The sequence below is a fragment of the Flavobacterium gossypii genome, from assembly GCF_014138495.1.
Lineage (GTDB): Bacteria > Bacteroidota > Bacteroidia > Flavobacteriales > Flavobacteriaceae > Flavobacterium > Flavobacterium endophyticum.
This window is the reverse complement of sequence record NZ_JACJIS010000002.1, coordinates 115,343-173,013: the sequence shown is the minus strand read 5'-3', so window position 1 is coordinate 173,013 and position 57,671 is coordinate 115,343. Positions and strand designations below refer to the sequence as shown.

Sequence of the window (57,671 nt, the reverse complement as noted above, 5' to 3'; positions counted from 1 at the left end):
GATGCGGCAGACCCTTGCAATGAGCCGCCAGTTGTTCCGATGCCTAAATTGCCTGCTTTTAATTTTAAATTCAGAAACGAAATTGATTTGGAACATTTGAAGTCTGTATTATCTGCACCAGCTTTTGATACATTGCTTGAAGTATTGGAAATAGAGACAGAAGACGAGCCGGAAAAAAAAGAAGAAGGCCTTGCGGCTAGAATCATTCCAGGATTGTCGAGCGATACTAGTCTAACGTCGTTCCAAAATGTTTTCACATTGATTGAAGATCAGGTTTCTACTAATACGCAGACTATCATCAGCCATACGCCTCATCAAGGAAATACTTCAATAAGTGTTGGAGGAGTTGTTATTCCTACGACAAATAATGTTACGGCTGGGATACTTCCTTTTTCTTATCAAGCCTGTCCAAAAATCTACAGTAGTAACGCTAATGGCGGTACCTACGTAAACTTTGACGTTTCTTTTACGGTAGCTGATTCTTCATGGCAGATTTCGGGAGTTGAGACTACGGTCGAAAAGTATTCTGGAGAAAAGGTGGTTCGTACTGCTTTTACGCAAAACAGAAACGGAAACAGCATCATGCTGACCAATCTTCATAATGATGCGCTTACGACAGGTGATTTCTACTACGTGATGAAGAATCTTACAGTAGCAATTACTTTTACGAATGGAGCAAAAAAATCGTTCACGACTGATTTTTGGCATACGTTGAATTGTGCTACGGGCAGGATGCTGACCATCTTAGAGCCGCAGCCAGAAAGCACGCCGTCGGTTCCCTCTGTACCTGCTACTGGGGCCGATGGATCGTTTATCCCTTCTGGATTTGGAGTAAAACAGCTTGGTATTGCCGATTATAAAAAAGTAGAACAGACTGTTCAAGGATATGTTGAAGGCGAAGTGGCGGCAATCGAAAACGTCATGGCCCGCGAGTATAAGGAGAAGGCTACCCGCAAGCTCCGTAGAAGCGAAAATACGACGACGTCTACCTCTGAAAGAGAAAAAGAACAGTTGTCGGATACGACCAATACGAGCCGTTTCGAAATGCAGAGTGAAGTCGCAAAAGTGTTGCAGGAAAGCAAAGATCTTTCTGCCGGAGGAAACTTCGGAATGGAATGGGGCGGCGCTACAACAGGAGGTACCAAATTTACTCTGGGTGCAAATGTCAATATGGCTACGCATACTTCTAGAGAAGAAAGTACGCGCCAAGCTGTCAACCAAGCCAAAGAGGTAACAGAGCGTGCGATGGAAAGAATCGTGACTAAGGTAAAAGAAGAACGAATCGAGAAAATTATTGAAGAGTTTGAAGACAATAACAAGCACGGTTTTGATAATACGAAAGGCGACAAGCATGTCGTAGGAGTTTATCGCTGGGTTGACAAGGTTTATAAGAACCAGATCTATAATTATGGAAAACGCTTGATGTTTGAATTTATGGTTCCAGAGCCTGCCAAGCTTCATATATTGGGCATGTCTGAGAATGGAGGATCCAAATTGATTGAGCCCGTAGATCCAAGAAAATTTGTTGACACGCAAGGAACGACAACTCCGCTAAACTTAAAAGATTTTACGTGTGTAAATGATGCTACAGTAAAATATTGGGGCGGAAAGCTAAATGTTGATTTGGATGCGAGTCCTTCGCAATTCTTAAGTGTCGGTAAAGAATTCAATTTCTCTGGATTGATGAGTGGTGGTAATTCTTGGTCTGATAAAGCCAATCTGACTTTGCCGGAAGGTTATAAAACGGTTGATGCGGTAGTTACTGTATCTAGTGCTGCCATGCAGACCAGCTGGGGTAAATCGATTGGTGTCAGCGTTGGAAACTTGAGATACTATTGCGGTTCGTTGAACGACAACTGGAGATTATATCCAAAAGATGGCGAGGCTTTAAATGCTTTTGAAGGCAATATTCCAGTTTCTGTTTTCTTTATTACGCATCACGTAGGTATTGCCAATGTTAGCGTCAAGTTAGAAAGAACAGCCAATAAATACCAGCAATGGCAGCAAGAAACGTTCAAAGCGATTATTGATGCTTATGAAGATGCAGTTGTAGAATATGAGCAAAAATTAGCCGAAGAACAAGCCAAAGGTGTTGTTATCAAAGGTACCAATCCTGGCTTTTATCGTGAAATTGAAAACATGGTATTGCGTAAAAACTGTATCTCTTATATCATAGACCAGAATACCACAGCGAGAAGAACGTATGGAAAAGACATGACCAAACCTCTTGCTTCAGGTGTAGACAGATCTTTTGGAAACCATGAGATAAAAGTAGATGCTAATCTAGACGATTATGCTGCTTTTGCCAAATTTATTGAGCAAGCCTTTGAATGGGACATTATGTCTTATAATTTCTATCCGTACTATTGGGGAGCTAGAGAAGATTGGGCAAAACTGTATCAATATGATAACAACGATCCTTTATTTAGAAGCTTTATGCAGGCAGGTATGGCGAGAGTAATCGTAACAGTTAGGCCAGGTTTTGAAGAAGTAGTTAGCTATTATCTACAAACAGGCCAAATTTGGAATGGAGGCGAAGTACCGGTTATCGAAGATGAACTGTTCCTTTCTATCGTAGACGAATTGCGCGAGCCAGAAGGCCAAAAAGAAGGAAAAGCATGGGCTACAAGACTCCCAACTGCTTTGACCATTTTGCAGGCCGATAGCATTGGACTGAAAGTAGAGAAAGCATTGCCTTATGACGAAGACTTGTCAGACTTTGAAGACCCTGCTTCTGTACCGCATTCACCTAATTTCCATATCACGGGAGCACAGATGAACGGAGCTTCTTCAAAAACAGTTACCTTTTCGTATGAAGATATGGATAGTTTTGGTAATAATACTATTGGTCACTATGATTCGTATTCCAGTTTTCCAAGAACGTTCCGATGTATGGGAGAAGAAATCGTTATCGAAAGAGATGCCGCTTGGCAGTCAACAGATTCAGCGAAGGTTATCTATACGAAGCTAGCAGAACAACTGTCTCTGATTCCCGGGATCGATGCTCAGCAGTATACTTCAGCAGATAACAATGAAGCGTCTATCCGATTCATAGTGGACACGAGCGTAGTTCCGACATTTGTTTTTGAAAAAGAAACTCCAGTAACGGTTACGATGCCTGAACTGGATCAGGTAAAAGTTCTTTTCAATTCCGATTCTGTGAAGTTTACAAATCCGACAGCTTATTATGACAGGATTTTGGATGCTAACGGAACCAAATTAGCTTCTGCCGAAGTAAATACTTTATTGCCAATTTCTAGATTTTCTATATGAGCCAGATAAAGGCAGAAGCCATATGGCAGCACGAATTCGTGCTGCCATATATTTTAAATGACCTGAAAGCCAAAGTAGATGCGATTACTCCTGTAAGAGCTATTTACTTGCATGGTAGCAGGGGAAGGGTGTTGCCAAACGATTGGCGCCAATTGGAAGGTAAGGATTGGGACATTATGATGGTGTGTGATTTTCCGATCGTGAATTCACAGCTGTGGACAACTGCGCTGAACTATCATATCGACCTGACCATCACTACAGAATATAAAATCAAGAACTTTTTGCGAAACAATACCTCGGTTGTCGAACTATTTCCAAGCTATAAGTTGGCGATTTAAGAGTATTAACCATAAAAAATAATAATATGACAACAGATATATTTGAAGATTTTGACGAAGAAAGTCAGGATCTTCTACGAGAGTTGGATATGCAGGGCTTCGAAGCATTTCAGAACAGCGGACAAGTAGGTAATTTAAAAAATAATAGTTTTGAAGAAATTGCTTATGAAAAAATATATGGAGAAAATAATTCCTGTGGTGAATATAAAGATGAATGGACAACTAAAATAATTGACATTAATGAATTATTGAAATTTATCAGGACAAATAGACCCTATAAAAAGGCTTTTTATTTTCCAGCTTTCTTAATTCCTACGCTTAATCCACTGTCTTCGAAGAGCCCTTCGGCAATGATGCTGAAAAGTTTTTATGCTTCGGTTTCTAGTGATAAGACAATCTTTAATTATGAAGATGAAAATCGTAAGATAAAAAGGCAGGGAAAATTAGAAATCAAGCTTAATTCTAGAGCCTGTCATGTGAACTTAGATAAACCCGGCTATCTTTTTAAGATAGATGCTGCAAAAAAGAATCTAAACTTTCGGATTGCTTTTGTCTATGAAGATGCCATGCATTTAAGAAATTATGACGTAACGCCAGAAGTTGAAAATGATTTTGTATTAAGAGATCAATTCAATGCGATTATTATAAAAACAGACGATGCCAATGCATTTGTGGCATTAGCCGAACACACGGGATCAAAAGAATTTGTTAAGGAAAAAATTAAAAATGCTTTTGTTGAGGCTCTCAAAATAGCTAAAACGGGAAGTGAATTGAAGTTTCTTTATGAAAATATTCCTGACTTTATCTTAAATCAATTAGTGTCTCTTTTGAAAGAAGAAAGACTATGGGATCATGTGAATCTGCTCACAGATTATGATGATACAGGAACGTTTAGTAACTTTAAAGATAGCAGTGGTGCTTTAATGAATTTATTTAAGGCTTTTGGCAACTCTTTTTATATAATCGAAAAATTTAGTGAAGACCAAGCTTTTTTAAAAAGAATTTATGAAAACCTGGATGGAAGTTCAGAGTTTATGGGACAGGTCACAAGCAACAGGATAATTTTTGCTAGTATGATAAGTGCCTGTTGCATATATAATAATAAACTGAAGACAATAGGCAAGGTCTTTTATTATGGAAAAGGATATAAAATAGATTCCGATATTTCTTGGTTTAGTGACGAAAAGGAAGATGAATTTTACTTAAAGCAACAGAAAATCGTAGAACATACCTATCAACAGCCCAATACTGAAACTGATGAGTTTGGAGTGACTATTCCTTTAGGGCCTGATCTAGAAAGGACTTATTCTGAAACTGTTAATCAAGATCAAGGAAAGATGTATCACCCTTTAGATATGGTTTCTTTGGTTGATTATACTTCTGGTATTGATATTCCTATTCCCGTTCCAATTATTTTTGTAAAAGCACTCGCTGGCGAAAAAGAAATAAAGGATGTTGAGCTCGCTATTCGCATTGGATTTGATATAGTAGCTATCATTGCAGGTGTAATTGTAATGGCAACTACTGCAAATCCAGGGGTATTTGCTCTAGCTCTTGCAGATGTAGTACTAGCTACTGGCGATGTAGCTATAAATGCCAGTCGGAATGAAATTTTGGAAACTCCTGGAGGTGCTGAATTTTTAGAGACTTGGGAGCAAATTTATGTGGTTGGAGGTATTATAACAGCCGGCCCAGCACTTCTACAAAGCTTTTTTAAAGCAGGCGCAGGGCTGTTAAGAACAGCAAATGCGATTAAAAACTTTAAGGTTGCCAATTTTGCTAGAGCTTGTATTACAAAAGTCATCCTTGAAATAAATATTGCTAATTTTACTCAAAATACAGTAAAAGAGATTCTGTACGGTGAAGAAGCCTTAAAGCTTTCCGGAGTCAACTTCAAGATGGCAGGAGTCACCAGATTACAGCAGGAAGGAGTTTTATTCATTAAAGGAATTGATGCAGAAGGAAAGGCGGTTGCTTATGCTGCAATTTATAGAGGAGAAGCCATTGCAAATGGTACAGCTAAAGAAGTCAGGGAAACATTCAAAGAAATTTGGGCGGCAAAAGGTGCAAATTTAATTGAAAAGTTAAACGAGATTTTTGATTTAAAATACCTACCAGATGAAGTTCTTAAACATGCTGATGAAGGAGCTTTCTCATTGCCAGGCAACCCTAAAAAGAGTACTGCTCCAGGAAAAATGCTCGGTGGTGGTCATGGGCAAACCAATATTGTTAAACTCGAAAGCTTGGGCAGAGAATACAAAATTGAACATACCTATAAAAATGGTGTAAGAATCGGTAGTGTTGCAGGGCATGATAGTAATTTTAAAAGGTTAGTGGTAGGTGAAAAAATAACTGGACAGTCTTGGTTTCCAAAAAAATGGGGTGTAAAAAAGATAAAACAGGCTGGGCAACATGTTATAAATAAAAATTTCGAAAAGTTTAAAACTCTAGAAGATGGGAAGCCTATTTTTGATAATTTTGAAGGGGTAAGGGTAGGGGTTTTAAAAACCAAAGGAAAGCCAGCAACTATATTTCCGGATAATGCGATGCAACCTATAGCAAAGAGTAAAAATTTTGAATTAAATCCTTATAAAAATAACTAAGATGAAGACTTTAATAGAAAATACAATAAGGAATATTGAAAACAAACATCCTGAAGACCCTACGATAACAAGTGATTTGGATTATATAACAGAATTATTATCTAAAAATGTTGATGATTCAATTTTAATAATCAATGAATTAAATGAAGAATCAATTCGCTGGATTTCCTCGAGATTTGAAGGACTGTCATATAAATTTCAAAACAAAAAATTTGTTGAATGTTTAAAAAATCTTTTGTCAAAATTTCCTAATATTAGTTATTTGAAAGAAGATATTCAAGAAGCTGTAGAAGCATTTTACGAAGAATAAATAAAAAAAACCCGTCAACTGACGGGTTTTTATTTTATATTAAATGGATATTAGTACAAGCTAGGAAACTTCTCAGGATTTACCTCACTCATAATGGCATATACTTTTTCGTAAATATCTTCTGCAGAAGGCTTTGAGAAATAATCCCCATCCGTTCCATACGAAGGGCGGTGTGCTTTTGCAGTCAATGTTTCCGGTTTGCTGTCAAGGTATTTGTAACCGTTCTGTTCATCAAGAATCTGTTGCAAGATAAAGGCAGAAGCTCCTCCAGGGACATCTTCGTCAATTACTAATAATCTGTTGGTTTTTGCTAGAGATTTTACAATATCATGGTTAATGTCAAAAGGCAATAGCGACTGTGTATCGATAATTTCAACATCAATACCAATTTCAAGCAATTCTTTTGCGGCCTGTTCAACCAAACGCAAGGTAGAACCATAGGAAACAAGCGTAATGTCTTTTCCTTGCTTAAGTGTTTCTACAACACCAATAGGAGTCTTGAATTCGCCCATATTGACAGGCATTTTTTCTTTCAAACGATATCCGTTCAGACATTCCACAACAAGAGCCGGCTCGTCGGTTTCCAATAAGCTATTGTAAAAACCGGCCGCTTTTGTCATATTTCTAGGAACCAAAACGTGTATGCCTCGAATGGCATTGATAATCATTCCCATTGGAGAGCCAGAATGCCAGATACCTTCCAAGCGGTGTCCACGAGTTCTTATAATAAGCGGCGCTTTTTGCTTGCCGCGTGTTCTGTATTGTAATGTTGCCAAATCATCACTCATGATTTGAATCGCATACAAAAGATAATCTAAGTACTGGATTTCGGCAATCGGACGAAGTCCTCTCATCGCCATTCCGATTCCTTGTCCTAAGATAGTCGCTTCTCGGATTCCGACATCGGCTACTCTCAATTCGCCGTATTTCTCCTGCATTCCTTCCAGACCTTGGTTTACGTCACCAATATTTCCGGCATCTTCACCAAAAACAAGCGTTTCTGGATATTTGCTGAAAATAGCGTCGAAGTTGTCGCGGATGATAACTCTTCCATCGACTTCTTCTGCATTTTCTATGTATTCTGGAAGCACTTCTTTTACAGAAAAGACATTTTGGTCTGATTCTGAAAAGAGATTAGAGCTAAATTTCGGCTGTATTTTTTCAGTATAAGCCGTAATCCATTGCGAAAGCTGGGCTTTGCCATTTTCTTTTAGAATAAGACGCAGTACTTTTCGAGCTGTCGTAATAATATCCTTGCGAATAGGCTCTTTAATACTGGCTAAATCTGAAGCATGTTTTTGAATAAAAACTTTGTTTTCGCTAGCAGCGGCAATTGTTTCCAGCAAAGAAACCAATTCTTTCTGCTCGTTTTTAATAGGTTCTACAAAAGCATTCCAAGCGGCTTTTTTGCCATCGAGTACTTCTTTTTTAGCGATATTGTCAATTTCGTCTAATTCTTCTTGCGTAGCAATATTGATAGCAATCATCCACAATTTCAACTGGCGAAGACAGTCGAAATCCGCTTCCCAAGCTAAACGATCTGCATTTTTGTAGCGCTCGTGCGAACCTGAAGTCGAGTGTCCTTGAGGCTGCGTCAATTCTTGCACGTGGATCAAGACAGGAACGTGTTCTTCACGTGCAATCTGTGATGCCTGCTCATAAGCTGTAATCAAGGCTGGATAATCCCATCCTTTTACGCGAATGATTTCATAGCCTTTATTTTCGTTGTCTCTTTGAAAACCTTTTAGGATTTCAGAGATATTTTCTTTTGTAGTTTGGTGTTTTGCATGAACAGAAATTCCGTATTCGTCATCCCAAACGCTCATTACCATTGGTACTTGCAACACTCCGGCAGCATTTATAGTTTCGAAAAACAAGCCTTCAGAGGTACTGGCATTTCCGATAGTTCCCCAAGCAATTTCGTTTCCGTTAATCGAAAAATTAGTCTTGTTGTGGATTCCTGAAACATTTCTAAATATTTTAGAAGCTTGTGCCAATCCTAATAATCGAGGCATTTGACCAGCAGTAGGAGAGATGTCGGCACTAGAGTTTTTTTGTAGCGTTAGATTCTTCCAAGAACCGTCATCATTCAAGCTATGCGTAGCAAAGTGACCACCCATTTGGCGTCCGGCAGACATCGGATCATGCTCGATATCCGTATGGCCGTAAAGTCCGGCAAAAAACTGCTGAATGGTCATCTGGCCAATCGCCATCATAAAAGTCTGGTCGCGATAGTAGCCTGAACGGAAATCTCCATTCTTAAAAGCTTTTGCCATGGCCAGCTGAGGTACTTCTTTTCCGTCGCCAAAAATACCGAACTTTGCTTTTCCGGTCAAGACTTCGCGGCGTCCCAAAAGGCTGCATTCTCTGCTGATTACGGCAATTTTATAGTCATTCAACACTTCGGTCTTGAAATCTTCAAACGAAAGTTCTTTTTTGGAAGCTATTTGTGTCATAAAATGGAATTTCTTGAATAGAAAACAAATTTAGACATTTCTACTTACAAAACAAAAAAGAGCTCATTTAATTATCTGCAATCAATTTGCTTTGTAGTAAGTTTTGAATGAAAGAAGTTTAGTGAAAGTGAATTAAAATTGTAATATATGTAATTTTAGGCTAGAATAATTTGTTTCTGGTATTTTCTCGAATAAAACCTTTTTCAGCCTAAAACCATTTACGAGTAAAAAGATTGACCAAAGTTTTTGGACTGAAGGTTATGATAAAGCGGACTTTTTCGTTATAATGAGGCTGTCCGACTTCCCAGCCATTGCTGGAATATACAGGGAAATATAATTCAAAATAATCAGTCACAAGATTTAATCGGATACCGCTGTCATAAACAAAATTCGGGTCAGCATGCTTGTTTTTTACCAATCCGGCATCGCCATAGACTTCGATCCAATGCCAGATACTAAAACTTCCGTTCAGGGTGGTCATCCATTGGTTGGCAAACGGAGTATCAAGCTTGGACTTGAACCCACCTTCAGCAAGAATCAGTTGTTGACTGAAAAAACCAGTACTTTCTGAACGTCCATAATAGTTATAATCAAACAAATAATCTGTCGGACGGTCAAGCGCAAAACTGAAATAATCGGTGTCGGTTTTATTGTATAGAAAAGTTCCGGCGTACAATCTCAGGTTGAGCTGGCGGTTGTCTTCAAACAATTTTCGGTATTCAATTTCTGCTGCCGTTTTTCCAAATTTTCCGGAAATCTGCAAATCGGTTACAAAGTTAAAGTGGTTGGTCACTTCTGTCTTGACGTTGTAATATTTAGCATTAAAAACAGAATAATTTTCAGTTTCTTCCACATTATAGATAGACTTGTCACGGTTTACCAAGACTTCTCGAAACTGTATGCCTTGCTTTCTGTTATCGCGGAAATTATTTTCCCTGAAAAGCATCGTCACCGTAGGAGTTAGTTTCAGATAGGCCGCATCTGGAGCATAATGAAAATAAGACCCGTTCATCTGATAGCGGATGTTGAAAGGATTGTTGTTGCGGTTGTATTGGTTTACGGCAAAAGAAAATGACCCTGTCAGCGTCTGCGTATTTGGCGAATAGATTGGATTTATTTCATAAACAAACGGCTTGTCTAAAATGGTCTTGTTATGGAAACGGATTCCTGGCGAAAGCCCGTCGTATAAGTTATACGTTAATGTCGGGACATAAAGAACTTGGTTATAATAGGGATCTTCCAGGTCTTTCATGAAATTGAACTTGATCGGTCGGTTTTGATGCAGAAAGCCTTTTAACGATTTCCAGTTGTTGCGAAGATTGTATTCTGGAACTTCATTATGAAAATTCAGGACGATTTTGTCTGCTTCGTTGCGCGGCAGGGTAAAGGTACTGTCGGTTTTGATGTTGTCGAGCCATTTTTTAAAAACGACTTCATTTTTCTTCGTACCATAAACCGGAATAGGAACAACTGTTTTTGTCTTATTGCGAACCGTAAAAGTCACGCTATCTTTGGTTTTTGAGACATTGGTGAATTTATAATCCACGATATCTCTAGAATCGATTATCGTCTTGAAGAACCAGCTGATGTCTTTTTTTGCATTTGCTTTAAGGATCTTCTCAAAATCTGTCCTTGAAGCAGTGTGTTCTTTGTCCAAGGCATAAAATTCACGGATGCTGTTGTCTACGATGCCATTTTCCAAATAATTATCTAAATATTTAAGGCTAAGTCCCGCTCTGTATTTGCTGGCAATCTGCTCGTTGAATTTAATGAACGTATTTTTAGGATCGCCTATCGGCTGGTCTAGGTTTTTTCGAGCCATCAGCATATAGAAATAACTGTACTGCTCGTTAAAACTAATCGTTGTAAGGTTATAGCCTCTGAGCAACCACCATTGCGAAAGATTGCCCATCATTTTACTGTCCGGATGATGATCTTCTATATATTTCATCATGGTATAAATCTGGATACCGTCATAAATCCAGTTATCGTCTCTTGCATTTAGGTGAAGGCTGGTCTTGAGGAAATTATTCAGATAGGTCTTGAGGAATTTTATCTCAAATAAAAACTCATCGGGAAACGGACTTATAAATGACGGAAGCTGATTCAATCCGTAAAAAGGATTCTTTTCATAATCTGCTTGCGATACTGTAATTTTTTCAAAAGGATAGCTGCCTATATTTTCATTGACAAAATTTACGACTTTGTCAATGACAATCGCTTTCTGGATTTCGTTCAGCCTGTTTTCCTTGAGGTTGGTTTCTACGGTAACGACATTATTTTTATAACTGTAGAAGGTCGTTTTAGGTTCTAAGAATAGGTTGAAATCTTGGCGGTTTTTCCCAGACAGCTCATAAGTAGAAAACGTTGCGTCTTTGGTACGGCTGATTTCGTTTAGGTCTGAAGTAGCTTCAAGTCCTAATGGAAGTTTCAAGTTTACGTCAAAATCTGTGAGACTATTGGTGATATCGTCTAGATTATTGTTGCTGTACTTTATAAACTGGTGGTTTTCATATCGTGCAGGAGTGAGGAACCAGTTTTTCAGATTCATTTCACCGTTCTGGTTCCAGCCGTATTTGGTAAAACGGTCATTTGGAAGTTTTACCAGATACGTCAGTTTTAGTACTGTTTTCTCGTTAGGAGCCAATTTTTCACGAAGATTGACTTCTATTACATCGGGATGTTTTTCAAAACGGTGCCATTTCAAAAACAAATTATCTTGTCCAATAATGGTTATGTTGTCTGTCTTTCCTCTTTCTTCGTCTTTTGCCAAGTGAAAGCTTCTGACAAATTCATCAGAGAATCGTTTTGCCAGAGGCGTATTTTTATCCGAATAAGCATGGTTCCAATCATTAAGGATGATAGAAGTCAGCGTGTCTCCTGTCTGATTATTAAAGGTAATTTCCTGCTGTACGTAAGCTGACTTTTCTTCGCTATTAATTTCAACAATCATTCTGGAATGATGTTGCGCATTTCCTTTTATTGAAAGAAACATAAAAGAAAAACAGAAAAAGATTTTAAAGAAAGTATTCAAGCAGCAATTTTATATAATGTACGGTAAAACGTTAAAGCAAGTTTAGTTATTATTAGATACATTTCCTAATAAAGGTTGCTTAAGATTGGCTTAAAAAGAAAAGCTGCCTAAAAAGACAGCTTTCCATTTGTTTATTGTGATGAGCTTTTTAAAAATTAGGACTCAAATTGTATTTTTTGTAGAAATTATCCAATACATCCAATACTTCATCTTCATTGTCAACAATCTTGATAAGGTCCATGTCGCAAGGGCTTACGTTGCTGTATTTTTCAATCAGTACCGTTTTTACCCATTCGATCAGTCCAGCCCAGAAATCTCTTCCGACCAAGATGATTGGGAATTTGCCTATTTTTTTTGTCTGGATTAAAGTTATCGCTTCGAATAGTTCATCCAAAGTTCCGAAACCTCCCGGCATTACTACAAATCCTTGGGAATATTTCACGAACATTACTTTGCGTACAAAGAAATAGTCGAAATTTAAGTTTTTGTCTTTATCGATATACGGATTGAAATGTTGCTCAAAAGGCAAGTCGATGTTGAGTCCAACCGAAGTTCCGCCGCCCAAATGCGCTCCTTTATTTCCGGCTTCCATGATACCAGGTCCGCCTCCAGTGATAACGCCATAGCCGGCTTTACTTATTTTGTATGCGATTTTTTCAGCAAGCAGGTAATATTTATCGTCTGGTTTAGTTCTTGCAGATCCAAAAATAGAAACGCAGGGACCAATTCTTCCCATGTTTTCATAGCCGTTTACAAACTCGGACATGATTTTAAAAATTGCCCAAGAATCATTGCTTCGTATCTCGTTCCACGTCTTTTGTTTAAATACTTCTTGTATTCTGTCGTCTTCGTTTTCGAATGTTTCTTTTTTCATCTTTCTTAAAAATTAATCAGCCTGCTAAAGTAACTCTTTTTTCAAGAATTGCGCCGTGTAGCTGTTTTTATTTTTGGCAACTTCTTCTGGCGTTCCTTTGGCAATCAGCTGTCCGCCGCCTTTTCCTCCTTCAGGTCCGATGTCGATAATATAATCGGCGAGCTTGATAACGTCCATGTTGTGTTCGATTATCAGCACCGTATTTCCTTTGTTGACCAACTTGTCGATTACTTCCATCAAGACACGGATATCTTCAAAATGCAATCCAGTTGTTGGTTCATCGAGGATATAAAATGTATTTCCAGTATCTTTTTTAGACAATTCGCCTGCCAGCTTGATTCGCTGTGCTTCACCGCCAGAAAGCGTGGTGCTTTGTTGTCCTAAAGTGATATAACCTAAGCCAACATCTTGTAAAGCCTTGACTTTTCGGTATATTTTTGGTATATTTTCGAAGAATTCAACTCCTTCGTCAACAGTCATGTTCAAGACGTCGGAAATTGATTTTCCTTTGTATCTGATTTCTAAAGTTTCTCTGTTGAAGCGTTTTCCTTGGCAGGTTTCGCATTCTACATACACGTCGGGCAAGAAGCTCATTTCTATCGTACGTACGCCAGAACCTTCGCAGGTTTCGCATCTTCCTCCAGAAACGTTAAAGCTGAAACGACCCGGTTTATAGCCCCGAATCATGGCTTCCGGCGTTTGCGTGAACAAACTCCTGATTTCAGAAAAAACCTCTGTATAAGTAGCTGGATTAGAACGTGGCGTCCTTCCAATTGGCGATTGGTCGATGTCGATAATCTTGTCGATATTCTCTAATCCTTCAATCTTTTTATAAGGCTGTGGTTTTTTCACGCCGTTGAAAAAGTGAGCGTTTAGGATAGGGTAGAGCGTTTCGTTGATTAACGTCGATTTGCCACTTCCGGAAACTCCTGTCACACAGATTAATTTGCCTAAAGGCAATTCAATTGAGACATTTTTCAAATTATTTCCTGTTGCTCCCGTTAGTTTTAGAGATTTTCCGTTGCCTTCGCGTCGTTTTTTCGGAACTGCAATTTCCATTTCGCCATTTAAATAGGAAGCGGTCAAAGTATGTTCTTTCAAAAGCTCTTTTGGAGTTCCTTTGCTGATGATTTGTCCTCCAAATCGTCCCGCTTTTGGTCCGATATCGATAACATAATCGGCTCTTTCGATCATGTCTTTGTCGTGTTCTACAACAATTACAGAATTTCCGATGTCGCGCAATTGTTCTAAAGAATGGATCAGTTTTTCGTTGTCTCTTTGGTGCAAACCGATACTTGGCTCGTCCAAAATATAAAGTACTCCGACCAATTGTGATCCGATTTGTGTCGCTAAACGGATTCGCTGTGCTTCTCCGCCAGAAAGTGATTTCGAGCTTCGGCTCAATGCGAGGTAATTCAATCCTACGTTGACCAAAAAGCTCAATCTGGATTTGATTTCTTTGACAACTTCGGAAGCAATTTTTCGTTGCTTTTCGGTTAAATCGTTATCCAATTGGTCAAACCAAACGGCTAGGTCAGAAATATCCATATCGGTTAATTCTGCTATGTTTTTTCCATTTACTTTGAAGTATAATGATTCTTTTTTCAAACGAGAGCCTTCACAAACCGGACATTTTACTTCGTCCATGAATTCTTTTGCCCAACGTCGTATAGTAGTAGAACCGCTTTCGTCGAATTGGTTTTTGATAAAGCTTGAAATTCCTTCGAAGTCAATTTTATAATCTTTTGTCACGCCTAATGTCTTGGACGAAACTTCAAATTTTTCTTTTCCGCCGTGCATGATGACTTCCATGGCTTCTTCGGAAATCTTTTCAATCGGATCCGTTAATTTAAATCCGAATTTCTCTCCGATGATTTCCAGCTGCTTGAAAATCCAAGAGCTTTTATATTCTCCCAAAGGCGCGAAACCACCTTGCTTGATGGAAAGTTTCGGATTCGGAATGATCTTTTTCATATTGATTTCATTCACGGTTCCCAAGCCGTTGCAATGGTCACAGGCTCCTTTTGGAGAGTTGAATGAAAAATTGTTCGGCTCTGGATTCGGATAGGAAATCCCAGAAGTCGGACACATCAGGTTTCGGCTAAAATAGCGTGCTTCTTGGCTGTCTTGGTCAATAATCATCAAGATGTCATCGCCGTGATACATGGCTGTCTTGATACTTTCCGTCAGACGTTTGTCATTTTCGGGCGTATTTTCAATCAGCATTCTGTCGATGACCGTCTCGATATCGTGTGTCTTATAACGGTCTAATTTCATTCCGGCCGTAATGTCCTTGATCTCGCCATTGATTCGGACTTTTAGAAATCCTTGTTTTGAAATTTGTTCAAATAACTCGCGATAATGTCCTTTACGAGAACGGATTATAGGTGCTAAAATATTAATTCTTTTTCCCTCGAATTGTTCAAAAATAAGCTGCTTTATTTGCTCATCGCTGTAGCTGACCATTTTTTCTCCAGTCACATAACTGTAAGCATCGCCGGCTCTGGCATACAACAGACGCAGGAAATCGTAAATTTCTGTAATAGTTCCAACGGTCGAACGCGGATTTTTGCTTGTCGTCTTTTGCTCAATGGCAATTACTGGAGAAAGGCCGTCGATTTTGTCAACATCAGGACGTTCTAGACCGCCAAGAAACTGTCGTGCATAAGCCGAAAAGGTCTCAATATAACGGCGCTGTCCTTCGGCATAAATCGTGTCGAAGGCCAAAGAAGATTTTCCAGATCCCGAAAGTCCCGTAATGACTACGAGTTTTTCACGGGGAATTGTAACATCAATATTTTTCAGATTGTGGACGCGGGCGCCTAAAACTTCAATCGTATTTTCAGTATCTAGCATAGAATTTTTTGCAAAATGCAAAGGTACGTTTTTGTAATTTATTTTTAGTTAAAGACGAATGTCCAAAACTTAAATTTATGTAAAAAGAAGTAAGGGCTTAGTTTTGCTCTTTGTCAGTAGTTTATGAAAAGAAAAGTTCCTTATTCAATGACCATTTCTTTTAATTTTTTTCTATAGGATTCTAATACGCTTACCTTAGAGATGAACCCAAAATACTTGCCGTTTTTTGTGACTGGAAGCTGCTCCAAATGGGAGTTTTCGAATTTTTCCATTACAAGTTCCATTCCGTCTTCATAAGAAATCACATCAATAGGAGCTTTCATGGCTTCTGGAATGGTTGTATATTTTACCCTGAAAGAATTGAATACGATAGGTTTCAGGTCTTCAAAATCAATAATCCCAATCAGCTCATTTTTAGTGTTTACGACCGGAAAAACTTCTTGCTTAGAATTGGAAAGATATTCTACTAGACTCTCGATTTTGTCTTCCAGCTTGACAGTTTTGTATTCGGAATTGATGTGATTTAAGATGTCGATGTTGGAAAGGATGTTTTTGTCCTTGTCGCTCGTAAAAACATCGCCTTTGTCTGCCAAATGCTTGACGTCCATTGAATGCGTCTCAAACTGCTTGGAAACCGCAAAACTGATGGAAGAAACAATCATCAACGGCACCATAAGGTTGTAGCCTCCGGTAATTTCACCGATAAGGAAGATAGCTGTCAATGGAGCGTGGAAGAGGCCGCTCAAGATTCCGGCCATTCCTACAATCGTAAAATTTCCGACAGGAAGTTCTTTTCCGATTCCTAAAAGATTAAAAAATTTAGCTACGAAAAAACCCAAATAAGAACCTACGAAAAGGGAAGGAGCAAAGTTACCTCCGTTTCCGCCGCTACCGAGTGTCAATCCTGTAGCATATACTTTCAGAAGCATTGTGATTCCTACGAATAACAACAGTACCCATTCGTTACTTTTATATTCGTCAAGCAATGTATTTTCTAGAAGGACTTGTGGATTCGCGTTAGATAAGGTCTTGATGCTTTCATAACCTTCTCCGAAAAGCGTCGGGAAAAAGAAAATCAGCACAGCCAAAATAGAAGCTCCAAAGAGCGCTTTTTTATAAGTACTGTTTTTAAATTTTTTGAAAAAACTTTCTATTTTTTGGAAATTTCGGGCATGATAGATGGAGACAAGACCAGCCAAAACTCCCAAAAGGATATAAAATGGAATGTTATGGAAGTCAAACGTTTGCTGTTGCTTGAAGGACAGGAGCACGTCTTCGTTTAAAACAATTGTTGAAATCAAGGCTCCAGTCGCTGCAGAAATCATAATCGGAATAAAAGCCGTGATAGCGACATCGGTGAGAACCACTTCAATCGCAAATAATACGCCGGCAATGGGCGCGTTAAATGCGGCAGCGATACCAGCGGCGACGCCACAAGCCAAAAGCAAGATCCTGTCTTTTTGAGAAAGCCTGTATTTTTGGGCAAAATTGGAACCAAAGGCAGCGCCTGTAATCGTAATCGGTGACTCCAATCCTGCGGAACCTCCAAGTCCGACGGTCAAGGAACTTGTTATGATTTGTGCATACATTTGCTTTTTTGGGAGAATACCGCCTCTTTTTGCAACGGCATACAAAATTCGGGAACTCCCTTTTTCGAGCTTTCCGTCTAAAATATTTTTAATGACAAAAACCGTCAGAAGGATTCCTATTATTGGCAGTATACTATTGATATAAGGCAGTTTAAGATAGCCGTTGACATACGTAGCAAATACGAAAACGGAGTGGGCAAAGCCTTTCAACACGATTACGGCAAAGGCGCAGGAAATTCCAACGACTACGCAGGACAGGTAAATAAAATGTCTTTCGGAAAGGAAATTTTTAAACAAAAAGAACAGCGTTTCTATTTGTCGGAAAATGTTCCTGAAGAATATTTTTATGGGAGACGCTTTTTTGCCTGGCATTTTATATCTGAGAAAAACGATTAGGATTAAAATGCTAAAATACGCCTTTTGTTAAATTTTTAAAGATAAAACTATTATAAAGTTTTAATTTTTTCTGCGACAAAATCCCTTAACTCTTTAAAAAATAGAGTAAACTCTTGCTCAAATTCAGTATAGAATTCTCGTAATTCTTTTACAGATTCGCCCATTTTTGAAGTATTTTTGGTACGATAGTCCATTTGCGATAAAATTTTACCGATGCCGTCGATAAACTGGTAATTCCACAGCCAGTTGCCACGTTCCATGTGAGGGAGCATGTTTTGAGTTTTTAGCGTCAGGATGTCGAAATTATCTTCTAACGATTGGTAGAAATTGTTCACAAATACATCTAGTTTTTCATCCGAATAGTGCTTCCAGTTCTTGGCCAAAAAATGGTCGTAGAAAACATCAATGATAACGCCAGAATAATGGCCATATCGTTCGTGCAATCGATGCTTGCTGATTCGAAAAACAGAATGAGCATCCGTAAATGTATCAATAGCACGGTGCAATATGATTCCTTTTTGAATGTCTTCTGGAAAATGTTCGTAGTCTTTCCCGCGAATACCGTCGGCCATAAAACCGCCAATTTTCATGAAATCATTATTTCCGGAAAGATAAATATGGGCTAGAAAATTCATTCGTCTAATTTAGGAATTTTATATTACTTGAGGCGCAATTCATATATTTGCTAACAATTTAAATTTTAGGAACGAAAAAATCAAAATAAAATATGACCTTAATAAAATCAATATCAGGAATCCGAGGCACTATCGGTGGAAAAGTAGGAGATAACCTGACTCCGGTTGATGCTGTAAAATTTGCTTCTGCGTACGGAACTTGGCTGAAAGACTATTCGAAAAAAGACAAACTGACTGTCGTGATTGGCCGTGATGCCCGAATTTCGGGCCCGATGATTCATAATTTGGTCGTGAATACCTTAATCGGATTAGGAATTGATGTTATTGATTTGGGCTTATCGACGACGCCTACTGTTGAAGTTGCCGTTCCTTTAGAAAAAGCTGATGGTGGAATCATCCTGACAGCAAGCCACAATCCAAAACAATGGAATGCATTGAAATTGCTAAATGAAAAAGGAGAATTCTTAAGCGGAGCTGAAGGCGCTAAAATTCTAGACATTGCCGAAAGAGAAGCTTTTGACTTTTCAGATGTAGATAGTTTGGGAGAAATTATTTCAAATGATGCTTACATGGATATTCACATTGATGAGGTGTTAAATCTTCCTTTAGTTGATGTCGAGGCTGTAAAACAAGCCAAATTTAAAGTTGTTGTCGACGGAGTAAATTCTTCAGGAGGCGTTATCATTCCTAAGCTGTTAGAATTGATGGGCGTTGAGGTGGTAAAACTATATTGCGAGCCAAACGGACATTTTCCACACAATCCAGAGCCTCTAAAAGAGCATTTGACGGATATTTCAGAATTGGTCGTAACCGAAAAAGCAGACTTGGGCGTTGTTGTCGATCCTGATGTAGACCGTCTGGCGTTTATTTCTGAAGACGGAGAAATGTTTGGTGAAGAATATACTTTGGTTGCCGTGGCAGATTATGTCTTGAGCAAGACACCAGGAAATACGGTTTCTAACATGTCGTCTTCACGTGCGTTGCGTGATGTAACAAACAATCACAAAGGTACTTACGAAGCCAGTGCCGTGGGTGAAGTAAATGTTGTGGAATTGATGAAAAAGAACAATGCGATTATTGGCGGCGAAGGTAACGGCGGCATCATTTATCCAGAACTTCATTACGGCCGTGATTCTTTGGTAGGAGTAGCTTTGTTCTTGACGCATCTGGCAAACAAAAAGATGAAGGTTTCTGAATTGAGAGCTTCGTATCCTGAATATTTCATGAGCAAGAACAAAATCGAATTAACACCGCAAATTGATGTTGATGCCATTTTAGTCGCCATGACAGACAAATATAAGTCAGAAAATATTTCGACAATCGACGGCGTAAAAATTGACTTTGCCGAAAACTGGGTACATTTAAGAAAGTCCAACACAGAACCGATCATCCGAATTTACACTGAAGCCAAAAGCCAGTCAGAAGCGGATGCATTAGCACTAAGAATTATTGAAGAAATCAAAGCCGTAGCCGGAATTTAAATAGATAAAAATGGAAAACCAATCTCAAGAACCATACAAGCAAGAATCCTATAGAGCGGAACCGTATAGGCAAAATTATAGAAAACAACTTCCAAATGCCACGACCGTACTTGTTTTAGGAATTACTTCGGTAGTTACCTCGTTTTGTTATGGTATTTTCGGAATCATATTGGGCATCATTGCCTTAGTGATTGCGAAAAAAGACATGCAGCTGTATCGTGAAAATCCACAGGAATATGACGGATATCAGAACTTAAGCGCTGGAAGAATTTGTGCCATTATCGGATTGTGCATCGGCTCGTTGTTCTTTATTTTCATCATTTTCTATTTTATTTTTGTTGCTTCGGTGCTGATCCCTGCGTTTTCAGCCGCCGCAGCTACCTAAACTATTCTATTATGAAAAAGTTAGCCTTGACATTTGTCTTATTGTTAGTAACGATAGGCGTTTCTGCCCAAAAGTTTATGAAATCAGAACGGAATTTGATTCAGTCTGGAGATACGAAAACGATGCTCAAGGTTATTCAGATAACAGACGAGAAAGAACTAAAAATATTAAAATCAGTTTCAACAGATGTTGACCCGAAAGACGACCTGTTGCTATTGCTAGCGGAACGAATGTTTTTGGCAATGCGAGATCCCGCCAATCCGGGAATCGGAATTGCAGCACCACAGGTCGGGATTAATAAAAATGTCATCTGGGTACAGCGTTTTGATAAAGAAGGAGAGCCGTTTGAATTGTATCTCAATCCAAAGATAACTTGGAGTTCAGCTTTGTTGCGAAAAGGAAAAGAAGGCTGTCTTTCTATTCCAGATATCAGTGGCGATGTCTTGAGAAATTACACTATAAAATTAACGTATCTGGATAAAAGCGGAAAGCCTTGCGAAGAAATCATCGAAGGCTTTACTGCTGTTATCTTTCAGCACGAAACCGATCATCTGAAAGGAATTCTTTTTATCGACAGGATGAAAGAACAGGAAAAAATAGAAGTTTCTCCTGTCAGTAATGAAATCAACTTGTTTTTAGAAAAACGTCTCAGAAGACAATAATTCTTGTCATCAAGAATACTTTTTGAAAATGGTACTGGCCGTATGACCTCCAAAGCCAAAAGTATTGTTCAAGGCGTAATTCACTTTTTTGTTTATCGATTTGCCTAGTACAATATTCAAATCAGCCATAGATTCATCTACATTCTCCGTATTAATGGTTCCTGGAATGATATCATTTTTTACAGATAACACTGTAATGATGCTTTCGATAGCTCCGGCAGCACCTAACAAATGCCCTGTCATTGATTTTGTTGCACTGATAGCAACTGGATGATTGCCAAAAATTCCTTTAATGGCATTCAATTCACTACTATCGCCTTGTGGCGTTGAGGTTGCATGAGCGTTGATATAATCGATGTCTTTTGCTAAAATTCCTGCTTCGTCCATTGCTTTTTGCATTCCTAGAGAAGCTCCAAAACCGTCTTCGGGAGTTCCGGTCAGATGATACGCATCTGCTGCCATACCGCCACCGACGATTTCAGCATAAATTGTCGCGCCTCTTGTAATAGCATGGTCTAAATCCTCAAGAATTAGGGCACCGGCACCTTCGCCTGCTACAAATCCGTCGCGGTCTTTGTCAAACGGACGAGAAGCTTTTTGAGGTTCGTCGTTTCTTTTGGATAAAGCTTGAGAAGCATTAAAACCGCCAATAGAAGAAGCCGTGATTGCCGCCTCAGAACCGCCCGCAATCATGATTTTTGCCTTACCTAATCGTATGGTATCAAAAGCATTGATTATCGCAGTATTAGAAGAAGCACAGGCTGAAACCGTAGCATAGTTTGGACCGTGAAGCTTGTTTTTGATTGAAATCACGCCGGCTGCAATATCCACAATCATCTTAGGTATAAAAAATGGATTGAAATGCGGCGTGCCATCGCCATTGAAAAATTCTTTCAACTGTTCTTCAAAAGTAGTGATGCCGCCGTTTCCAGAGGCCCAGATGACGCCAACATCAGAACGTTCTTTTTGCGACATAGTTTCGAAATTCAGTCCGGAATCTTTGATAGCTTGATCGGATGCGGCGACGGCATATTGCGTAAACAAGTCATATTTCTTGAGCTCTTTGCGGTCCATATAGTCTTCGGGATTGAAATCTTTGACTTCGCATCCGAACTGGGTCTTGAACTTGGAAACATCAAATTTTGTCAGCTTGGCAGCGCCGCTTTTTCCGTCTATGATATTCTTCCAAAATTCATCAACTGAATTTCCCAAAGGCGTTATGGCGCCAAGGCCTGTTATAACTACTCGTTTCATTTGTTTTTTGTTTTAGTGTCGGCAGGAATACTTTCCTTAAAAAGTCTTTCTACCAATTGTTCTATTTTTGGAGCAATCAGCAAGATGGCAGGAATTGCGATGACATAAGCCAGCATCCACGATTTGATCCAAATCGTAAAGAAATTTTCTGTAAAACCTACATTTATGGAGATAAGCAAAAACGAAATAATACATGTCGTTACTATTCCCATAATCATCGCAAATGCTATTTTCTTCTTTTTCATGTTTATTTTATGTCCGTCTTCAATAGGTTGGTATAGCCTTTCGCCAGCAATTTGGTTCTGTCTTTGTTCCAGATTTCGCATTGTGCATTTACGATCGTCTTTCCTTTCTTGTTGATGGCTGTTTCTGAGATAATCACGTCGTTTTCTTTTGCAGAAGCAAAATAATCAATCACATTATTGATGGTAACGTAAAAATGCGGCTCGCCATACGAAATCAGCGTGGCGCCTATGGCATCGTCGATTATGGCACCGATGACACCGCCATGCATGGTACCGAAAGGATTTGTCATTTCTTTTCGGATCGTGTATTCAAAGGAAAGTTTTCCTTCTTCTACCGAAACCATTTTAGGCTTGAGCCAGTTCATGAATGGGGAAGGAGACTGTGTGACTTCCTTTCCGATATGCTGTTTTAAAAAAAGGAAAGCTTCGTTATTCATCTAACTGTTTTTAGGATTGTGAATTCATTGCCAGCAAGGCATCTTTAGGAGAAGCAAGCGAAAGCTGGTAAATGTCTGCAGTCTGTCCAACGTGGATTTCAAAGTGATTTTCTTTGAAAGCATTGAACAAATCTTGAGCAACAACTTCAGGGCTAATTCCGTTTTCACCGCCGATTTCTTTTGAAAATTCGGTATTTACCAAAGGAGGCATTATTTCATACACTTGTGTCGAAAAAGAACTTCTTTCCAAAGCAATTCTCAACGAAAGCGTGTAGGAATGCAAGGCCGCTTTACTAGCAGAATACGAAATTAAAACTTTATTTGGCGCAAAAGCGACTATTGATGAGACGTTTACTATTGCTGCTTCTGATTGTGAATTTAAAACAGGAAGCAGTTTTTCAGTTAATCTTACAATAGAAAGGTAATTGGTATTTATTTCGTCAGAAGCTTTTGAAAAGGCATCTGCATTGGGAGCCAATACATCATAATAAGAAGCATTTCCAGCGTTGTTTATCAAAACATTCAGATTTGGAAAATCTTTTGTGATTTTTTGCGCCAAATTGTTTACGTCTTCTTCTTTGGTAATATCGGCCGCAATAGTCGTAACATTTGTAAGCTGTGAAGCTGCTTTTTTAAGCTTTTCTTCGCTTCTTCCGGTAATAATGACGTGGTTGTCGTTTTGAGAAAATAATTTAGCGATTTCGAATCCGATTCCTGAACCGCCGCCGGTAACTAAAATTGTGTTTTTACTTGTTTTCATTTTGTTTTTGTATTTGTTTTATACCAATTGGTATATTTTTAATTAAAAAAAATTATAATTCGTTTATGAGTTTTCGCAACGAAAGCATTAATGTCTTAAGATAATTGACCTTGCCTGTTAGTTTTGCAACCATTACTGTGCCTTCGATAATAGAAAGTATCAACAAAGCTGTTTCTTCTGGATCGGTATCAGGCTTAAATTCTTTATTGTCGATGCCTTTTTGTATAAGATGCATGAGACTGTCTTTCCATACCAAAATTGCTTTCTTGGCCGCTTCTTTTAATAGCGGATGCGTATCATCGGCTTCAATAGCTGTATTCATTATCGGACAGCCGCCGTCGATAAAATGTTTGGAAAAGAATTGCTCATACAGTTCTGGATAGGTAAGGAGCTTGTCTTTGTAAGTACTTTTTTTGCTTATCTCAAATGTAAAGAGATTCTGCATTTTCTTTTTGTTGTGCTCAAAAACCTCTAGTGCGACTTCATCCTTATTTTTGAAATTGCCATAGATGCTGCCTTTCGTAAGTCCGGTTGCTTCCGTGATATCATTCATAGAAGTACCAGCATAACCTTTAATATTAAAGATTGGTGCCGTCTTTTCGATAATGTATGATCTGGTTTTTTCTGCCTTGCCCATGATGATAGTCAAATAACACCGCAAAGGTAAATATACCAATTGGTATTATTTGTTAATGTTTGATTAAAGTTTTAAATTATTCTGCTTGGTCCATTCTTGGAATACAGATTTCCTCTTGAAACTTAAGGAATTTAGTGGGCGAGAGGCCTAGATAATGCTTAAAATCATGAATGAGCTGGCTTTGGTCATAATAACCGCAAGTTTCGACAATAGCAATCCAATCTGCTTTTTTTGAAGTTTCTGTCGTTTCGTTCAGCAGTTCTAACGCTTTTATGAAGCGCCTGTAGCGATTGATTTCTTTTGCACTAAAGCCCAAATATTTTTTAAAATTTAGCTGTACGTTTCTTTCGCTTTGGTTGGTTTTGTCGGCAATAGCCTTGATAGGATTCAGATTTTCTTCATCAAAATTGCTAATGCTTTCATAACCAAGCTCTCTATTGTTAAGGTAAGGCCGGCTAAAATCAAGAATGGAAGCCACTTTTTCCTCAACCGAAATTCTATCTTTTAAAGAATGCCACAAAAGCGTAAAGCAATTTTCGTCAACCAAATCATCGGGATGTACCGGAATCGTGTCTGAAATCAATGACAATCCAAAAAAACGATAAAAGGCATCGCCTTTGAAATTTGCAACCAGTATTTCTGAGTTCGTAGGCAATACATAATCGATTGGCTGGCGGATCGGACCTAAAACGAGGCACTTTTCTATTGTAATTGTCGTCTGTTTCTTAGTTGTTAGTGACGCTTTTTCGCCAAAACAGAACACTAGGATAGTCTGATAAGTCGGAAACAAAGTCTTATGGATTGTTGTTTCACCCGTATTTTTAGCCGAATAGAAATAGGAAAACACATCTTCAAATTCTGACGGAATAGGAATCTTATTTTCAATATACGTGCTTTCTTTTTCCACAGAAGATAATTTCAAAATAAAGATAGTTGGATTAGGTCGAAAGGAACGGGATACTCCAAATAATCCTCCAAAGAAGAGAATTGTTTGAATTTTGCAAGTTTTGCTTTGCTCTACGCAATAACTGCGCTCGATTGCTGCCCTAATTTTGCCTTATCAAATTTAAACAAAATCATTAATCATTTAAAACTATCAAAATCATGGAAAATTCAAATCAAAAAGTATGGTATATCACAGGAGCTTCAAAAGGACTAGGTCTGGCTCTTGCAAAACAATTATTAAGTGAGGGCAAGAAAGTAGCGGCAACCTCAAGAAGCCTAGAAGACCTTAAGAAAGCAGTAGGCGAAAACGAAAACTTTCTGCCGTTGGCCGTAAATATTCTTAGTGAAGAAAGTGTTGAAGAAAGTATCAAAAATACAGTAGAACGCTTTGGCAGCATTGACGTCGTAGTGAACAATGCCGGATATGGATTGGCAGGAGCGCTAGAAGAATTGACAGATGCCGAAACAAGACAAAACTTCGACGTGAATGTTTTCGGTTCGTTGAACGTAATTCGAAAAGTATTGCCTTATCTACGCAAGCAACAATCAGGGCATATTTTTAACGTATCGTCAATCGGCGGATTTACTGGATCTTTTCCTGGCTTCGGAATCTATTGCGCAACTAAGTTTGCAGTTCAGGGCTTTACCGAATCTTTAGCGGAAGAAGTAAAAGATTTCGGAATCAAAGCGACAATCGTTTCTCCAGGATATTTCAGGACCAATTTCTTAAACGACTCTTCTCTTAACGTGCCTAAAAACCAGCTTCAAGAGTATAAAACGGTTAGGGATGTCCAAGCGGCCCACGAAAACGAAATCAACGGAAATCAGCAAGGAGATCCGCAAAAAGCGGCATTGGCTTTCATCAAGACAGCAGAAATGCAAAATCCTCCAGTACATTTATTTTTAGGCCAAGACGCTTACGATATGGCGGAGGTCAAAATACAGGCAGTGAGAAATAACATGGAAGCCGTAAGAGAATTTGCGACAGCAACAGGATACGAAAGCTAGGCAATAGCGCCAGCTCTTTACGTCTGAAGTAAATTTCAAGGACGGCATCCTCTTACCTCGCAACAATTAAATTAAAAGAACAAAAAGTAAGCAGTATGAAAACAGATAAAATTTGGTATGTAACAGGAGCCTCGAAAGGACTTGGGCTCACGCTGGTTAAAAAATTATTGGCAACAGGCTATAAAGTTGCCGCGACATCTAGAAATAGTGCGACATTGAGCGCTGCTGTAGGCGCAGAGAATTCAGAAAATTTCTTACCTTTGGAAGTAGATTTGATCAATGAAATGTCTGTGGCTGAATCTATTAAAAAAACACAAGAAGTCTTCGGAAAGATAGATGTTATTGTGAACAATGCCGGATACGGAATAGGAGGAGCTATTGAGGAATTATCCCAAGAAGAAATAGCTGAAGCCTTCAATATCAACGTATTCGGAACAATAAACGTGATCAAATATGCGATGCCTTATTTGAGAACACAACGTTCGGGCTATATTATCAACATTTCGTCCATAGCTGGATTTGCTCCAGCAACAGGCTGGTCGATTTATGCAGCGGCAAAACACGCGATAATCGGATTGTCAGAGTCTTTGGCAGATGACGTACGATCTTTGGGAACAAAAGTCACCGCTATTGCGCCGGGTGCGTTCAGGACGCAATTCTTGACAAAAGAATCCTTGGTATTTGCCAAAAACGAAATTGATGATTACGAAGATGTTCATGCATCTCACGACAGGTTCCGAAATATGAATGGCACGCAGTTGGGAGATCCTGAAAAAGCGGCACAAGTAATGATTGATTTGGCTGAAAGTGAAAACCCTCCTGTCCGATTATATCTAGGAAGCGACGCCTATAGAAGGGCGGCCACTAAAATGGGAACACTTTCTTCGATGCTCGAAGACTGGAAAGATACCAGCCTTTCGACAGACTTTAACTAACGGCTGTTTGAATTTTACAGCTACAATAATTCTCATTATAACATGCCAAGCCTTAGAAAATCAGGTCTTGGTATAAATGAAAAATAGAAATCATGGCAAAAATAGAAACAATTGAAGATTTTTATAAAAAGAAATTCGACTACTTGCCGGACAACCTGCAAGATTTAGGACATTTCAATGTCTTCCGTACCGAAGACTGCTATAAAGATGGCGTACTTATTCCGGTAAGCTATACGCGAAGAGATTTTTATAAGATCAGCCTTGCCCGTGGGAAAAATGTGTTCCATTATGCCGACAAGAGCCTTGAAGTGGATGGGACGGCGCTTATTTTCTTCAACCCTCAAGTTCCGTATACGGTAGAATCTTTATCGGCTGACAAGAGCGGCTTCTTCTGTATTTTTAAAGAAGCTTTTTTCACGGAATCACTAAGAAACAGTATTACGAACCTGCCGATGTTCAAGATTGGAGGGAAACCGGCCTACATACTGAATGAAGAGCAAGACAAGCAGATAAGCGACATTTTTACCCGAATGATTGATGAGATCAATTCTGATTATATCTACAAATACGACCTGCTTCGGAATTATGTAACCGAAATGATTCACGGTGCCATGAAAATAGAACCGTCGGAAAAACTCTATCAGCATCCCGATGCAAATTCAAGGATAACCTCTGTTTTCACAGAACTGCTCGAAAGGCAATTTCCTATCGAATCACCATCACAGCGATTTTCGATGCGTTCTGCCAAAGATTTTGCAGAAAAGCTCTATGTGCACGTAAACCATCTCAACAGAGCCATAAAGCTAACGACAGGAAAGACAACAACCGACCTTATCTCACAGCGACTGGCTAGCGAAGCCCAAGCTTTGCTAAAACATACAGACTGGAATATTTCGGAAATCAGCTACTGTTTGGGTTTTGAAGAACCCGCCCATTTCAATAATTTTTTCAAAAAACAGATACAGATGGCGCCTTCGGTCTATCGATCTGCATAACTCTAACCGACTAATCATAGAAAAGCCATTCCTCAAGGAACGGCTTTTTTTATATAAATTGATTCTATAAGGCACAAAAGAAATCGCCATCCTTAAGATGGCGATTAATAAATTCTAAACTGAAATCAAGAAAGTATCCCTATTCATGTTTGATGTGTGATACTGCCAGTAAGTCCTCAACACATGCTGGAGCACTTTTTTCATCTTCTCGTAGTCGTTCGGCTTTTTAATATACACATTTGCTCCGAGCATAAAGGTTTCTTCCTGGTCCTGTTCCGAAGATGATGTCGAATAAATTGCAATACTAGTATCTGCATATCGATTGTCACTACGTATTTTGCTAAGGCAGTCAATTCCAGACATGACAGGCATGTTAAGGTCAAGAAAGATGATGTCAGGACTTTCGCATTCTCCGTCGTTCAAATAATTCATCAAATCCTTCCCATTGGAGAAAAAAACAAGATTGTAATTCTCATTGATTTCATTGATAGCCTCTCTAAATAAGCTGCATTCATCCGCGTCATCGTCGGCCAACACAATGTTAATCTTCTCTTCGAATAGTCTCATACTTAATACTAAATTTTAGGTTTAAAATTAATTACAAGCAAAATTCAAATTACGTTTGTTACTCAAATTTAAAAAACGAAAACCCCAAAAACGACTGTTTGGCTTTAATTTAACGTATCAAAAATGTCATATGATATAAATCCTCTTAGCAATTGTATAATGCTTTTTTACGAGAAATAACCGAAATTAGCTAGAGTTGGATTTTTGTAAATAATTAGCAGTCAGCGCTTAATAATCGATAAGCTGCTAAACCTAAAAAAGAACAAGATGGTTGCAGTATGCCAGTTTAAGATGCCAGAAAAATTAGAAATCGCAGGAAAAAACCTAGACGATATAAGTACAAAAAGTATCATCGATAAGATAATAGAAAGCCTGAAGTCAGGTAAAGCCGAATTGTACCGTGTCGAATCGTTCTGCGATATCGAAAGCCAGGCGAATGCCGAAAAAGAAGACGAAAAAGAATCCGGAACCTTTTTTGAAATCATCCTTATCCTTGATGAACACCAGATTCAAGACTATAAGATATACGATGCCCTTATCATTGACAAGGCCTTGCAATGTTTCCAGAACGATGAAAATTATATCTCCCGCTACTGGGTGAACGGAAACCAAGAATACATCGGCTTTGAAACCGAATTCTAATAAAAAGAAAACCCCGAAGCCATGCCTCGGGGTTTTTAAAACCTAACCATCTTACTTATTCCAAATAGCCAAAACGACCTAAGTTAAAGTCATTAAAAGCCTGTATGATTTCTTGTTGCGTATTCATCACAAAAGGACCATGAGCAGCTATAGGCTCGTTAATAGGCTCTCCGCTCAAGATTAATACTACGGCATCTTCTAGCGCTTCAACAGTAAATTCTTCTCCTTCGTTGGCAAACAATACAAAATTATCTGTCGGTACTTGTTCGCTGCCGTTTACTTTTATGCTTCCTTCGATGACCAAAAGCGCAGTATTGTATGTTACTGGAAAACTAAAGGAAGCCGTTACGCCCTTATGCAGCTTGGCATTAAGCAAACCTACGGGAGTAAATGTAGAAGCTGTTCCTGAAACACCGTTGTAGTTTCCTGCGATTACTTCTACCAATCCGCCGCCCTCTGGCAGTTCGTACTTATTGATTTCGCTATTCGTAATGCCTTGATATTTCGGTGGCGACATCTTGTCTTTTGCAGGCAGGTTCACCCAAAGCTGAACCATCTGAAAATCGCCTCCTGCTTTGCTGAACTGCTCTTCATGATATTCTTTGTGCAAGATGCCCGAAGCAGCCGTCATCCACTGTACGTCGCCTTCGCCAATAACACCGCTATTTCCAGCACTGTCATGATGGGCTACTTTTCCTTTATAGGCAATTGTAACCGTCTCAAAACCTCGGTGCGGATGCACGCCAACGCCTCTCAATTCATTAGTCGGAGGAAAATGGAACTTAGAATTATAGTCCATCATAATAAATGGGCTCATGCGCTGCATGCTCAAAGATGCGCCCGATGGAATGAAGTTATGTACCCTGAAACCGTCGCCAACCATATGAGGAGCAGGCGGTGCTATGATTCTTTCTATCTTTTTTGTTGTCATGATAATCAATTTTTAGTGTGAAAAAGTGAATTTTCCTGATATTCAGGATGCCTGTCGATATACGCATTTATAAACGGACAATACGGCTTGACTTTTAAAGCATTGTCTTTTGCATACTCCAGTACATATTTGGCCAAGGTAGAGGCGATGCCCTTGCCTTCGAGTTCTGGCGGAACGATAGTGTGCATATACGCAATGCCTCCGTCAAAAAGCTCATATTTTACATAGGCTGTCTTGCCATCAAGGGTGATTTCAAATCGCTTGCGGCTTTCATTATTTGTGATTGTATAGTCCATGATTTTACTTTTTTTGATACCGTAAAATTACGCAGTATAAAACTCATGGCACTTGACCTAGGTTAAGAAATGCAGCTACAAAGAAATGTCAGTAAATTGTCGGGTGCTAATCCCTGTTGAAGTTCTTGTTGGCGAGTTCCTTTCGCACCCTGCTTAGACCCTCTGGAGTAATTCCAAGATAGGAAGCAATAAGCTGTTGCGGAACTCGTAAGGACAAATCACGGTAGGTCTCGATAAATTTCAGGTACCTTTTTTCTGCGGAAGCGCTTAACAGATAATTGATCCTTTTTTCCATGTGCCGGATATTATTATGGAGCGCCAGCGTATTGACTTTGGCAAAATTCTCGAAGATTTTTTCGGCCTTATCGAAAAACTCCTTTTTCACATAAATTGCTTCTGTATTTTCTAAGGCATCAATATACATCTCCGAAGGCTCGTTGAAATAAAAGCTGCTTCGGTCGGCAATAATCCAATTTTCAGGAGCAAACTGTATCGTATGTTCTTTCCCTGCCTCATCAACAGTATAAGAACGCAGGATGCCTTTGCCTACAAAATAAGCCTTGTCGCAGATTTCATCTTTTTGCAGCAGCATTTCTCCTTTCTTGATTGCTATAGGATAGACGAGATGCTCTACTGCCTCATACTGGCTTTCGGTGCCGCATTGGGTCTCGATGATATACTTTTTAAAAAGATCAGACATAGCTTAGGAATTGGATATGGGCGAACGATTACGAATTTAAGAAATATCCTCCGTTTTCAAAGTACTACCCATTAAGAAAAATCTTCGGCAAAATCCTCTACAAAATTCTTGAATTGGCGTGCCGGTTTTCCAAGTATGTCTTCAACGGTAGCATACACTTCAGAAGCCTCGTTTCTTGAATAATGCGCATAGTCTTCGATAAGCCCGTCCGCCTGCCACAAAGGGAAGCCGACAGAAAGCAGTGCCGCTTTCATCTCTTCTGGCGCTATATCTATAAATTGTATCGTCTTGTCCAATACTTCAGAAAATAGGGCCGCCAGTTCCGTGTGCGTCAAGGCTTCCGGTCCTGTAATATTATATACTTTGTTTTCATGTCCGGCCGCTGTCAATGCTTCAGCAGCTATAGAAGCAATATCGCGGATATCGACCAAGCTGATTTTAGCATCGCCTATAGCAGCAAAAAACGCATTTTGCTGTTTGATAATATCCTTAAAGCCAAGCAGTCCCTGCATGAAAAGGTTAGGGCGCAGGAAGGTATACTCCATGCCTGATTCTTTTATCTGCGCTTCAACTGCTGCATGGTAGCGTAAAAAACGTACCGGAGAATCTGCCGACGCATGTAATTGCGAAAGCTTGACAATCTGCTTTACGCCAGAACGCTGGGCGACCGCGACAAAGTTTTGCTGCAGCTGTTGTGCGGTTTCAGAAGAATTAGTGAGCAAGAAGGCTTTTTCGATCCCGACAAGCGCATTGGAAAGACTGGCTGCATTAGTAAAGTCGCCCAACACGATTTCTGCGCCTTCTAATGAAGCAAGGCTTTCTGTGTTTTCGAAGGAACGAACCATTGCACGGAAAGGGATGCCTTTTTCAGAGAGTTGTCTTGCCAGTTCAGAACCGATAGTTCCTGTGGCTCCTGTAATAAGAATCTTTGGTGCATCTGAATGTTTCATAATCTGTATCTTTTTTTGATTTGTATAGGGCAAATTTCAGCATACGCAGAGACCTAAAATTGTAAGAAAACGAAAAGGCAGACCAATAAAAAAGGCTTCCAGAAAAAATTCCGAAAGCCTTAAGTGGATATATAGAGGGGAAAGTTACTTTACAGGGGTGCCGTCTTTGATTTCTTCAGAAGCCATTTTGACCAATTGCGCATTCTCAGGAATCTCGCCAAAGATTTCCACGCGGTCTTCTACCTCGCGGCCTTTTTGGACTTGTTTTCTGACGGTCTTATTGTTTTCGACCTGCAATACAAAAGTACCTTCGCTAGAAGTGACCAAGGCTGTTTTTGGCACCACATAGTTGCTGTCTTGCGCTTTCAACGGCAAGAGTACTTCCGCAACCATGCCCGGCAATAATTTTTTGGTCGTATTGATCACGTCCATTTCGACACGTTCCGAACGCAAGCGGCTGTCTAAAGCACCTGACATTCTAGCTACTTTGGCTTTAAAAGTTTGTCCTGGCATAGATTTGACGTTAAAGCTGATCTCATCTCCGTTCTTTAAATAGCCTGTGTAAAGTTCCGGAACATAGACAGACAAGCGCAATTTGTTTTGTTCTTGAATGGTAAACAAAGGCAGTTCCGAACCTTTTCCGGCCGGACCTACATAGGCTCCAAGGTTGACATTTCGCGCAGCAACCACTCCGTCAAAAGGAGCGCGTATCTGCAGATAGCCTTGGATGTTTTGGATTTCCTTATACGAAGCCTTGGCTGCCTGCAGTTGAGCATAGTCCGAGTTTTTTCTAGCATCGGCCTGCTCTAGGTCGTTTTTAGAAATTGTTCCTTCTACCTTGCTGGTTTCCAAAAGTCTTTTATAGGTGCTGTTGCTGGCCATATAAACAGCTTCCTGTGAACGCAATCTCGATTCTGAGGCCGCAAGCTGCGAGCTGATTTCCGGCGCCTCAAGCACCATCAGCAGCTGTCCTTTTTTTACTTGGGTTCCGATATCGGCTTTCAGTTCTTTTACAAAACTGCTCACTTTCGCATAGATGTCTACCTGCTGGAATCCCGTAAGCTCAGCCGGAATACGTAACTCTGTAGACAGCTTTTCTTTACTGACTTGAAAAGTTTCAATTGCTGGAGCCGTTTCTTCGGCCGGAGCCGCTTCTGCCTTTTCTGAAATGTTACAGCTGTTCAGCGTAGCCATAAGCACTACCAAGGCCGATGTTCTGTATAAATTATTTTTCATTTTGTGGGTGTAAAGATGATATATAATGTTTGCTTTCTTTGTCTTCTGGATCAAGTGATACCGACTGCGTTGAGGTCTTGCCCTGTGCCCAGGCGAAAATCAGCGGCAAGATAATCAATACTGTAAAAGTAGAGAATAATAAGCCTCCAATAACTGCTCTTCCTAATGGAGAAACTTGGTCGCCGCCTTCGCCGTGGCCTATCGCCATCGGCAGCATCCCCGCAATCATCGCAACGCTGGTCATGATAATCGGACGAAGCCTTAACGAAGCCGCCTCTCGTGCCGATTGCAGCGCATTGCCGTTATGTTTCCGGAGCTGTTCGGCATTCGTGACCAGCAGGACGGCATTCGCAATAGATACCCCGACCGACATGATGATTCCCATATACGACTGGAGGTTAAGCGTAGAGCCCGTAAGCAGCAATAGCAGCAAGGAACCGAGTACTACGGCAGGAACCGTTGTCAGGATAACCAACGATATCTTAAACGATTGGAAATTGGCAGAAAGCATCAGGAAGATAACCACGACGGCAACCAATAATCCTGTTTGCAGGCTGTTCATGGTTTCGTCCAAGACTTTGCTCAATCCGATAGGCTCGATAAATAGTCCTCTTGGCAGTTCGCCTAATGAAGCAATGGTGGTTTTTACGTCTTTTGAAGCCGTTCCCAAGTCGGTATGGTCTATATTTCCCGTGATGGAAATGTAGGGCATGGCACCCAAGTTGTCGTTCTCTCCATAAGTATGCGATGGCGTGATGGTTGCCACATCGCTCAATACAGGTCGTGTAGCATTTTTTAATAATGGAATCTCTCCCATATCGCTGATACTCTTCATCTTATTTAATGGTACCTGTACCTGTACATTATATGACAATCCCGCTTTTTCATCAATCCAAGTATTCTTTTCTGTATATCGAGAAGAAGACGTAGAAGCAATCAGCGAACGCGAAACCTCGCTCATGTCAACGCCAAGCTGTGCGGCACGCGTCCTGTCGATATTGATGTCCAGTGAAGGATATTTGATCGGCTGTGCAATCTGCACGTCCCTGAAATAATCAATCTTGTTGAGCTTGGCAATTAGCTTGTTGGCGTATTCTTCGTTCAGTTTTTTGTTTTTTCCGGCAATTCGAATCTCTATCGGAGTTGGAGAACCTTGGCTCAATACCTTGTCGGTCAATTCGATAGGCTCAAACGAAACTTTTACGTCGGGAAGTATCTTTTTTACCCTTTTGCGGAAATCATCCTTAAATACGTCCATATCTGCATGATAATCTTTCAATCCGATCTGGAAGACAGCCTCGTGCGGTCCGCCCATAAACAAGTAGATTGGCGAAACGGAGAATAGGGAAGGGTGCTGCCCGACATAGATAGAAGAAATAGCGATATGCTCTTTTCCGATCATGTTTTCTAGTTCTTTCAAGACCAATAAGGCTTTTTCTTCGGTACGTTCCAGACGCGTTCCGTCTGCAGCGCGAAGCCTCATCTGGAACTGACTTGAATTGACTTTAGGGAATACATCCTGACCGATAACGTTTAATAACAAGACGGCCAATCCTGTAATTCCGAAAAGGTATAAGAAGGTAATCGGCTTTCGCAGCGGGAACAATCGTTCCAGCATTCGCATGAATCGGTTTCTGAATCTTTCAAAACGGCTGACTTTGCCGTCGTTATTAAAATCGTCTCTTTCGACCAGTACTTTTTTCTGATTGAATGTGTCTGCTTCTGATTCGGCCGTAAGTCCAGAAGCGATAAATTCAGCCTCATCGTCTGTGATGCTAGGACCGTGCTCTTTTTTAGGGTGGCTTTTCATCAGCCAGTTGGCCATTACCGGAACAAATGTCTGTGAAAGCAAGAAAGAAATAATCATAGAAAACCCGATTGCCAATGCCAGCGGCAAGAACAAGGCGCCCGGTATGCCTTTCATAGTAAAGGCCGGAGCAAAAACGGCCAAGATACATAACAGGATCAGCAGTTTAGGCAAGGCGATTTCCTTACAGGCATCCCAGATGGCCAAGGCCTTGGGTTTTCCCATATCGAGATGCTGGTGGATGTTTTCGATGGTTACCGTACTTTCGTCTACAAGAATACCGATAGCCAATGCCAGGCCGCTCAGCGACATCAGGTTGATGGTCTGCCCGAATAATTTAAGGAACATGACACCCGAAATAATAGAAATAGGAATGGTAAGGATAACGATCAAGGCTGCTCTTCGGTCGCCTAAGAACAGCAATACCATCAATCCGGTCAGTACTGCCCCGATAATCCCTTCAGTAATCAAGCTTTTTACGGAGTTGATTACATACACCGACTGGTCAAATTCATAGGATAATTTCACATCTTCCGGAAGCGTGCTTTGTATTTTTGGAAGCTCTTTCTTTAGGTTCTGTACTACATCCCAAGTCGAAGCATCGCCCGCTTTGGCAATACTCACATACACCGAACGCTTGCCATTTACCAAGGCATACCCAGACGTGATATCTGCACCATCTTTTACGGTCGCAACATCGCCTAAGTATAAGTTCTGTACGCCGCCTTTGAACAGCGGAATCTTTTCGAAATCCTTGATTTCTTTAATCGTATTGTTGGTAGGAGTAATATAATTCTGGTCGCCGATTCTAACGTTTCCAGAAGGTGCCGTCTGGTTGTTGATACGGATGGCATCTACAATCTGGTCGGGCGTAAGGTTGTGCGAACGAAGCAGGTCAGGATCCACATTCACCTCCACAGTTCTAGGGCTTCCCCCAAAAGGCGGAGGCGACAAAAGTCCAGGGATAGACGTAAACGAAGCACGAACGTAGACATTGGCCAAATCCTGAAGCTCATTATTAGAACGCGTCTTGCTGCTCAAGACCAATTGTCCCACAGGAAGCGACGAGGCGTCAAAACGGATGATGAACGGCGGCTGCGAGCCTGGGGGGAAGGCGGCTTGTATCCTGTTGGATAGCGCACTCAATTCGGCTGCAGCCTGTGCCATGTTCGTGTCTTCATAATAAGTCACTTTCATCAGCGTAAGGCCTTGTGTGTTTTTGGTCTCGATCGACTTCACACCATTGGCGAAAAGCATGACGTTGACATAGTTTTTGGCAAAATAAGACTCCATCTGGTTGGGCGTATACCCTCCGAATGGGTGTGCCAGATAGATTACGGGCAGGTTCATCTTTGGCAAGATATCTACCTTAACGTCGCGGACAGCACCGATTCCGAAGAAGAATAGTCCGGCCACGAGCACCAATATGGAGATAGGTTTGCGAAGTGCAAAACGTATTAAATTCATTAGTCGTAAAAATTAAAATTCATTAATAAATAATTCAAAATCTCCTGTAGCGGCTGCTTTCATCAAAAGCGACTGCCACACATTGGTATAGATGATATCTCGGTCGATTTCGGCACGGTTCAGGGTATACAGCGTCTGCGTTACATCTACCAGATTGGTCAGGCCGTTTTTATATAAGGTCGTCTTTTGGAGATAAGCCTGAGCGGCTGCCTGTACTTGTTTCGGAGCTTCTATATAATTGTCCATTGCATATTTGATCTTGGCATCCGCCGCATCTGATTGGGTCTTGAGCTGCTGGTCGATGACATTGTATTCTTCTTGCAGTGCTTCAGAAATAAGCTTTTGGGCGCTGGCCTTTTTGCTCGATCGGGCAATAGTAGTCAAGTTCCAGCTTACGCCTACGCCAAGCAGGTAGTTCTGGCGGTTAGGGCTTACGCCGTCAAAATAATTTCGGGTATACGAATTCTGGTCTACGGCGTAATCGGAGTTAAAGCCTGATGCTCGTGTCTGGTAGACGCCGAATAGGCTGAAGGTAGGATAATATTCTCTCCTGAAAAGCTTTGCCTGCTGCTTGCTATAATCGATCCTGCTTTTATAGTATTGCAGTATCGGGTTCAGCGTGTCGTTTGCTGTCTCAAGGCGCAAGATTGATTTCGGGATTTCCTTCACGAAAGTGCTGTCCAAAACAAAATCTTTGATATCCACTCCCATGAGTGCCACCAGCTTGTTGTTTTGTTCCTTGACCTGATCCTTGCCTTGGTTCAGCTGGATTTTAGCGCGTGAAACCTCTGCAGAAGCCAAGGTCGAATCGACTCCCGGCAATAATCCGTTTTTGACTCTGGCGGCAGCAATCCTCTGGAACACAACTGCACGATCAAGATTTTTCTCCTGTGAGATCAGCAGTCTTTGGCTGGCAAGCAGGTTGAGGTAGGCCGCGGCAATCTTGATTTTCTGCTGAAATTTCTCTTGTTCTAGATCCTTGTCAAAACGTTCGGCATCGGCTTTTGCCAAGTTGATGCGCTGCCTTGCCTTTCCGAAAGAAAAGAAATCCCAGTTCATGTTGACCAGATAAAGGGCGCCGAAAGCAGCATTCCAGTTTTGTTCAGGAAGCGGCAATCCCGATGAAGCCACGCCAAGTCCGCCAAAACCGTACAGCGGTCCGTTCTGTCCGTTTACGGTACCATAGTCCTGCTGTGCGGCAAGGTTAAGGTTGGGCAGGTATTCTCTGCGTGCCTGTTTTACTGTTTCCTTAGAGGCTTCGGCATATTTGCTTTTGGCCTTTAGGGTTCCGTAATTCGCCATTCCAGTTTCTACCGCCTCTTTGAGCGAAAGAGTCTGGGAAAACCCTTGGAAAAAGAAGAGGGATAAAAGAAAAAGACTTATTTTTTTTGTAGTCATTTGTTAAGCCTGATATAAGTTTGAAAGCGCAAATTTACAGCAGGCGTAGGAGCGAAGGCTTCATTAAATGACCAATTCGCCTAAAAAAATGACGAATTCAATTGGTCATTAAAATCAGCAAAAAATTAATAATAAATCGTTAATTTGTAGCCTTAATTGCAAAAAATGAAATGGAAAGTCGATAATGTACTAGACAATAAATGGTGGCAAGAGGTTGCAATATTGCTGTTTTCGTTCTCTTTGTTTTCTTTAAAGAACGATTGGATTTTGTTTAATTCGGCGATTGCTGTCTCGTCGGGAATAGGCTATTACCTGATGCTTTATCTGCATGCGCAGACCAACCGTTTCTTCCTATTGCCCATATTAGTCAAGCAGCACAAAGGATTTTTATATCTGGTGCTTACGATACTTTTGGCGTTGCTTTTTTCAGTTGTCGTTTATGAAATATCGTCGGTCTGGATTACCAAAGCTTCTTCGCTGTATGAGTTTTCGCATCAAAAAAGCTACCAGTACCAGCTGGCTACGGTAATCGGCACGCTGATCTGTATTTTGGGGCCGGTTATGTTCCTTAAGTTTTACCGAGAAGAAAAAAGAAAGCGAGAAGAAGCCTTGCTGCTCAACCAGATGCAGCTCAATTCGCTCAAGAGCCAGCTGAATCCACATTTCTTGTTCAATACTTTTAATACGCTATACGGAATCAGCCTTGAGTTTCCTGAAAGAACCCCTGACCTGATTATGAAAGTATCGCAGCTGATGCGCTACCAGCTCGAAAGCAATGCAAAGCAGTGCGTATCGCTAGAAGAAGAACTGTCGTTTATCAACAGCTACATCCAATTAGAAAAAGAGCGCGTGGGCTACCGCTGCGAGATTACGTATGACAGCAAGATCGATAATGAGAATGCGTATAAGATTTCTCCGATGCTGCTCATCGCTTTTGTAGAAAATGCCTTCAAGCATGGCACCTGCGCTATCGAAAATTGCTACGTGCACATTTCGATTACGGTAGAAAAAGGAAAGCTACACTTACAGATTGTCAATTCCATACCCGAGAAGAAAATCAACGTTGTTTCTACCAGGATAGGCATCCAGAATACGACAGAGCGTTTGAAAATCATCTATGGCAGCGACTATACGCTAGACATCAAGAATACCGATACGGTCTATACTGTTAACTTGGCATTGCCGCTAAAAAAGGTAGGCGAATCATGAAAGATCCGAAAAAATGCATCATCGTAGACGACGAGCCGGCAGCACATTACGTGCTTATCAACTATATCCGGCAGAATCCGGAGCTGGAACTCGTGCACCAATGCTATAATGGCATAGAGGTAATGAACTACTTGCGTGAAAATCCGGTAGACCTCATGTTCCTTGATATCGACATGCCCGAAATCACAGGGCTGGAACTCTTAAAGATCCTTCCGTCGCAGCCCAAGACCATCCTTACGACAGCCTATTCTGAATTTGCGCTCGAAAGTTATGATTATGGCGTAATTGATTACCTGCTCAAGCCGATCTATTTCCCGCGTTTCCTAAAGTCTATAGAGCGATTTTTAGCTACCCAAGCAGATCGGAAAGTGATTGCCTCGAACCTTTTTATCAGCATAAAAGCCGATGGAGCGGTAATCGACCTCGATGTGAGGAAAATCCTTTTTGCGCAGAGCTACGGCAATTATGTCAAGATTTTTACCACAGGTAGGACCTATCTGGCCTCAATGACGACCAATGAATTGGAAGCCAGCCTGCCGGCAGAACAGTTCCTCCGCGTGCATAAGTCGTATATCGTGGCAATCGACAAGATTGAAGCGAATGAGCGCGATACGCTCGTCGTCAGCAGCCAGAGAATTCCCGTAGGCATTACCTACAGGAGGGAGCTGGAACGATTGCTAGCGCGATAATCGTTTTATAATATTTCCTCGTCTATTTCGTAAATTCTCTTGATTTCTTTCATAGAGCGGTCGCTCATGAAGTATTTCAGTATTGTAGAATCGTCGCGGAATCCTTTGTAGGTCTTTAATTGCTCCGGCGTCAAGATGCTCCTGAAATTATTTTCCGATTTAAAGATAATCGGCGCGATTTCTGAGTTTTTTCCCAAATTGATTCTTCCTAGCTGTGTTTTTTCTTCTTTCCAGATGCTTATGGCAGCCACTTCTTGATCTTCAGACAATTCCAGGAAAGAAATAGAGCTGATCTTGTTCTTGATAAATTCTGTTTCGGTCTCAGTCGCCATGGCTTTTGCATTGATCATGGTGATTGTTTTTGTTATTCTGCAGCTGGTCAAGGTTACAAGACAAAGTATAAAAAGAAGGAATGTAGTTTTTTTCATGTAGGATAGTATTTGCTATTACCGTTTGTTTAGGGCCTGGATAGGGAATCGGCAGCCGCCAAAAATACAGAAAATCTTCTGTATTTTCAGCCTTGCCTCAGGAAACAGCTTTTAGAAGCTGTATCCAATCTTGATTCCTGCTCTAAAGACAAAGTTGTCTATGTTTTTATTGTCAACATCGCCTTTTCCTTTTACTTCCCATTTCCAGTTAGCCCCGATAGAAGGATCGATGCTGAAGTTTTTGCCGATCATGAATTTGTAGCCGACATTTGGGTTGATGATGCTCCAATACGAATAGGTTCCGTCAAAATTTCCAAGTCCGGCAACATCCTCATCGAATTTCACATTACCGTAGGAAATAAAGTTCTCTGCATAAAACCCATCCCATTTTCCTTTTTCAACATACGTCCTGCTTCCCAATTCGATCACGAAGCCATTTCCGTCGATATCAACAACATCGTTGTCATAATTTAAGCTTGCGGCAGAAATGTTCAGTAAGTGTGATGAATTTCTTTCGCCCTCTTTATGCTTCTTTTTATACTCAAGGCTCAAGCCGTATTGCATCGGGTCAGAATAGTTGAAATTGGCAGAAAGCGTCAGTTTTGGACCTACTATTGCAGTTTCTTCGTTAGCTTCTTGTTTCTCTTGTGCAAAATTTAGTGCTGGTAGTAGCAATGCGAATAATAAAATACGTTTCATTTTTTTAGTTTTAATGTTTGTTAGTGTTATGGCTGCCGGCTAAAAACCGACTTCTATTAGCATAGACGAATGCCGTTTGAAAATGGTTGCATGGGCTTTTAAAAAAAATCAGGACCAGAAAGAAAAAAGCTTTGTAGGGGTTATGTTGCAGTCTCATTCTGAGAAGGTTCGGAAAAAGGTCCTTTTTTGAAAAAAATTCCCGAACAAGACCCGAACGAAACCCCAACGAGATTCGAAGCGATTTTGCCGAAATGACCCTCCATAATGTCGCATTTTGCCCTGCTACTATTGCTAAAAAGAAGCCAACTTTGTACTAAGCGGGTCGAGAATCGCGCCGCACTAATTGCTAAATAAAAAATCATGAAAAAACAAGAATTTACAATAGAGCTGGACGCGCCGCGCGAAAAAGTGTGGGACGTCCTGTGGGGAAAAGAAACGTATCCGTTATGGACAGCGCCTTTTGGCGAGGGATCTAGAGCTGAAACCGACTGGAAAGAAGGCAGCAAGGTACTTTTCTTGAATGCTGATGATGAGGGAATGGTGGCAAAGATAGCCAAGAACATTCCGAACGAATACATGTCTATCGAACATTTAGGCGTGGTAATGGGTGGCATCGAGCACACCGAAAACGAGAAAAGCGGCGAATGGGCCGGCTCGCTAGAAAATTATACCTTGAAAGAAGCCAATGGCAGGACCCAGCTTATGGTGGATATGGACGTGACCGAAGAGTATGAAGATTTTTTCAATACCACATGGCCGATCGCATTGGGCAAGATCAAGGAACTGTCTGAAAAGAAATAAAAAGGGGGACTATATCAGGTTATTAGGCTATTTTTCGACGATTTGTATACAAAACTCGTCAAAGTGGCTGTCTTTTATACTACTGATTTATTTCTAATTTCTATATTTGTAAACGATTATTATTAAGTAATTAGATATCAGCATATTGCTTGAACTTATAATTGTTTTCAATTATACTGGATTTGAATTAGTTACTTAAATTATGCAAGCAATGGGGTCCCATGAAAATGGGACCTTTTTTTAGGGTAGTAAAAAGGCTGTTATTTTTTAGAATTCCATTGCCACAGGTGCAGGCAGGCATAGGTGCGCTACGGGCTCCATTGGGCCGATAGCTTATGCATATCTTCTTTAAACTTTTTCTTGTCGCTTTTGTCCAGTCCAAATAAGGCAGCCATCGTATTTTGGATGATGAGGTCGTCGGCAGAAAAGACATCTTCTCGTCCCAGCCCAAACATAAGCAGATTCTGGGCCGACCATATTCCGATACCCTTGATGGAAGTAACCAGACGGCTTACTTCGTCGTCGGTCATCTCGTGGAGCTTTTCATACTGCAGGCCATGGTCGACATCAAACTGAGCTACATTCTTTATATAGTCTGTTTTGGATTTTGAGAGGCCAATGGCCTTTAGGGTTTCAAAAGGAGTATCGAGTACTTGCTGTGAAGTAGGCTCATTTCCATCGTATAGCGCCAGAAAGCGGTTAAAGATGACATCGCCAACCTTGGCGGATAGCTGCTGGTTGATGATAGAAGTATATAGGAACAGTGTCAGGTTGGTGTTCTTTTTCAGTTCCCGCGGCACCGCGTCTTGCAGTACTTCATTAAATACAGGGTCGCTTGATAAATGGAGTAGATAAGGGTGCTGCATAGAAGTATGATTGAAGCATTAGGATAACAAAGATATTATTTATTCAGACTCCAGCCAGATTACTTTTTGGATACTTTCATGGGATTTGTTTATGATTTCGCCGTATAGTTCCGGCTTTCTTGCCGCCATGTATCGACTTCCTCCGGCACTAGTGAGTTTTGTGGCGTCTATCTCGGCTACCGCAATGGCATCTGCAAGTTCCCTGCATTCAGCAATAATATCGCCATAAGGGTCAATGAGCATCGAACATCCATTTTTCAGCTGATTGTCGTCCATGCCTATCGGGTTAGAGAAAACGACATACACGGCATTGTCATAAGCTCTGGCGGGCAGCCATTTCATGAGCCATTGCCTGCCCTTTGGTCCATCGAATTCTTGGCGCAATTCTATTGCATTTCTATCTTTATCAGCCCAAAGCTTGGGGTCGACAAATCCAGCACCCGGCCTTGTGGATGGCGTGCACATGGTAACATGCGGCATAAATATGATTTGGGCGCCTAGCAAGGTTGTTGCACGGACATTCTCTATGATATTGTTATCATAGCATATCAGGATGCCGCATTTCCATCCATGGAGGTCAAAAACAGTATAGTTGGTACCGGGCAAAATAAGCGGATTAATAAACGGGTGGAGTTTTCTGTGCTTTGCCAATACTCCTGTCTGGTCTACGCACACATGGGCTTTATAAAGGTTTCCTTCGGAGTCTTTTTCAAATAGTCCTGCTAAAATGGTTATTTGGTGTTTTGCTGCAATAGCTATTAATGCTTTTATGCTCGGCCCGTTGGGAATATATTCTGCCAGTTCTGTCAGTTCTTTTTTGTTGAGGTTTCTAGCAAAAGTATATCCTGTAATAGCGCATTCGTGAAAATTAATGACATCGGCTCCTGCTGCGGCTGCTTCTCGTGACAGCTTTTCGATTACTTTCAGATTATAGGCCTTATCGCCGCTTTTGTTTTCAAATTGGGCGGTAGCGATTTTTAAATTTCTCATCGTATGTATCGTACTGGATTAGTACTGCGAAGATGAAAAGAAAGCAAGCTCAAAAATTGGAGAAAACCGACAAAATCGCTTAGGTCAGTAACAGAAAATTGACGGCCAGCAGGTTGTTGTTTGCTTGGTATTGGACAGGAGTGAGGCCCGTGAATTTTTTAAAGCAATTATTCAAGTGCGGCTGGTCGTAATAACCGCAGGCATAACTTACTTCTGTAAGGTTTGCATCTGGAGAAATCTGCTTCAGGCTTTTCAGGGAGTGCTGGAACCTGACGATGTCTGCAAATTTTTTAGGACTCAAGCCAATGTGTTCGCTGAATTTTCGTTCGAGCTGCCTTTCGGTAGCCGGAATTCCTTTTAGCATTTCTGCCAGGCTGTTCTTTCCTTTGTATATGTGAATCTGCTGTACGGCCACGGATACCAGGCTGTCATTATAGGAGTTTTTAAGGAGCTGGCCCAGCAAGAAGTTTTCAATTGCGGCTATGGCCGATGCATTTTCAGAAAGGCTTTGGATCTTTTCTATAAGAAGGCGGCCGGAATGACCTGCCAATTCTGTAAAAGGCAGCGTCTTGTCATTTATTTCAAAAGCGGGTACTGTAAATAGCTTGAATAGTGCCGTAGGCTGCAGTACTACCACAAGCATATCGATTTCTCCTGTAGCCGAGAGGGTATTGAATCGCGTGATCTGTCCATATACAAAGCAGTGGGGCTGTAAGCTAAAGTTGTCTTCTGTCTCGTTTTTCTCTTTAAAAGGAGCTTTTCGATGAAACACGATTCCGGGGCTTCCATCCGAAAAAATCCTAAAATCGGTGGCTGAAACTGCATCATTTGAAAGAATCAGATAATGCCTTACGATATGCTGCAGAGAGGGCGAGGGTGGTATTTGCATTAGGATTTTTGACTATAGGCCGTTTATAGAGGCGTTATTGATATGAACGAGGGCATTGAAAAAAAGAGGCAAAGTGAATAAAATCCAGTTATTTTATTTTTTCAATAGCTTCTCTCACCTTAACGATATCAGGCTGATGGTTTTTGCATTCTTGAACGCCTTCAGGATAAAGTACTTTTATAAAATCATTATAGTCATTGCAATTTTTGAAGATATTAAACTCTTTATTTTTAACATCCCATACAATACCTTTATGATTGCCTAAGGAACTGCCGATTGCACCGCCTACAGCTCCGCCAGAACCATAAGCAAAACCTTGTGCCCATTTATTAGCAAGGCTGACTTCGGTGTAATAGTAATTTTCTCCCATGGCTATGACTTTGGCAAAGCCATTTGGAAAATGATTGGTTTGCGCCCTGTCGGTTTTGTTTCTGTTGTCTAATATGGCCTGCGTCTGGAAATAGATATGTCCTTTGTAGCAAACGGCAAATACTCTCTTAAGCTTTTTGTCTTCATTTTTCAAATAAAAATAACACTCTGCTGGAATATCATCTACAATTTCTTCTTTTGTGAAGCCAACCAGGCCTTTAGGAATTACTACTGTTGTAGAATTTGGTACTTTGTTTATAAAATCTTCTTTGGTGTAATAGATTCCATTCGGACATCCATTTGCTGCGACCTTAGCATCTTCTTTTTTTGGAGCAGGCTTCTTGGCACTAGCAATGGTATCTGCTTTTGTTTTCTCTATAACCATTCCTTGCGAAAATTCGGTTGAAATGATGATGTTCCTGTTGGTAAAAACGCGCTTATGGTTTTCATCATCAATTACCTTGACTGTGCTGATTGCTATTTTTTTGTCTTCACCTGTTGTCGGTTCAAAATACTTAAAGTGCCCATCGGCAAGTTCTAGCCTTTCAAAGCTTATTTTTTCGTTTGTCGCCAATGTAATCGTTCCTTTTTTGGCAAGAAGGTCTTGGGCATTGCAATAGCTTGTAGCTATAAAGAAGAATAGGAGTAGCGCTTGTCTCATCGTAAGGATCTTGAAATAGGATAGGTTCTTTTATACGAAGAGCAAATATATAGGAAGATATCAGAATTATAGTAAAAAGTTTAGGGCTTTTGATTTTTTGCTCTCTGGTGCTTCTGCCTTCCTTCAGGAACTGACAATTCGCTTGTACTGAATGTCGTATTAAATACTGTTTGATGTATTTTTTATTGATTAATTATCGTAAAACGATAATTAATTATATATTTGCATAAAATATTTAAGAAATGAAAAGAGTCCGTCTTATTGCTACTTGTCTGTTTTACTTTTCAAGAGTGCTGGCGCTGCCGTATCTGGCAACGGCGGCATATTGTATTATTTGCTTTCTATTTCGTACTGATTCTCTGCAGCCCATAGAAGATGGGAAGCGGTTTGTCATCACCTATCCCTTTACCGATACGCGTTTTTTGATAGGTGACACCTATGAGTTTTATTACATTTTTGAAATGATAGCTTTTATAGCGTTGTATGGCATTTTCTTCTGGTTGCTGGGCAATATTTTCAAGACGTTCCGCGGAAAGAAATTGTTTACCCAACAGGGAGTAAGAAGGCTGAGCATCTTTTACCTGCTCAACTTTATCGTGCCGTTGCCTTTTTTGATAGGGCATATTGCTTATTCTTATGAGGTCGAAATACTCGTTAGCCTGTCGGCATTGCATTTTGTGCTTGGGGTATTTGCTTATTTCATGGCGGTAATATTCAAGCAGGGGCTCAATCTTCAAACCGAACAAGACTTATACATATAACCATGCCGATTATTATAAACATTGATGTAATGCTCGCTAAGCGGAAAATGCAAAGCAAGGAATTGGCCGAGATATTGGAAATAACTCCCGCCAATCTGTCGATTCTAAAAACAGGCAAGGCAAAAGGTATCCGTTTTGAATCTTTGGAAGCCATCTGTAAGGCATTGGATTGCCAGCCGGGTGATATTTTGGAGTACAGAGAAGAATAACCATCAATAACCATGTAGCGTATAAAAAAAAACGCCCCTAAGAGGGTGCAGGAATCTTATTGTCTAAAATAATCAATCAAAAATCAAAAAAATGAACAGTTTACAAATCAAAAACTTGAGCAAAAAGTACGACAACGGCGTACAGGCCATGCAAGACATTTCGCTTGAAATCAGCAATGGCATTTTCGGGCTGCTGGGTCCAAACGGTGCCGGCAAATCTACTCTTATGAAAACGATAGCTGGCTTGCAGGCGCCTGATAGCGGTGCGATTGTATTTAATTCGGTCGATGTGGTGGCCGATCCTGCCTTTATCAAGCAGCAGCTGGGCTACCTACCGCAGGATTTCGGGGTCTATCCCAAAATCAGCGCGTATAATTTATTAGAGCATCTGGCGGTGCTCAAAGGTGTTGGCGGTAAAAAAGAAAGAAAGGAGCAGATTTATGCGCTTCTCGAAAAGACGAATCTTTATGCAGACCGCAACAAGGCGGTAAGTTCTTTTTCGGGCGGAATGCGCCAGCGTTTTGGCGTGGCACAGGCCCTGCTCGGCAATCCGCAGCTGATTATCGTAGATGAGCCAACGGCCGGACTCGATCCGGAAGAACGCAATCGGTTCAATAATTTATTGAGCGAGATAGGCGAGCAGGTCATCGTGATCCTTTCTACGCATCTAGTAGAAGACGTACGTAATTTGTGTACCCAGATGGCCATCATCAACAAAGGAAAAGTATTGGCCTACGGCAATCCGGGAGCGTTTATCGACGAGCTGGAAGGGTGCATTTGGACCAAGGCTATAGAAAAGAAAGAGCTGTCAGCATATCAGGAACAGTTTCAGGTCATTGCTACGCAGTTGAATGCAGGAAGACAGCACATTCATATCCTTTCTAAAGAGAACCCGCATCACGGCTTTGCCATGAAACATACCGATCTTGAAGACGTGTATTTCGCCCAACTTTTTAATACGAAATAATATGTTTGCAGGTCTTTTACATTTTGACTGGATCTTTTTCGCAAAGAAAAAATCCTTCTTGGTACTGCTCGTTTTCTTTCTCGGATTCGGCTTGTTTACTTCTGTCGCGGCTAATTTCCCTTTTCCGGAAACCTATAAGAATTCGCCTTATGTGATCATGTATATCATCGGCATCATGTCGCTGATGTGTATTTTTTCTGTAGCGCTGCTGGCGGCGCAAAGCTTGATGCGGGAAAAAGACGCACATTTTGACCTAATTCTTTATGCTACGCCCATACAGAAAAAGTATTACTTGAGCAGCCGCTTTCTTGTCATTTTCGGTATTGCGGGTTTGACATTTGCGCTGTACGTGACAGGACTGCTTGTCGGCCACCAGCTGTTCAGCTCTCATGATGAGGAATTGGCAGTGCTTGACGTATGGAGCTACCTAAAGCCATTTCTAGTGCTTGCTGTGCCCAACATCTTGTTTTGTACAGGCGTACTGTGCAGCATAGGCGTATTGTCTAAAAACAGGATGGCAATCTATATCTCCGGACTCTTTATTTATTTCCTTTATTGGGGAATAGCAATGTTTTCTAATTCGCCGCTTATGGCCAGTGCGGCGCCCGTATCGGCAGCAAGCATGGATGTCATGGCAAAGGTTGATCCCTTTGGTCTGTCGGCCTTTTTTGAGCAGACACAGTATTGGACAGCTGGACAGCGCAATACGCAGTTGGTAACGCTAACCGGAAATTTCTTGTTCAATCGTATGGCTTATATGGCGGTGTCTTGCCTGCTGGTAGTCTTTGCTTATCGCAAGTTTAGCTTTGTAATAGGGAAAGATAGAAAATCGGGTAAGAAAGCTAAAGAAGATAAGACTGTTCTTGGCCTTGAATACATGCCAGTTCCAACAAAGAATAGCGGTGGTGCCTATAGCCTGAAGGCTGGGCTTAGTTTTGTAAAGATTGATATGGAATCAATCATCAAAAGTGTTTCGATATGGATTATAGTCCTTGGCTGGTGTTTCTTTTTCGGGATGGAAGTCATTGGTATCATCGATGCCGGAAGGCGCTTGCCAGAACGTTTTGCCACTTCGGGCTTGATGGTCAGCGAGATATTGAAGCTATTTCCCATGATCGGCCTGATAGTCGTATTGTTTTATGCAAGCGAGATTTTCTGGAGAAGCCAAGGCGCGCGCTTTGATGCGTTGGAAAACAGCAGTCCCGTTCCTAAGATGGCAGTCGTGCTTTCAAAATGGCTTACGCTTACGTTCGTGCCGATGCTGTTGCTTTTGTGCAGCTGTCTTGTCGGTATAGGATTCCAATTGGCATTTGGTACAGAAGCTATCGACTTGGGACTGTATCTGTCCTTGTATTATCTGATTGGCCTGCCATTGTCGCTCTGCGCTGCCTTGGTCATTAGCATACATACGCTGTGTAAAAACAGGTATATCGGCTTGATGGTTTCTTCTGTGGTTTTGTTATTGACCAATACTTCTTTTGGAGGGCTTATTGGATTAAAGCACCCTTTATTGCAATATGCCAATGCTTTTAAGGGGAATTATAGCGAAATGAACGGATTTGACCTTTTTATGGACGCGTTTCATATCAAAATGCTCTATTGGTCGTGTATTTCGGCTATTGTTCTTTTTGCAGCGGTCCGATTCAGAAGGAAAGGTGTCCCATCAGGCAGGTCAAAAATAGGGCAGGGTCTCTTATTGGCGGGCTGCCTAGCGGGCGCATTATTTTCGGGAAGCATAATCTGGAAAGAGACGGAAATTCCTAAGAAAGAAGAGCGCAATGATTGGAAGAAGGCGTATGAGGAACGCTATAAAAAATTCAGCGAGCTGTTGCAGCCTACGGTAACGGATGTCAAGACTTCCATCGATCTCTTTCCTGAAAAAAACAGCTATGCTGTCACAGGGACGTACGTGTTAGCTAATAAAGGCGACCAAACTATAGACTCTGTCTTGGTGTATGCTGACAAGGATATGCAATGGGGCCGTATTACTATCGAGAATGCCAAGCTGCTGTCTGTCGATAAAGAATACGGGCATTATTGGTATAAATTAATAAAGCCGCTGCAGCCTGGCAAATCAGCCAGCATGAAATTCGCTTTTGCCTATTCAGGTTCTTCGTTTAACGGGTTCAAGCAGTTTAATACGATCCTAAAAAACGGCTCGTTTATCCGCATCAGTAACTTTTTCCCGCGATTCGGCTATATGGCCGATAACGAGATAGACGACCCTAGAGAGCGTACCAAAAGAAAACTGCCGGCAGCCTCATTGGTATTGCCTTTGGAAGAGAAAAGGGAAACGCCTTATGAGTATGGCTATATCAATCTCGATGCCGTGATTTCTACTTCTGGAAACCAGACAGCTATCGGTATCGGTGATCTGAAAGCCACGTGGCAAAAAGAGGGACGTAATTATTTCCAATACAAGACTCCGTTGCCTATACCATTCCGTTTTGCAGCTGCTTCGGCACGTTATGCCGTACAAAAGGCGAACTACCAAGACATTGCGATTGAAGTATATTATCAGCCCGGACATGAGCATAATATCGAGCATATTATCCGAAATGCAAAGCAGTCATTAGAATACTGCGAGCAGCATTTTGGCAAGTATCCGTATGCCATGATCCGATTTGTGGAGATTTCTTCTTTTGTGAAAGGCTTTGCGGCTACGGCGTATCCTACGGGTTTCTTTATCAATGAATCGTTTGGTTTTCAGAATAATATCCGACAGGATCCTGAAAAAGACATATTAAACGAGCAGGTAAGCCATGAACTTTCGCATACGTGGTGGGGCAATGCGACCATCGACCCCGATTATAGGGAAGGAAGCAAGCTGCTAACAGAAACACTGGCAATGTATACCGAGTTGGTGCTCTATAGAAAAGCGTATGGCGATGAAAACATAGTATCGCGCGTGCAGATACATAAAGATATTTATATGGAACAGCGTGCTTTTGCAGGAGAAGAGCCTTTGTATAAAGCCGATCCTTATAAGCCGTTCTTGGCGTATGACAAGGGAATGGTCGTTATGTACCAACTAGAACTGCTTCTTGGGGAAGAAAACATCAATAAAGCGCTTAGAAGCTTTCTTAAGAAATATGCCTATCCGAATCAGCCGCCTATATCTTTAGATTTGATAAACGAATTGTATGCGGTGAGCGATAGTACCCTTCATCCTAAAATTGATGAGCTGTTCAAGCAGATTATCACCCACGACCTGCAGCTGGATAAAGTGTCTTACCGTAAGACAAACGAAGGAATATATGAGCTGGAAATAGCCGTTATTGCCAAAAAGTATAAGGAAGATGGAAAAGGCAAAAAAGCAACCCTAGTTTTTGATGAACCTATAGAAATCGATATCTATCTTGAAGATGGAAAAAAAGAGCGCGTTATCCTGCCACGGGGACAGAACAAGCTAAAAGTACGTGTGGCTAAAAAACCGGCTAAGGTCGTACTGGATCCGCGGATGAGGTTTATGGAAGCTGTCCTGGAGGATAATGAACAAACTTCTTTTATGCCTCTACTGCAAGGAGGTTTTTAGATTTTCTATGAAAATGCAATAGCTTGATATGGCGGTTAGAAGAAAGAGTTTAGTACCACTTAAAAATCAACATATCAAGCTATTGCTATTTCGCTGATAACCCTTACCTTTATGTCATTGCTATCAACTAATACTTGCGGACTATGACAAACGACATTTATCAGATCAAAAAACTACTAACTACAAAAAATGGCACTTTTACGTACTACAGCTTGCCGGAAATGGAGAAGCAGGGATACAATATCGAAAAGATGCCATTTTCTATAAGAATACTACTAGAGAATGCACTTCGCAATTTTGATGACTTCGCGATAACGCGCGAAAACATAGAAACCCTGCTCAATTGGAAGCCAGAAGCTTCTGATAAAGACATTCCTTTTAAGCCTGCCCGCGTGCTGATGCAGGATTTTACAGGCGTTCCTGCGGTTGTAGATATTGCTTCGCTAAGGGCAGAGATAGCGCGAAAAGGGAAAAATCCAGACGAGATAAATCCTCTGATTCCTGTAGATTTGGTTATTGACCATTCGGTACAGGTCGATTATTTTGGGACGGAATATTCCTATGAACGCAACATGGATGAAGAATACAAGCGTAACAAAGAACGCTACCAATTCTTAAAATGGGCACAGCAGTCGTTTAGCAATTTCAGCGTCGTGCCTCCGGGCATGGGCATCTGCCATCAAGTAAATCTTGAATATTTGTCAAAAGGAGTCATTGAGCGCAACGGCGAGATCTTTCCGGATACGCTGGTGGGAACCGACAGCCATACGCCGATGGTCAACGGGATAGGTGTTATTGCTTGGGGTGTCGGAGGAATAGAAGCCGAGGCCGCCATTTTAGGACAGCCGATTTATTTTATCATGCCAGAAGTGATAGGACTGCGCCTGACGGGGAAAATTCCGCTAGGTTCCACCGCAACAGATATGGTATTGACTATTGCTGAATTGCTGCGTAAGTACGGCGTCGTAGGAAAGTTTGTAGAAGTTTTCGGTCCGGGACTGGACAATCTTTCAGTTCCCGACAGGGCAACCATAGGCAATATGTCGCCTGAATTTGGCTGTACGGTTACCTATTTCCCTATAGATGACAAGACGCTGGAATACATGCGCATGACAAACCGTTCTGAAGAACAAGTAAAGCTGGTAGAAGATTATTGCAAAGCCAACCTGTTATGGCGTACGGGCAACGAGTCGATTACCTATACACATATTTTAGAATTAAACCTTTCAACGATAGAACCGACAGTTTCAGGTCCGAAAAGGCCTCAGGATAAGATACTGCTCAAAAACTTTCCGGCCACCTTTGCCGACGTCCTGCACCAGTCTTTCGGACGCAAATACATCAAGCCTCAAGAACAGCTGACGCGCTGGTTTGCGGAAGGAGGAAGCTCGTTGCCTATGAAAACAGAGACAACGATGGTACCGGATACAAAAATTGAAGGAAAAATTGAAGACGGGATGAAAATCGTTACCGTCACCGTAGGGCAGGAGCAGTTTATGCTTTCAGATGGAGCGGTCGTTATAGCGGCGATAACCTCTTGCACAAATACGTCCAATCCGTATGTGATGATCGGTGCAGGGCTGGTAGCGCGCAAGGCGAGAGAGCACGGACTGAATGTGAAGCCTTGGGTAAAGACTTCTTTAGCGCCTGGTTCTAAGGTCGTGACCGATTATTTGATCAAGGCTGATTTATTGGACGACCTGCAGTCGATGAAGTTCCATATCGTAGGATACGGCTGTACTTCGTGTATCGGAAACTCGGGACCGCTTCCGGCGCATATTGCCAAGGCGATTGACGAACATGACTTGGTCATGGCTTCGGTGCTTTCGGGGAACCGAAATTTTGAAGCGAGAATACATCCGCAGATTAAAATGAACTTCCTGATGTCGCCGATGCTGGTTGTTGCGTATGCGATAGCGGGACGTGTCGATATCGACTTATTGAACGAGCCGATCAGCTATGACCCGAACCAGCAGCCAGTTTATTTAAAAGATATCTGGCCTAGCGATGACGAGATCAATACGATCATGAGCTCGGTACTTTCTCCGAAACAGTTTGCCAACAGCTACGGGACTATTTTTGAAGGAAACGCGATATGGCAGAACCTGGAAGTTCCTAATGAGAAAATATATGTGTGGGACGAGCAGTCGACCTATATAAAAGAGGCTCCTTTCTTTAAGAACCTGCCAGAGCATCCGCAGCCTTTAAGAGATATTGAGAAGGCCAACGTGCTGCTGTCTTTAGGCGACAGTATCACGACCGACCATATTTCGCCTGCGGGTTCGTATGGCGAGCTGTCTGCAGCAGGAAAGTACCTGCTGAGTCGAGGGGTTGAAAAAGCCGATTTTAACTCCTATGGTTCCCGTCGTGGGCATGATGAGGTAATGATTCGAGGTACTTTTGCCAACGTGCGTATCAAAAACAGGCTGGCAGATCGCGAAGGCGGCTATACCAAATATTTGCCGACGGGCGAAGAAATGAGCGTATACGATGCTTCGGTGAAGTATAGAGAAGCTAAGATACCTTTAGTGATATTGGCTGGAAAAGAATACGGCAGCGGCTCTTCGAGAGACTGGGCAGCAAAAGGAACGTTCCTGTTGGGCGTAAAAGCCGTATTGGCCGAAAGCTATGAAAGAATCCACAGAAGCAATTTAGTGGGAATGGGCGTGCTGCCTTTGCAGTATAAGGACGGAGAGAATGCAGAAAGCCTCGGACTCACTGGCAGCGAGCAGTTTACGATAACGGGCATCGCGGAAGATATCAAGCCTTTAAAAGAGGTAGATGTTACGGCGCTGCGAAAAAACGGCGAGAAGATACAGTTTAAGGCTATTGCCCGATTGGACTCTAAGATCGAAATCGAATATTACAGGAACGAAGGCATCTTGCAGTATGTACTGCGCCAGTTCTTGCAGAAATCATAATGCACTGTTTTGAGAAAAAGAAAGGCGAAAAGATAACTACTATCTTTTCGCTTTTTTAGTTTATTATTTAGAATATCGCTTTACAGCATCTCATTCATTTCTGCAGCAGCAGGCTCTACTTTGCTATAATGCGGCTTTTTGATGGTCAGCTTGTAGACACGCCACATCAAGATGATACTGATGATCGAAATGACGACAATCACATAACCTACAGTATTGTAATGCTCTAGCGGACTGCCTTTACTTTTCTGCGTAACAATCATCCCTGCGACTGCTGCGGCAATACCGCCTGCAATCTGCTGCAAGGAAGAGTTGATGCTCATAAACGCACCACGGTCTGACATTTCGGGTACGGCGCTGGTCAATGCCGATGAGGGAATCATACGGCTCATGATACCAATCATCATCATGATATTCAAGGCCATGACGATAAGCAGCGGCGTGACGCCTAGGTTGGTATAGACCACGCAGATAATCATCATCCAGACAGAAGCTGCCGCGAATATGGTAAACTTGTTGACCTTGTCGCTCAGCTTTCCGATTATCGGCATCACGACCAGAGAGCTGACGCCGGAAACCATAAGGAGTATGGTCAGCTGGTTGTAATTCACGCCGAGGTTGTTGACGGCAAAGGCACTTCCGAAAGGCATCATCATAAAACCTCCGATCGAAAGCAGGGCAGTGGCCGTAAAGGCGATACGGTAGTCGCGCTTGGAAACGGTATGCCACAAGTGGGCGAAGGCAGACCTGTCATGCTGCAGCGCAAGATGTGCTGTAAGCGGTTTCAGGTAAATAGCTATGGCAATAGCAATAAATACGCTAAGGATGGCTACCATCCAAAATGGAGCTTCCCATTTCCAGAGCGTTGCGATATAGATACCGATAGGCACGCCTAGAACCTGGCTTGCGCCAAAGCCCATCTGGATGAATCCCATGACGCGGCCGCGCTGCTGCAGGGCAAACAGGTCGGTGATGATGGCCATAGAAATAGAGCCGATAACCCCGCCGAAGAGTCCGGTAATGATACGGGCGGCTACCAATACGGCATAGCTTTCTGCAAGACCGCAAAAGATGGTACCTCCTATAAATCCGATGTAGAAGAAAAGCAGCAGTTTTTTTCGGTCAAACTTATCGGCAAAGCCAGCAGTCAGCAGTCCGGAGAGTCCGGCACTAAAGGCATAGGCCGATACGGCAACACCAAAGGCAGACGGTTTTAGGTCTAGGGACTTCATCAGCATATCGCCTAGGGGCGACATGACCATAAAATCGAGTATGACCGTAAACTGCGTTATGGCCAGTATAAAGATTACAAATTTTTGATAGCCTGTAAAGGGCATGGATTGTTGTTCGTTCATTTTTTGATGAATTGATGATTAGTAATGGATTCTTGGCGAGTAACGGTATTATTTCTTAAGGGCTTTTAATGCGAGATCAAACGTCTGCCACAAAATTTCATCGGTGAGCTTGAAAGGCCTGCCGCCCATGCTTTTTCCTTCGTTGTGAAAACGGATAAGGTTATACAGCGGGGCAAAGGCGATGGACCAATAGACTTCAAAAGGCATTTTGTCGATTTCTCCTCTTTGGATGATGTTGTGCATGAACTTGCCTACTACGGTCTTGAATTCCTTCAGAAAGGAAGCCAGGAATTCTTGCTGGTAGGAAGAGCTGCGGAGCTGGTCGAAAAAGAGCGACATCATCGGATTGTTGATGGAATAGTTACAGCGGTTTTCCCATTGTTTCCGCAGGCCTTCTTCTAAAGACATTTCGGGATCAAAATCGGCAATCATGGCAGTACCCATTTTGTTTCCTTCTTCAACTGCAATCGTAATGATGAGGTCGTCGCGGTCTTTGTAATAGATGTACAGCGTAGCTACGGATATGCTGCAGGCTTTGGCTAACTTGTTCATACTAAAGCCTTCTAGGCCATGCGTAACGATAAGTTCGATTGCTTTTTCCTTGACTAGCTTTATCTTTTCCTCGTCCCTGATTCTCATGGTGCAAATATAAATGAATATTCATTCACTTATGAAAAGGTTGGAAAATTATTTTTGTAGTGGATAGGGGAGAGTTGATAGTTGAAAGTTGATAGTTGATAGTTGGAAGTTGGAAGTTGGAAGGGAAAATCTAAAATCAAAAATCTAAAATCAAAAATAAAAAGCCCGTGCATAGCTGTCGACAGAATAGCGCCGACAGCTAGACGGGACATTTCTTCTTAGAGCGAATAGTTGAGGTTGAGCGACCATCTGTAGTTGGCTTCGACTCTTCCGCCGGTAAGGTTTTGGTTTATGGGCAGCATGGTGCTTAGGCCGAGGGAGAATTTCTGGAGTCCTAGCTCGACGCCCATCTTTCCGAAGAGGATGTCTCCGGCGGTCAGCGGCACGTCTTCGCCGTGGTCTTTGTTCTCGTCGTATTTTTCTCCTGCCAGTCCTAATTGGGGCACGATGTCCAGATTGTCAATCTTTGTGCTGTAGAACAGGGTCGCGGCATAATTGAACTGGTTGCCGAACTGGTAGTTCTTTTCGTTCTCTGTCTTGAAAACATAGTTGACCGTGGCGTTTAGTCCGAGGCTGTTCTTTTTGACCGTATATTCCGAGGCGAGCGTATAATCCCAGCTGCCAGTACCCAGCTGGAAGCTTGGATTGATACTGCCGTTATTGGCGCTGTCGTATTTTCCCGTAGGGGCTTTTACTCCGGCACCGAGCTGGAACTTGTGGAACACCGTAGCGCTGTCGCTCTTGGTTCCGAAAAGGGTATAGAAGCCCATCAGGGTAATGTCGCCCAGTCCGTCGATGTTTTCTTTGCCGGTGGCTTTTTCGCGGTTGTTGAAATGATACGGGACTAAGGCCATGATTTCAATCCGTTCTGTAATAGGCACTCTTGCCCAGAGCTGTGCGGTATTGAAATTCTCGTCAATCCACGGAGAGTTGTTAAAGACGCCGTCGCGACTCTTGTAGCTTTGGTGGATGTAGCGTATGCCGACGAAATTGCTGTTGAGCATAGAACTGAATCCCATGCTTCCGCCATTGGCCGAGCAGCCGCAGGCATCGCAGTCTTCTTCCAGCAGGGCGACGTATCTGCGGAACGGATTGTCAATCGAATCTTTTTCGGTACGAGCCTCGGCTGCGTTCAGGGCAAGGATTGAAATTGCGAGCGTAAGAATTATTTTTTTCATCTGTTTGTCTTATGAATTAAAAAGGGCTTTCGGGTTTTTAGGTTCGAAAGTAGAATAGGGGATTGCTGACGAATTCTTCGTCGGTCAACGTCTTCAAGAAAGCAATGATGGCTTCTTTTTCCTGCTGGTTCAAAGGAATTCCGAGCGTAGGATGCTGCTGAAGCAAAGGGTCGAGATTCTGCGTGTTTTGTACTCCCGAGGCGTAAAAATTCAATACCGACTGTAGGGAGCCGAAACGGCCATCGTGCATATAAGGCGCAGTCAGTGCCACGTTTCTTAGGCTGGGTACTTTAAACTTGTAGCGGTCATAAGCAAATCCGGTGACTGTTTCCCTGCCGAGGTCGTTCAGGTTGGGATTCGGCGGCAGGCCGTTGTTGCGGAACTTGTTATCCGTGAAAAGATC

At 41.4% G+C, this 57,671-nt stretch carries 49 protein-coding genes (2 of these 49 running past the window's edge); 19 read left to right on the top strand and 30 right to left on the bottom strand.

The window, feature by feature from the left end; all coding sequences use genetic code 11:
- The 4 genes in view from GGR22_RS10695 to GGR22_RS10680 are tightly spaced (at most 26 nt apart) and all read left to right on the top strand, a layout consistent with a single transcriptional unit that may run on beyond the window.
- Nucleotides 1-3,273, top strand: the 3' portion of a protein-coding gene (locus tag GGR22_RS10695; protein ID WP_182493656.1) for a hypothetical protein. Its footprint begins 846 nt before the window's first position; the window shows 3,273 of its 4,119 coding nt (coding positions 847-4,119); its start codon lies beyond the left edge, outside the window; the stop codon is at nucleotides 3,271-3,273.
- Complete coding sequence (locus GGR22_RS10690; protein ID WP_182493655.1) at nucleotides 3,270-3,611, top strand: hypothetical protein; 342 nt, start codon at nucleotides 3,270-3,272, stop codon at nucleotides 3,609-3,611. Before GGR22_RS10695 ends, GGR22_RS10690 begins: the two co-directional genes overlap by 4 nt.
- 26 nt (nucleotides 3,612-3,637) lie before the next feature.
- A complete protein-coding gene (locus GGR22_RS17110; RefSeq protein WP_220477651.1) occupies nucleotides 3,638-6,214 on the top strand; it encodes an EndoU domain-containing protein in 2,577 nt (858 codons plus the stop codon).
- 1 nt (nucleotide 6,215) lies between these two features.
- Nucleotides 6,216-6,524 carry a hypothetical protein gene (locus tag GGR22_RS10680; RefSeq protein WP_182493654.1) on the top strand — a complete coding sequence of 103 codons (309 nt, stop codon included), beginning with the start codon at nucleotides 6,216-6,218 and terminating at the stop codon, nucleotides 6,522-6,524.
- Between the two features lie 50 nt (nucleotides 6,525-6,574).
- On the opposite strand, the gene GGR22_RS10675 is transcribed toward GGR22_RS10680, so the two are convergent.
- The 6 genes from GGR22_RS10675 to GGR22_RS10650 form a co-directional block, all read right to left on the bottom strand.
- Nucleotides 6,575-8,980 carry an alpha-ketoacid dehydrogenase subunit alpha/beta gene (locus tag GGR22_RS10675; protein WP_182493653.1) on the bottom strand — a complete coding sequence of 802 codons (2,406 nt, stop codon included), beginning with the start codon at nucleotides 8,978-8,980 and terminating at the stop codon, nucleotides 6,575-6,577.
- Nucleotides 8,981-9,188: 208 nt separating this feature from the next.
- Complete coding sequence (locus GGR22_RS10670; protein ID WP_246336950.1) at nucleotides 9,189-11,975, bottom strand: aminopeptidase; 2,787 nt, start codon at nucleotides 11,973-11,975, stop codon at nucleotides 9,189-9,191.
- A gap of 187 nt (nucleotides 11,976-12,162) precedes the next feature.
- Complete coding sequence (locus tag GGR22_RS10665) at nucleotides 12,163-12,888, bottom strand: LOG family protein (protein ID WP_182493652.1); 726 nt, start codon at nucleotides 12,886-12,888, stop codon at nucleotides 12,163-12,165.
- A gap of 24 nt (nucleotides 12,889-12,912) precedes the next feature.
- A complete protein-coding gene (gene uvrA / locus GGR22_RS10660) occupies nucleotides 12,913-15,744 on the bottom strand; it encodes an excinuclease ABC subunit UvrA (protein ID WP_182493651.1) in 2,832 nt (943 codons plus the stop codon).
- A gap of 140 nt (nucleotides 15,745-15,884) precedes the next feature.
- Entirely contained in the window at nucleotides 15,885-17,705 is a 1,821-nt protein-coding gene (locus tag GGR22_RS10655; protein WP_182493650.1) for a chloride channel protein, read from the bottom strand.
- A gap of 74 nt (nucleotides 17,706-17,779) precedes the next feature.
- The gene (locus GGR22_RS10650) at nucleotides 17,780-18,364 is read right to left on the bottom strand and encodes an acyl carrier protein phosphodiesterase (protein ID WP_121376426.1); all 585 of its coding nucleotides are present in this window, start codon (nucleotides 18,362-18,364) and stop codon (nucleotides 17,780-17,782) included.
- Between the two features lie 92 nt (nucleotides 18,365-18,456).
- Here GGR22_RS10650 and glmM point away from each other — a divergent pair, with 92 nt between their 5' ends.
- Genes glmM through def form a run of 3 tightly spaced genes read left to right on the top strand, consistent with a single transcriptional unit; the run spans nucleotide 18,457 to nucleotide 20,892 of the window.
- Entirely contained in the window at nucleotides 18,457-19,845 is a 1,389-nt protein-coding gene (gene glmM / locus GGR22_RS10645; RefSeq protein WP_182493649.1) for a phosphoglucosamine mutase, read from the top strand.
- A 10-nt stretch (nucleotides 19,846-19,855) separates the two neighbouring features.
- Entirely contained in the window at nucleotides 19,856-20,230 is a 375-nt protein-coding gene (locus GGR22_RS10640) for a CCC motif membrane protein (protein ID WP_121376424.1), read from the top strand.
- An 11-nt stretch (nucleotides 20,231-20,241) separates the two neighbouring features.
- Nucleotides 20,242-20,892, top strand: coding sequence for a peptide deformylase (def, locus tag GGR22_RS10635; protein ID WP_182493648.1), 651 nt, complete (start codon nucleotides 20,242-20,244; stop codon nucleotides 20,890-20,892).
- A gap of 9 nt (nucleotides 20,893-20,901) precedes the next feature.
- Here the strand turns inward: def and fabF are convergent, their stop codons facing one another.
- The 6 genes from fabF to GGR22_RS10605 all read right to left on the bottom strand — a co-directional run bounded on the left by fabF (nucleotide 20,902) and on the right by GGR22_RS10605 (nucleotide 25,147).
- Complete coding sequence (fabF, locus tag GGR22_RS10630) at nucleotides 20,902-22,146, bottom strand: beta-ketoacyl-ACP synthase II (RefSeq protein WP_182493647.1); 1,245 nt, start codon at nucleotides 22,144-22,146, stop codon at nucleotides 20,902-20,904.
- Nucleotides 22,143-22,391, bottom strand: a complete 249-nt coding sequence (locus GGR22_RS10625; RefSeq protein ID WP_220477650.1) for a DUF2798 domain-containing protein — start codon at nucleotides 22,389-22,391, stop codon at nucleotides 22,143-22,145. Before GGR22_RS10625 ends, fabF begins: the two co-directional genes overlap by 4 nt.
- 2 nt (nucleotides 22,392-22,393) lie before the next feature.
- Complete coding sequence (locus GGR22_RS10620; protein WP_182493646.1) at nucleotides 22,394-22,828, bottom strand: PaaI family thioesterase; 435 nt, start codon at nucleotides 22,826-22,828, stop codon at nucleotides 22,394-22,396.
- Nucleotides 22,829-22,838: 10 nt separating this feature from the next.
- Nucleotides 22,839-23,588 (bottom strand): SDR family oxidoreductase, encoded by a 750-nt coding sequence (locus GGR22_RS10615; protein ID WP_182493645.1) that lies wholly within the window; start codon nucleotides 23,586-23,588, stop codon nucleotides 22,839-22,841.
- 52 nt (nucleotides 23,589-23,640) lie between these two features.
- A complete protein-coding gene (locus tag GGR22_RS10610; RefSeq protein ID WP_182493644.1) occupies nucleotides 23,641-24,225 on the bottom strand; it encodes a TetR/AcrR family transcriptional regulator in 585 nt (194 codons plus the stop codon).
- A 76-nt stretch (nucleotides 24,226-24,301) separates the two neighbouring features.
- Entirely contained in the window at nucleotides 24,302-25,147 is an 846-nt protein-coding gene (locus GGR22_RS10605) for a helix-turn-helix domain-containing protein (protein ID WP_220477649.1), read from the bottom strand.
- 182 nt (nucleotides 25,148-25,329) lie between these two features.
- Here GGR22_RS10605 and GGR22_RS10600 point away from each other — a divergent pair, with 182 nt between their 5' ends.
- From GGR22_RS10600 to GGR22_RS10590, 3 genes are all read left to right on the top strand, one after another.
- On the top strand, nucleotides 25,330-26,178 hold the full coding sequence (locus GGR22_RS10600; protein WP_182493643.1) for an SDR family oxidoreductase: 849 nt from the start codon (nucleotides 25,330-25,332) through the stop codon (nucleotides 26,176-26,178).
- A 95-nt stretch (nucleotides 26,179-26,273) separates the two neighbouring features.
- Nucleotides 26,274-27,113 carry an SDR family NAD(P)-dependent oxidoreductase gene (locus GGR22_RS10595; protein WP_182493642.1) on the top strand — a complete coding sequence of 280 codons (840 nt, stop codon included), beginning with the start codon at nucleotides 26,274-26,276 and terminating at the stop codon, nucleotides 27,111-27,113.
- Between the two features lie 92 nt (nucleotides 27,114-27,205).
- Nucleotides 27,206-28,108, top strand: coding sequence for a helix-turn-helix domain-containing protein (locus GGR22_RS10590; protein ID WP_182493641.1), 903 nt, complete (start codon nucleotides 27,206-27,208; stop codon nucleotides 28,106-28,108).
- A gap of 114 nt (nucleotides 28,109-28,222) precedes the next feature.
- Here GGR22_RS10590 and GGR22_RS10585 read toward each other — a convergent pair whose 3' ends face one another.
- Entirely contained in the window at nucleotides 28,223-28,675 is a 453-nt protein-coding gene (locus GGR22_RS10585; protein WP_182493640.1) for a response regulator, read from the bottom strand.
- Between the two features lie 267 nt (nucleotides 28,676-28,942).
- Here GGR22_RS10585 and GGR22_RS10580 point away from each other — a divergent pair, with 267 nt between their 5' ends.
- Nucleotides 28,943-29,317 (top strand): hypothetical protein, encoded by a 375-nt coding sequence (locus GGR22_RS10580; RefSeq protein ID WP_147406616.1) that lies wholly within the window; start codon nucleotides 28,943-28,945, stop codon nucleotides 29,315-29,317.
- Nucleotides 29,318-29,372: 55 nt separating this feature from the next.
- On the opposite strand, the gene GGR22_RS10575 is transcribed toward GGR22_RS10580, so the two are convergent.
- The 7 genes from GGR22_RS10575 to GGR22_RS10545 all read right to left on the bottom strand — a co-directional run bounded on the left by GGR22_RS10575 (nucleotide 29,373) and on the right by GGR22_RS10545 (nucleotide 38,102).
- Nucleotides 29,373-30,248, bottom strand: a complete 876-nt coding sequence (locus GGR22_RS10575; RefSeq protein WP_182493639.1) for a pirin family protein — start codon at nucleotides 30,246-30,248, stop codon at nucleotides 29,373-29,375.
- A gap of 5 nt (nucleotides 30,249-30,253) precedes the next feature.
- Entirely contained in the window at nucleotides 30,254-30,544 is a 291-nt protein-coding gene (locus GGR22_RS10570; RefSeq protein WP_121376411.1) for a GNAT family N-acetyltransferase, read from the bottom strand.
- A 106-nt stretch (nucleotides 30,545-30,650) separates the two neighbouring features.
- Nucleotides 30,651-31,244, bottom strand: coding sequence for a Crp/Fnr family transcriptional regulator (locus tag GGR22_RS10565; protein WP_182493638.1), 594 nt, complete (start codon nucleotides 31,242-31,244; stop codon nucleotides 30,651-30,653).
- A 71-nt stretch (nucleotides 31,245-31,315) separates the two neighbouring features.
- Complete coding sequence (locus GGR22_RS10560) at nucleotides 31,316-32,194, bottom strand: SDR family oxidoreductase (protein WP_182493637.1); 879 nt, start codon at nucleotides 32,192-32,194, stop codon at nucleotides 31,316-31,318.
- 144 nt (nucleotides 32,195-32,338) lie between these two features.
- Nucleotides 32,339-33,430, bottom strand: coding sequence for an efflux RND transporter periplasmic adaptor subunit (locus GGR22_RS10555; protein WP_121376408.1), 1,092 nt, complete (start codon nucleotides 33,428-33,430; stop codon nucleotides 32,339-32,341).
- Nucleotides 33,420-36,704 carry an efflux RND transporter permease subunit gene (locus GGR22_RS10550; protein ID WP_182493636.1) on the bottom strand — a complete coding sequence of 1,095 codons (3,285 nt, stop codon included), beginning with the start codon at nucleotides 36,702-36,704 and terminating at the stop codon, nucleotides 33,420-33,422. Before GGR22_RS10550 ends, GGR22_RS10555 begins: the two co-directional genes overlap by 11 nt.
- A gap of 12 nt (nucleotides 36,705-36,716) precedes the next feature.
- Complete coding sequence (locus GGR22_RS10545) at nucleotides 36,717-38,102, bottom strand: TolC family protein (protein ID WP_182493635.1); 1,386 nt, start codon at nucleotides 38,100-38,102, stop codon at nucleotides 36,717-36,719.
- A gap of 165 nt (nucleotides 38,103-38,267) precedes the next feature.
- On the opposite strand from GGR22_RS10545, the gene GGR22_RS10540 reads away from it, so the two are divergent.
- Nucleotides 38,268-39,311 (top strand): sensor histidine kinase, encoded by a 1,044-nt coding sequence (locus GGR22_RS10540; RefSeq protein WP_182493634.1) that lies wholly within the window; start codon nucleotides 38,268-38,270, stop codon nucleotides 39,309-39,311.
- Nucleotides 39,308-40,000 carry a LytR/AlgR family response regulator transcription factor gene (locus tag GGR22_RS10535; RefSeq protein WP_121376404.1) on the top strand — a complete coding sequence of 231 codons (693 nt, stop codon included), beginning with the start codon at nucleotides 39,308-39,310 and terminating at the stop codon, nucleotides 39,998-40,000. Before GGR22_RS10540 ends, GGR22_RS10535 begins: the two co-directional genes overlap by 4 nt.
- 5 nt (nucleotides 40,001-40,005) lie before the next feature.
- Here GGR22_RS10535 and GGR22_RS10530 read toward each other — a convergent pair whose 3' ends face one another.
- Nucleotides 40,006-40,428, bottom strand: coding sequence for a hypothetical protein (locus GGR22_RS10530; RefSeq protein WP_147406615.1), 423 nt, complete (start codon nucleotides 40,426-40,428; stop codon nucleotides 40,006-40,008).
- Between the two features lie 111 nt (nucleotides 40,429-40,539).
- Complete coding sequence (locus tag GGR22_RS10525; protein ID WP_121376402.1) at nucleotides 40,540-41,127, bottom strand: autotransporter domain-containing protein; 588 nt, start codon at nucleotides 41,125-41,127, stop codon at nucleotides 40,540-40,542.
- 360 nt (nucleotides 41,128-41,487) lie between these two features.
- Here GGR22_RS10525 and GGR22_RS10520 point away from each other — a divergent pair, with 360 nt between their 5' ends.
- Complete coding sequence (locus GGR22_RS10520) at nucleotides 41,488-41,928, top strand: SRPBCC family protein (RefSeq protein ID WP_182493633.1); 441 nt, start codon at nucleotides 41,488-41,490, stop codon at nucleotides 41,926-41,928.
- A gap of 308 nt (nucleotides 41,929-42,236) precedes the next feature.
- Here the strand turns inward: GGR22_RS10520 and GGR22_RS10515 are convergent, their stop codons facing one another.
- The 4 genes from GGR22_RS10515 to GGR22_RS10500 all read right to left on the bottom strand — a co-directional run bounded on the left by GGR22_RS10515 (nucleotide 42,237) and on the right by GGR22_RS10500 (nucleotide 45,703).
- Entirely contained in the window at nucleotides 42,237-42,794 is a 558-nt protein-coding gene (locus GGR22_RS10515; RefSeq protein ID WP_182493632.1) for a DNA-3-methyladenine glycosylase family protein, read from the bottom strand.
- A gap of 39 nt (nucleotides 42,795-42,833) precedes the next feature.
- Entirely contained in the window at nucleotides 42,834-43,784 is a 951-nt protein-coding gene (locus GGR22_RS10510; protein WP_182493631.1) for a nitrilase family protein, read from the bottom strand.
- 79 nt (nucleotides 43,785-43,863) lie between these two features.
- Entirely contained in the window at nucleotides 43,864-44,673 is an 810-nt protein-coding gene (locus tag GGR22_RS10505) for an AraC family transcriptional regulator (protein ID WP_182493630.1), read from the bottom strand.
- Between the two features lie 88 nt (nucleotides 44,674-44,761).
- Nucleotides 44,762-45,703 (bottom strand): hypothetical protein, encoded by a 942-nt coding sequence (locus tag GGR22_RS10500; RefSeq protein WP_182493629.1) that lies wholly within the window; start codon nucleotides 45,701-45,703, stop codon nucleotides 44,762-44,764.
- A gap of 242 nt (nucleotides 45,704-45,945) precedes the next feature.
- On the opposite strand from GGR22_RS10500, the gene GGR22_RS10495 reads away from it, so the two are divergent.
- The 5 genes from GGR22_RS10495 (at nucleotide 45,946) to acnA (ending at nucleotide 54,096) form a co-directional block, all read left to right on the top strand.
- Entirely contained in the window at nucleotides 45,946-46,464 is a 519-nt protein-coding gene (locus tag GGR22_RS10495) for a DUF2975 domain-containing protein (RefSeq protein ID WP_182493628.1), read from the top strand.
- 2 nt (nucleotides 46,465-46,466) lie between these two features.
- Nucleotides 46,467-46,673, top strand: coding sequence for a helix-turn-helix domain-containing protein (locus GGR22_RS10490; RefSeq protein WP_121376395.1), 207 nt, complete (start codon nucleotides 46,467-46,469; stop codon nucleotides 46,671-46,673).
- A 91-nt stretch (nucleotides 46,674-46,764) separates the two neighbouring features.
- The gene (locus GGR22_RS10485) at nucleotides 46,765-47,640 is read left to right on the top strand and encodes an ABC transporter ATP-binding protein (RefSeq protein WP_182493627.1); all 876 of its coding nucleotides are present in this window, start codon (nucleotides 46,765-46,767) and stop codon (nucleotides 47,638-47,640) included.
- Nucleotide 47,641: 1 nt separating this feature from the next.
- Entirely contained in the window at nucleotides 47,642-51,175 is a 3,534-nt protein-coding gene (locus GGR22_RS10480) for an ABC transporter permease/M1 family aminopeptidase (protein ID WP_182493626.1), read from the top strand.
- A gap of 143 nt (nucleotides 51,176-51,318) precedes the next feature.
- Nucleotides 51,319-54,096: an aconitate hydratase AcnA gene (gene acnA, locus GGR22_RS10475; RefSeq protein WP_182493625.1), complete on the top strand. Its 2,778-nt coding sequence runs from the start codon at nucleotides 51,319-51,321 to the stop codon at nucleotides 54,094-54,096.
- 80 nt (nucleotides 54,097-54,176) lie between these two features.
- Here the strand turns inward: acnA and GGR22_RS10470 are convergent, their stop codons facing one another.
- The 4 genes from GGR22_RS10470 to GGR22_RS10455 form a co-directional block, all read right to left on the bottom strand.
- Nucleotides 54,177-55,451 carry an MFS transporter gene (locus GGR22_RS10470; RefSeq protein WP_182493624.1) on the bottom strand — a complete coding sequence of 425 codons (1,275 nt, stop codon included), beginning with the start codon at nucleotides 55,449-55,451 and terminating at the stop codon, nucleotides 54,177-54,179.
- Between the two features lie 48 nt (nucleotides 55,452-55,499).
- Entirely contained in the window at nucleotides 55,500-56,090 is a 591-nt protein-coding gene (locus GGR22_RS10465; protein WP_182493623.1) for a TetR/AcrR family transcriptional regulator, read from the bottom strand.
- Nucleotides 56,091-56,308: 218 nt separating this feature from the next.
- Nucleotides 56,309-57,268, bottom strand: coding sequence for a transporter (locus tag GGR22_RS10460; protein WP_182493622.1), 960 nt, complete (start codon nucleotides 57,266-57,268; stop codon nucleotides 56,309-56,311).
- A 37-nt stretch (nucleotides 57,269-57,305) separates the two neighbouring features.
- A protein-coding gene (locus GGR22_RS10455; protein WP_182493621.1) for a cytochrome-c peroxidase crosses the window boundary here: on the bottom strand, nucleotides 57,306-57,671 show its 3' portion. It continues 678 nt past the right edge of the window; the window shows 366 of its 1,044 coding nt (coding positions 679-1,044); the start codon falls outside the window, past its right edge; the stop codon is at nucleotides 57,306-57,308.

Coding starts and splice junctions, on each gene's coding strand:
- GGR22_RS10580 (WP_147406616.1), top strand. CDS start 28,943: ATGGTTGCAGTATGCCAGTTTAAGATGCCAGAAAAATTAGAAATCGCA.
- GGR22_RS10690 (WP_182493655.1), top strand. CDS start 3,270: ATGAGCCAGATAAAGGCAGAAGCCATATGGCAGCACGAATTCGTGCTG.
- GGR22_RS10460 (WP_182493622.1), bottom strand. CDS start 57,268: ATGAAAAAAATAATTCTTACGCTCGCAATTTCAATCCTTGCCCTGAAC.
- GGR22_RS10570 (WP_121376411.1), bottom strand. CDS start 30,544: ATGGACTATACAATCACAAATAATGAAAGCCGCAAGCGATTTGAAATC.
- GGR22_RS10545 (WP_182493635.1), bottom strand. CDS start 38,102: ATGACTACAAAAAAAATAAGTCTTTTTCTTTTATCCCTCTTCTTTTTC.
- GGR22_RS10550 (WP_182493636.1), bottom strand. CDS start 36,704: ATGAATTTAATACGTTTTGCACTTCGCAAACCTATCTCCATATTGGTG.
- GGR22_RS10560 (WP_182493637.1), bottom strand. CDS start 32,194: ATGAAACATTCAGATGCACCAAAGATTCTTATTACAGGAGCCACAGGA.
- GGR22_RS10470 (WP_182493624.1), bottom strand. CDS start 55,451: ATGAACGAACAACAATCCATGCCCTTTACAGGCTATCAAAAATTTGTA.
- GGR22_RS10510 (WP_182493631.1), bottom strand. CDS start 43,784: ATGAGAAATTTAAAAATCGCTACCGCCCAATTTGAAAACAAAAGCGGC.
- GGR22_RS10675 (WP_182493653.1), bottom strand. CDS start 8,980: ATGACACAAATAGCTTCCAAAAAAGAACTTTCGTTTGAAGATTTCAAG.
- GGR22_RS10535 (WP_121376404.1), top strand. CDS start 39,308: ATGAAAGATCCGAAAAAATGCATCATCGTAGACGACGAGCCGGCAGCA.
- GGR22_RS10665 (WP_182493652.1), bottom strand. CDS start 12,888: ATGAAAAAAGAAACATTCGAAAACGAAGACGACAGAATACAAGAAGTA.
- GGR22_RS10515 (WP_182493632.1), bottom strand. CDS start 42,794: ATGCAGCACCCTTATCTACTCCATTTATCAAGCGACCCTGTATTTAAT.
- GGR22_RS10575 (WP_182493639.1), bottom strand. CDS start 30,248: ATGACAACAAAAAAGATAGAAAGAATCATAGCACCGCCTGCTCCTCAT.
- def (WP_182493648.1), top strand. CDS start 20,242: ATGAAAAAGTTAGCCTTGACATTTGTCTTATTGTTAGTAACGATAGGC.
- GGR22_RS10610 (WP_182493644.1), bottom strand. CDS start 24,225: ATGGGCAAGGCAGAAAAAACCAGATCATACATTATCGAAAAGACGGCA.
- GGR22_RS10670 (WP_246336950.1), bottom strand. CDS start 11,975: ATGTTTCTTTCAATAAAAGGAAATGCGCAACATCATTCCAGAATGATT.
- GGR22_RS10615 (WP_182493645.1), bottom strand. CDS start 23,588: ATGAAAACAAGTAAAAACACAATTTTAGTTACCGGCGGCGGTTCAGGA.
- GGR22_RS10680 (WP_182493654.1), top strand. CDS start 6,216: ATGAAGACTTTAATAGAAAATACAATAAGGAATATTGAAAACAAACAT.
- GGR22_RS10465 (WP_182493623.1), bottom strand. CDS start 56,090: ATGAGAATCAGGGACGAGGAAAAGATAAAGCTAGTCAAGGAAAAAGCA.
- GGR22_RS10525 (WP_121376402.1), bottom strand. CDS start 41,127: ATGAAACGTATTTTATTATTCGCATTGCTACTACCAGCACTAAATTTT.
- GGR22_RS10590 (WP_182493641.1), top strand. CDS start 27,206: ATGGCAAAAATAGAAACAATTGAAGATTTTTATAAAAAGAAATTCGAC.
- GGR22_RS10650 (WP_121376426.1), bottom strand. CDS start 18,364: ATGAATTTTCTAGCCCATATTTATCTTTCCGGAAATAATGATTTCATG.
- GGR22_RS10655 (WP_182493650.1), bottom strand. CDS start 17,705: ATGCCAGGCAAAAAAGCGTCTCCCATAAAAATATTCTTCAGGAACATT.
- GGR22_RS10565 (WP_182493638.1), bottom strand. CDS start 31,244: ATGTCTGATCTTTTTAAAAAGTATATCATCGAGACCCAATGCGGCACC.
- glmM (WP_182493649.1), top strand. CDS start 18,457: ATGACCTTAATAAAATCAATATCAGGAATCCGAGGCACTATCGGTGGA.
- GGR22_RS10585 (WP_182493640.1), bottom strand. CDS start 28,675: ATGAGACTATTCGAAGAGAAGATTAACATTGTGTTGGCCGACGATGAC.
- GGR22_RS10505 (WP_182493630.1), bottom strand. CDS start 44,673: ATGCAAATACCACCCTCGCCCTCTCTGCAGCATATCGTAAGGCATTAT.
- GGR22_RS10640 (WP_121376424.1), top strand. CDS start 19,856: ATGGAAAACCAATCTCAAGAACCATACAAGCAAGAATCCTATAGAGCG.
- GGR22_RS10530 (WP_147406615.1), bottom strand. CDS start 40,428: ATGAAAAAAACTACATTCCTTCTTTTTATACTTTGTCTTGTAACCTTG.
- GGR22_RS10485 (WP_182493627.1), top strand. CDS start 46,765: ATGAACAGTTTACAAATCAAAAACTTGAGCAAAAAGTACGACAACGGC.
- GGR22_RS10620 (WP_182493646.1), bottom strand. CDS start 22,828: ATGAATAACGAAGCTTTCCTTTTTTTAAAACAGCATATCGGAAAGGAA.
- GGR22_RS10500 (WP_182493629.1), bottom strand. CDS start 45,703: ATGAGACAAGCGCTACTCCTATTCTTCTTTATAGCTACAAGCTATTGC.
- uvrA (WP_182493651.1), bottom strand. CDS start 15,744: ATGCTAGATACTGAAAATACGATTGAAGTTTTAGGCGCCCGCGTCCAC.
- fabF (WP_182493647.1), bottom strand. CDS start 22,146: ATGAAACGAGTAGTTATAACAGGCCTTGGCGCCATAACGCCTTTGGGA.
- GGR22_RS10600 (WP_182493643.1), top strand. CDS start 25,330: ATGGAAAATTCAAATCAAAAAGTATGGTATATCACAGGAGCTTCAAAA.
- GGR22_RS10490 (WP_121376395.1), top strand. CDS start 46,467: ATGCCGATTATTATAAACATTGATGTAATGCTCGCTAAGCGGAAAATG.
- GGR22_RS10595 (WP_182493642.1), top strand. CDS start 26,274: ATGAAAACAGATAAAATTTGGTATGTAACAGGAGCCTCGAAAGGACTT.
- acnA (WP_182493625.1), top strand. CDS start 51,319: ATGACAAACGACATTTATCAGATCAAAAAACTACTAACTACAAAAAAT.
- GGR22_RS10480 (WP_182493626.1), top strand. CDS start 47,642: ATGTTTGCAGGTCTTTTACATTTTGACTGGATCTTTTTCGCAAAGAAA.
- GGR22_RS17110 (WP_220477651.1), top strand. CDS start 3,638: ATGACAACAGATATATTTGAAGATTTTGACGAAGAAAGTCAGGATCTT.
- GGR22_RS10495 (WP_182493628.1), top strand. CDS start 45,946: ATGAAAAGAGTCCGTCTTATTGCTACTTGTCTGTTTTACTTTTCAAGA.
- GGR22_RS10625 (WP_220477650.1), bottom strand. CDS start 22,391: ATGAAAAAGAAGAAAATAGCATTTGCGATGATTATGGGAATAGTAACG.
- GGR22_RS10555 (WP_121376408.1), bottom strand. CDS start 33,430: ATGAAAAATAATTTATACAGAACATCGGCCTTGGTAGTGCTTATGGCT.
- GGR22_RS10520 (WP_182493633.1), top strand. CDS start 41,488: ATGAAAAAACAAGAATTTACAATAGAGCTGGACGCGCCGCGCGAAAAA.
- GGR22_RS10540 (WP_182493634.1), top strand. CDS start 38,268: ATGAAATGGAAAGTCGATAATGTACTAGACAATAAATGGTGGCAAGAG.